The sequence below is a fragment of the Kosakonia sp. YIM B13571 genome (genome assembly GCF_042788095.1).
In the GTDB taxonomy this organism is placed as follows: Bacteria; Pseudomonadota; Gammaproteobacteria; order Enterobacterales; family Enterobacteriaceae; genus Kosakonia; species Kosakonia quasisacchari.
The window spans coordinates 1-55,768 of the sequence record NZ_JBHZPL010000004.1; the positions used below are offsets into that span (position 1 = coordinate 1).

Consider the following 55,768-nt stretch of genomic DNA (forward strand, 5'->3'; position numbering starts at 1 on the left):
GTGTTGATGGTGATACCACGTGCTTTTTCTTCCGGCGCGTTATCGATCTGGTCGAATGCGCGAGCAGAACCACCGTAGGTTTTTGCCAGAACGGTAGTGATTGCAGCAGTCAGAGTAGTTTTACCATGGTCAACGTGGCCGATAGTACCGACGTTGACGTGCGGTTTTGTACGTTCAAATTTTTCTTTAGACACGGCTTTATTCCTTACTATAGTGCTCTCCCTCTTTGGAGAGAGCACGGGACTTTGGTTTTAACCCTGCGGCTTATTTACCACGGGCTTCAATTACGGCCTGAGCAACGTTGTTCGGCGCATCATCATACTTCAGGAATTCCATAGTATATGACGCACGACCTTTGGTCAGAGAACGCAGCTGAGTTGCATATCCAAACATTTCAGACAGCGGAACTTCAGCATGGATCTTAACGCCAGTAACTTCAGATTCCTGACCGCGCAGCATACCGCGACGACGGCTAAGGTCACCGATTACGTCACCGGTGTTCTCTTCCGGAGTCTCTACTTCAACCTTCATGATCGGCTCAAGCAGAACTGGTTTCGCTTTCTTAAAGCCATCTTTAAAGGCAATAGACGCAGCCAGTTTAAACGCCAGTTCAGAGGAGTCAACGTCGTGGTAAGAACCGAAGTGCAGACGCACACCGAGATCAACTACCGGGTAACCCGCCAGCGGGCCAGATTTCAGCTGTTCCTGGATACCTTTATCAACGGCAGGGATGTATTCGCCAGGAATTACACCACCTTTGATGTCGTTGATGAACTCGTAACCTTTCGGGTTAGAGCCCGGCTCCAGCGGGTACATGTCGATAACAACATGACCGTACTGACCGCGACCACCAGACTGTTTAGCGTGTTTACCTTCGATATCGGTAACTTTCGCGCGAATCGCTTCGCGGTAAGCAACCTGAGGTTTACCGACGTTCGCTTCAACGTTGAATTCACGTTTCATACGGTCAACGATGATGTCGAGGTGCAGTTCACCCATACCGGCGATAATGGTCTGGTTAGATTCTTCATCAGTCCATACGCGGAATGACGGGTCTTCTTTTGCCAGACGGCCCAGAGCCAGACCCATTTTTTCCTGGTCAGCTTTGGTTTTCGGTTCTACTGCGATGGAAATAACCGGTTCCGGGAATTCCATACGTTCCAGAATGATCGGGTGATCCGGGTTACACAGGGTGTCACCAGTAGTCACGTCTTTCAGACCGATAGCAGCAGCGATGTCGCCCGCGCGGACTTCTTTGATCTCTTCACGTTTGTTAGCGTGCATCTGAACGATACGACCGAAACGCTCACGTGCAGCTTTCACGGAGTTCAGGATGGTATCGCCAGAGTTAACCACACCGGAGTAAACACGGAAGAAGGTCAGGTTACCAACAAACGGGTCGGTAGCGATTTTGAACGCCAGCGCAGAGAACGGCTCTTCATCACTTGCGTGACGCTCAGCCGGAGTATCTTTACCGTCGTCCAGGATGCCTTTGATCGCAGGTACGTCAGTCGGGGACGGCAGGTAATCAACTACCGCATCCAGCATCGCCTGAACACCTTTGTTCTTAAACGCAGAACCGCAAGTTACCAGGATGATTTCATTGTTCAGAACACGCTGACGCAGAGCTTTTTTGATCTCTTCTTCAGTCAGTTCTTCACCACCCAGGTATTTCTCCATCAGCTCTTCAGAAGCTTCAGCAGCGGATTCGATCAGGTTCTGGTGCCATTCTTCAGCCAGGTCCTGCATATCAGCCGGGATATCTTCGTATTCGAAGGTTACACCCTGGTCTGCGTCGTTCCAGTTGATGGCTTTCATTTTCACCAGGTCAACAACACCGGTGAAACCTTCTTCAGCACCAATTGCCAGCTGCAGCGGAACCGGGTTCGCGCCCAGACGGGATTTGATCTGACCAACAACTTTCAGGAAGTTAGCGCCCATGCGGTCCATTTTGTTAACGAACGCGATGCGCGGAACTTTATATTTGTTTGCCTGACGCCATACGGTTTCAGACTGCGGCTGAACACCACCAACGGCACAGTAAACCATTACCGCACCGTCAAGAACACGCATGGAACGTTCTACTTCGATAGTGAAGTCAACGTGCCCCGGGGTGTCGATGATGTTTACGCGATGCGGTTCATACTGCTTCGCCATACCAGACCAGAATGCGGTAGTCGCAGCGGAGGTAATGGTAATACCACGCTCCTGCTCCTGCTCCATCCAGTCCATGGTTGCGGCGCCGTCATGAACTTCACCGATTTTGTGGTTTACACCGGTGTAGAACAGAATACGTTCGGTAGTCGTGGTTTTACCGGCGTCGATGTGCGCACTGATACCGATGTTACGGTAGCGTGCGATGGGTGTTGTACGAGCCATTTGATTCCTCGTTTGTCTCTTTAGGCGTTCAGATTTAAGTTGCCAAACGGCGGGCCACTTGCCAGAAGCGCCCGCCATATGACTAAAACTCCGAAGGGATTACCAACGGTAGTGTGCGAACGCCTTGTTGGCTTCGGCCATACGGTGAACGTCTTCACGTTTCTTAACTGCAGTACCTTTGTTGTCTGCAGCATCAGAAAGTTCGTTCGCCAGGCGCAGAGCCATGGATTTATCACCGCGTTTACGAGCAGCTTCAACGATCCAACGCATTGCCAGAGCATTGCGACGAACCGGACGAACTTCAACCGGAACCTGATAAGTAGAACCACCCACGCGGCGAGACTTAACTTCCACAGTCGGGCGCACGTTTTCGAGAGCTACTTCGAACGCTTCCAGTTCATTTTTACCAGAACGCTGAGCCAGGGTCTCAAGCGCGCTGTATACGATTGCTTCTGCAGTAGATTTTTTACCGTCTACCATCAGGATATTGACAAATTTAGCCAGCAGTTCTGATCCGAACTTCGGATCCGGCAGAATTTTACGCTGACCAATAACACGACGACGTGGCATGGAAATACTCCGTTGTTAATTCAGGATTGTCCAAAACTCTAAGAGTTTAGTTTGACATTAAAGTTAAAACAGTTTGGCCTTACTTAACGGAGAACCATTAAGCCTTAGGACGTTTCACGCCGTATTTGGAGCGAGATTGCTTACGGTCTTTAACACCGGAGCAGTCGAGCGCGCCACGTACAGTGTGGTAACGAACACCCGGGAGGTCTTTTACACGACCGCCACGGATCAGGATCACGGAGTGCTCCTGCAGGTTGTGACCTTCACCACCGATGTAGGAAGTCACTTCAAAACCGTTGGTCAAACGAACACGACATACTTTACGCAGTGCGGAGTTCGGTTTTTTAGGGGTGGTAGTATATACACGAGTACATACGCCACGTTTTTGCGGGCATGCTTCCAGCGCAGGCACGTTGCTTTTTGCAACTTTGCGAGCGCGTGGTTTGCGTACCAGCTGGTTAACTGTTGCCATTAAATAGCTCCTGGTTTTAGCTTTTGCTTCGTAAACACGTAATAAAACGGCCTCATATAATATGAGGACGCAGAATTTTATGGCTGTGCTTAAAAGGTGTCAAGAAATATACAGCGATCACACATTACCAATGCATCTGAACAGCGTTTTTCACCGTCAGGCTAACGAAATCATTATAGCCAACCCTGACAACACTGCTTGAAATTTGACCACCCAGACCACGGGCATCGATATCTTCTTTAAGGACATGCACTGTTATGGGGGCGTTTAGCAATAACTCAACATAGCGCCCGTTTTGCAAGGCCGCCGTTACACCATCTGAAAGCAGCAGCAGATCGTCGCCGGGGCGCAGCAAACGGAGCATCGACGCTATATCACACTGCCAGGGAGAGCGGGACAAGGTATGCAGCATAAATGCCTCAAAAGGTCAGAACGACAGTGTAGCTATCAAGTTTTTCGCGCAGCGCATCCGGCTCCAGGCGCTGAGCCGGCAACACGAATGTTGTCTCTTCACCTAATCCACGCTCACGCAGGGAAGCCGCACACAGCCAGCACTGTTCGATGTCATAAAGCGGCAGGACTTTAAACGTCGCGATGTAATCGCGCGCTAATACCGCGTCCGGCCGCTGATTGGCCAGTAACTGGAATACCCCATCACCAATAAAAAACACGCCAATATCGTCGGTAAACGCAGAAGTCGCCAGCAAAGCATCCAGCCCTTCGCGACCAGAAGAAGAGCCATGCGGCGCAGAAGTAAACACAAAGGCGATACGTTTCATCAGAATTGCACCACCCGATCGCAAGCGAGCGCGGCTTCCGCCAGCGCGCCAAGGCCCGTCAGTGAAAAACCGGCTTGCAGGTTTGCACCTGACAGCGCCAGCCGTTGTGCTTCGACAGCATCAACAACACCGCGGCGCAGCGCCGCAGCAACGCAGATATGCAGCTCGACATGGTGTTCTTCATGCAGGCGTTGCCAGGCGCGAACCAGGTCAAATTCATCGCTGGCGGGCGCAGTAAGCGCGTTCGCATTGCTCACCCCTTCCCGATAAAAAAAGACACTGGCTAAGGTATGCCCGGCATCCAGTAGCGCCTGCGCAAACTGATACGCGCTGCTGGCTTGTTGCGTACCATACGCCGGGCCGGTGACCATCAGGGCAAAACGCATTAACGATCCTGTACGGAAAAATCGCCGCTTTTGAACTGGCGGATATAGAGATAAACAGTGTGTTTTGAAATATTGAGGCGGTCGGCGACCTGATTGATAGCATCTTTGATATCGAAGATACCTTTCTCGTAGAGATTCAATACGATCTGGCGATTCTTGGCGTTATTGGAAACATTACGATCGGCATTAACCTCTTCAATAGTGAACTCCAGCGTTTGCATGACCAGATCTTCTACTGAGGAAGCAAAGTTTACTGAAGAGCCAACATCCGGGGTTTCCGGTGGCACAAAAGTGCTCATGATCTGCGAGAACGGCACATCAAGATTCATATTGATGCACAGCAGACCAATTACCCGATGATCGCGGTTACGGATAGCGATAGTGACGGATTTCATCAGCACACCGCTTTTCGCACGTGTGAAGTAACACTTCGATACGCTGCTGTCGGCGCCGGTCATATCATGCAGCATGCGTAAGGCGAGATCGGTGATGGGCGAGCCAATTTTACGCCCTGTGTGTTCGCCATTGGCGATACGGATTGCGGAACATTTCAAATCTTGCAGAGAGTGCAAAACGATTTCACAGTGGCTACCAATGAGCATCGCTAACCCGTCCACCACCGCTTCATAGGATTTGAGGATATCGAAGTCGGTCTGATCGAAAGGACGTTGATCCAGTAAATCAAGTTCACTGGTTTCGTTGGTTAATAGCGACCTGGACATGAAAAAAAACACTCCTTTTCAGGAGCCTGTCGTTATGTTTTCAGGGCAGGCTCAGTATTTATGTGGGGATATAAATTAATACATCGTAGGTTAAGCTTTCCAGAATTATATCCCTGCTGCAAAAAAAAACGCCGCCCGAAGGCGGCGCTATTGCAAATTTTATTTCTTACTGGTGTCTGCGGCTTTCGCATCAGCAGCTTTATCGCCCGCTGCCGGTGCAGCTTCTGGCGCTGCGGCATCTGCTTTCGGTGCGGCTTTGATATCCAACAACTCTACGTCAAAGACCAGCGTGGAGTTAGCCGGAATACCCGGAACGCCCGTTTTCCCGTAAGCCAGTGCCGGTGGGATAACCAGTTTGATCTTGCCGCCTTTCTTGATGTTTTTCAGGCCTTCGGTCCAGCCAGGAATGACACCATCAAGACGGAAAGAGAGCGGCTCGCCACGGGTGTAAGAGTTATCGAACTCTTTACCGTCGATCAGCGTACCTTTGTAGTTAACAACAACCGTGTCGCTGTCTTTCGGCGCATCACCGGTGCCTTCTTTCTCTACTTTGTACAGCAGACCGGTATCGGACGTTTTCACACCTTTCTCTTTAGCGAAGGTGTCACGGAAGGCTTTGCCTTTTGCTTCGTTGTCAGCAGCGTCTTTTTCCATGCGATCCTGCGCGGCAGTTTTCACACGTGTCTCAAACGCTTGCAGAGTTTGTTCAATCTCCTGGTCGCTCAGTTTGCTCTTATCAGCAAACGCGTCCTGAACACCGGCGATCAGCTGTGCTTTATCCAGTTTGATACCCAGCTTTTCCTGCTCTTTCAGAGAGTTTTCCATATAGCGGCCCAGCGAGGCACCCAGCGCATAGGCAGATTTCTGGTCGTCATTTTTAAATGCCGCTTTGCTGTCAGCTGCTGCAGCCGGCTCTTTCTTTGCAGCGGTATCGGCAGCGAAAGAGATCGGAGCGTGAAGGGCGACGGCCATCGTGGTCGCCAGCAGCGTGACTTTAAACAGTGATTTCATCCATTTCTCCAGGGGCCGGGGCATCTCGCCCCAGGGTTAAACAAAATGTAAGAGACGTACTATAAAGCGTTGCGGTGGAAATCAACATAAGGACACCACCTGAATTCACCTGTTTTCTGACTATTTTTGTTTAAATAAGTTTCTGCTTTTCTTTGCCAGAGCTGTACCTGGCGGCAAAGTTCAGTAAAATTCGCTCGTTTAACAAAAATCGGGCCGGACGCAATCCAGAGGTGAAGTATGCAAGAGTTAACAATCGAAGCGCGACTGGCGGAACTGGAAAGTCGGTTAGCTTTTCAGGAGATGACCATCGAGGACCTAAACCAGACGGTAGTCGCCCATGAGTTGGAAATGGCAAAGCTGCGCGAACATCTGCGATTAATGGCAGAAAAACTCAAAGCCAGCCAACCTTCACACATGGCATCCCCTTCAGAAGAGACGCCGCCGCCCCATTATTAAGGCGTAAAAAAAGCGGGTTTCCCCGCTCATCAATGACGCTATGGATTTCGTGTTGCAGGCAGGCGGCAAACTTGAAAATCCCCGGTAGCATAGAAAACGATGCGACCGGGGTTTAAAAGCGAAGCCAACGCCCCTGCGGCGCGAAAAACAACGCGTATTAGTGGCAACCGCAGCCGCCATTACCGCCGCAACCACCTTTCCCGTGGTCATGACCGTGTTCGTGGCCGTGGCCACCGCAGCAACCGTCGTGATCGTGGTCGTGGTCATGATCATGACCATGCGGACCGTGAACGTGGCCATGAGCCAGTTCTTCTTCCGTTGCTTCGCGAATAGCGACAACTTCAACGTTAAATTTCAGGTTCTGGCCAGCCAGCATGTGGTTGCCGTCAACAACAACGTGTTCGTCTTCCACTTCGGTGATTTCTACCGGTACCGGGCCCTGGTCGGTTTCTGCCAGGAAGCGCATGCCAACCTGCAGTTCGTCAACGCCCATAAAGACGTCTTTCGGGACGCGCTGCACCAGGTTTTCGTCGTACTGACCGTAAGCGTCGTTCGCGCCAACAGCCACATCGAATTTGTCGCCGACTTCGTGACCGTCCAGCGCGTTTTCCAGACCAGAGATCAGGGAACCGTGACCGTGCAGGTAGTCCAGCGGCGCACTCACCGGAGACTCATCAACCAATACACCGTCTTCTGTACGTACCTGATAGGCCAGGCTGACCACCAGGTCTTTTGCTACTTTCATGATATCTCCTGAGCGTGGGAAAATTACTGGCGCAGATTGTAGCGGAATTCTGCACCTGTGTACCCTTTAGCTTAAAAAAAGCTGCCCGATCTCGCTAGTCTGGATGAAAAATCCCGATCACTTGCTCATCTTTGCGAACATGCTCGCGGGCTTCTTTATCCGCTTCGCGCATCTGGTGTCCACACTTAACACACTCAACAATATCGACATTATTCTCACGCCACATTGCCATTGAGTCCTTCGCCTGGCAGGCCGGGCAAACCGCGCCGGCGATAAAACGTTTTCGTACAGCCATTCGATCCCCCTTATTCAAACTCGTCCCAACCATCCAACTGGCGACGCTCTTGCTGCATTTCTCGCTGGAAAATCTCTTCCAGCTCGCGCCGCGCTTCGCGGACACGGGAAATTTGCATCGTATCGGTATGCACCGGCATCAGCTCGCGCAGCATACGCATATCTAAACGTTTAAAGTGCAGTTGCGCACGCTGAGCCTGATGTGGATGCACTCCCAGCGAAATAAGCGTCTTGCGCCCTAACTCCAGCGCACTGGAGAACGTCTCGCGGGAAAACTGCGTCACACCGGCTTGCAGTAGTTCATGCGCTTCCACACGCCCGCGAGCGCGCGCCAGGATTGCCAGATTCGGAAAATGCTGCTGGCAAATTTCCACCAGCTTCATGGTATCCAGCGGGTCATTACAGGTGATGACGATCGATTGCGCCGCTTCCGCGCCTGCCGAGCGCAGCAACTCCACTTGAGTTGCATCCCCGTAATAGACCTTATACCCATATTTACGCATCAAATTGACGGCGCTGATATCGCGCTCCAGCACGGTAATGCGCATCTTATTCGCCATTAACAGACGGCCAATCACCTGACCAAAACGACCAAACCCCACCACAATCACCTGGGGTTTATCGTCTTCCACCCATGGGGTTTCATCTTCATCTTCTGGGGTGTTGTAACGCCGCGAGAGCAGTTTATCCACACCGCGCATCAGCAACGGCGTAGTCATCATTGATAACGTGACGGTCACCAGCAGCAGCGCCATTTGATCATGCTGGAACAAGCGCTGGGAAGAAGCAGAGGAGAATAAGACAAACGCGAATTCACCGCCCTGACTTAACACACCGGCGAACTGCATACGCTCCGAACTGCGCAAACCGTATATCCGCGACAACCCATACAGTACCAGCGATTTTACCGCCACCAGCACCGCAACACTCAGTCCCACCCATAACAGATGGGTATAGAGCACGCCGAGATTCAGCGCCATGCCTACGGAAATAAAAAACAACCCCAGCAACAGCCCTTTGAAAGGCTCAATGGCGATCTCCAGCTCGTGGCGATATTCGCTTTCGGCCAGCAACACGCCAGCGATAAAGGTTCCCAACGCCATCGATAACCCCAGCGCATCCATAAACAGCGCCGAGGCCAGCACCAGCAGCAGCGTGGCGGCGGTAAACACTTCCCGCACGCCGGAACCAGCAATAAAGCGGAACACAGGCCTCAACAAGTAACGCCCGCCAATCAACATGCCCGCGAACGCCAGCACCTTCATGCCAACCTTCATCCAGTCGAGATGCTCATCACCGTTGCCCGCCAGCAGCGGCACCAGCGCCAGCGCCGGGATCACCGCTAAATCCTGAAACAGCAGCACCGAGAATCCCAGTTGGCCGGATTCGCTGCGATTCATGCCTTTATCGCGCATCAGTTGCAACGCCATCGCGGTGGATGACATCGCCAAACCGATACCGCCAATCACCGCCGCCTGCCAGGAGAACTGCGTCAGCATCAGTAGCCCGGCGAGGATCGCCGCGCTAAGCAGCACCTGCGCCGCGCCCACGCCAAATATTGAGCGCCGCAGTTCCCAAAGCTTACGCGGGTTCAACTCCAGTCCGATGATAAACATCAGGAACACCACGCCCAGTTCGGAGAAATGGAGGATTTCATCAACGTCGCTGATAAACCCCAGCCCCCACGGGCCAATCGCGATACCCGCAAGCAAATAGCCGAGCACCGCGCCAATGCCTAAACGCGCGGCAAGAGGGACAGCGACCACCGCCGCGAAAAGAAACAACACACCGGCCAGTAAGAGCGCGGAACCTTCCATTAACGGCCTCCCGGAGACAACGGCGACGCCAGCCAGTCACCATAAGCTTTGGCGTGATTCGCCAACTCCTGCGGTGATTGCCTACGCGCCCAATACACAATAATCGGGCTTAACCAGTGCATTCGGCACATGGCGGCAGTCAGCTCAAACGGGCGCAAAATGTCATTCATGGAGTAGCGGTTAAGCCCATCGTGGCGATACGCGGCCTCCGGTTCCCCGGTAGTGACCACGCTGCGCCAATACTTTCCCGCGAGTTGGTTCCCGCCAATGCCGCTGGCAAAGCCACGACTTAACACACGGTCAAGCCACTCTTTGAGCAGCGCCGGGCAACTGTAGGTATATAGCGGATGTTGAAACACAATGACGTCATGCTCACGCAGCAACGCCTGTTCATAAGGAATATCGATAAAAAAGTCAGGGTAACGGGCATAAAGATCGTGCACCGTGACATTTTGCAGCTGCGTTGCCGGCTTAAGCAAAACCCGGTTAGCTACCGAGTCCTGTGATTCCGGATGGGCATACAGCAGCAATACTTTCGCTGTCTGCGACATCATTCCCCTCCCGGGCGTCAAACTCTGGCGAGCGGCCAGTGGGCGCTGCCAGAATGATTTTGTCTATCATCTTCATTTTGGGCTACCATTGCGGCCCCGGTGCGTCCTTTGGCCGCACTCTTACATTATCATAATGACAAATTAACATAGTCTGAACATACGGCGCCTTATGATTGTTTTCTCCTCGTTACAAATTCGTCGCGGCGTGCGTGTCCTGCTGGATAACGCCACAGCCACCATCAACCCGGGCCAGAAAGTAGGCCTGGTGGGTAAAAACGGCTGCGGCAAATCAACGCTGCTGTCGCTATTGAAAAACGAGATCGGTGCCGACGGCGGCAGCTTCACTTTTCCTGGCACCTGGCAACTGGCATGGGTGAACCAGGAAACACCGGCGCTAAATGAAGCGGCCATAGACTATGTGATTGATGGCGATCGCGAATACCGCCAGCTTGAAGCTCAACTTAACGCCGCCAACGAACGTAACGATGGTCATGCCATTGCCACCGTGCACGGTAAACTCGACGCGATTGATGCATGGACCATTCGCTCTCGCGCGTCCAGCCTGCTGCACGGTCTGGGTTTTAGTAACGAGCAACTGGAGCGCCCGGTGAGCGACTTCTCCGGTGGCTGGCGTATGCGTTTAAACCTCGCGCAGGCGCTGATTTGCCGCTCCGACTTACTGCTGCTTGATGAACCGACCAACCACCTCGATCTCGATGCAGTGATCTGGCTGGAGAAGTGGCTGAAAAGCTACCAGGGCACGCTGATCCTGATTTCCCACGACCGTGATTTCCTCGATCCGGTAGTGGACAAAATTCTGCATATTGAGCAGCAAAGCCTGTTCGAATATACCGGCAACTACAGCTCGTTTGAGCGCCAGCGCGCCACGCGCCTCGCCCAGCAGCAGGCCACTTACGAAAGTCAGCAGCAGCGCGTTGCGCATCTGCAAAGCTTTATCGACCGCTTCAAAGCGAAAGCCAGTAAAGCGAAACAGGCGCAAAGCCGCATCAAAATGCTCGAGCGCATGGAGCTGATTGCGCCAGCGCATGTCGATAACCCGTTCCACTTCAGTTTCCGCCCGCCGGAAAGCCTGCCCAACCCACTGTTAAAAATGGAAAAAGTGAGCGCAGGTTACGGCGATCGCACCATTCTGAACGCCATTAAGCTGAATCTGGTGCCGGGTTCACGCATTGGCCTGCTGGGACGTAACGGCGCGGGTAAATCCACGCTTATCAAACTTTTGGCGGGTGAACTGGCGGCGCAGAGCGGTGAAATCGGGCTGGCGAAAGGCATTAAGCTCGGTTACTTCGCCCAGCATCAACTGGAGTTTTTACGCGCTGACGAATCGCCGTTGCAGCACCTGGCGCGTCTCGCACCGCAGGAGCTGGAGCAGAAACTGCGCGACTACCTGGGCGGCTTTGGTTTCCAGGGCGATAAAGTCACCGAAATAACCGAACGCTTCTCCGGCGGCGAAAAAGCGCGTCTGGTGCTGGCGTTAATCGTCTGGCAGCGCCCAAACCTGCTGCTGCTTGATGAACCGACCAACCACCTCGATCTGGATATGCGTCAGGCGCTGACCGAAGCGCTGATTGAGTTTGAAGGCGCATTAGTGGTCGTATCGCATGACCGCCACCTGATTCGCTCCACCACGGACGATCTCTACCTGGTGCACGACGGCAAAGTTGAGCCGTTCGAAGGCGACCTGGAAGATTACCAGCAGTGGCTAAGCGACGTGCAAAAACAGGAAAGCCAGCCGGCGGATACGGTAAAAGAGAGCGCCAACAGCGCGCAGGCGCGCAAAGATCAGAAGCGCCGTGAAGCCGAGCTGCGCACGCAAACTCAGCCGCTGCGCAAAGAGATTACCCGGCTGGAAAAAGAGATGGAAAAGCTGAATGCGCAGTTAGCGCAAGCCGAAGAGAAGCTCGGCGACAGCGGCCTTTACGATCAGAGCCGCAAAGCGGAATTAACCACCTGTTTGCAACAGCAGGCGGCAGCAAAATCGGGCCTCGAAGAGTGCGAGATGGCCTGGCTGGACGCGCACGAGCAACTGGAAGCCATGTTGCAAGGGGAATAACACGCAACAACGGCGGCGAGAGAGCTTATGAATCTGGATATCACCAACGACATTACGTTTCGCAAGCTGGGCATCTTCATGGCCTTTATGGAAAAGGGCAATATTGCGCGCACCGCCGAAGCGCTCAATCTCAGCGGTGTCAGTGTGCACCGCGCGCTGCACACGCTGGAAGAGAATGTCCGTTGCCCGTTGTTTGCCCATAAAGGCCGTAATCTCATCCCGCTGCCTGCCGCGTGGACGCTACTGGAATATTGCCAGGAAGTGACGCAATTGATGGAGCGCGGGCTGGATGAAGCGCGTAAAACTGCCGGGGTTGGTCAGGGGCGTTTGCGCGTGGGTACGCTCTACTCCCTGACGCTGGAAACCGTCCCCCGATTGATAATGGGGATGAAATTGCGACGCCCGGACCTGGAGATAAATCTGACGATGGGCTCAAACGAAACGCTGCTGCATATGCTTGAGGAAGGCTCGCTTGACGCGATTTTGATCTCCATTTCAGAAAGCGAAATTGACCGCAACAACCTCGAAGTGCTGCCGCTGTTTCATGACGATATCTTCCTTGCCGCGCCGGCAAGCGCAACGCTTGAAACCGATACCCTTGCTGACCTGCGCGACTACCGCGCGCAAAAATTTGTCTCGCTGGCTGAAGGCTTCGCCACCTATGCCGGTTTTCAGGAAGCGTTTCATATTGCCGGTTTTGAGCCGGAAATTGTCACCCGCGTGAATGACATCTTCTCCATGCTGAGCCTGGTGCAGGCGGGCGTCGGATTTACGCTGATGCCGGGAAGGATGAAGAAAGTCTACGAAGGATCAGTGCAGATGTTGCGTCTCGCCGAGCCGTATCAAATGCAACAGTTGATCGCCATTGTCTTTTCACGCAACCGCGAGCGCGATCCCAACTTGCTGGCGCTGGCGGCGGAAGGCCGCATGTACGCCCGCAGCCTGCAAGAAAACATTACGCCTGCATCCTGAGGCGATTCGCCAGATGTACCGCCACATCCACACCGCTGCGCTCCAGCGAAATGCTTTCGCCGTTCCACGCGGCTTGCCGTGTCAGGCAGGTAAGAATACCGCCCGGCGGCATTTCAATCGCCAGTCGCGCGTCGCGTTCGTTGGCGGCAATGACCGCCTCTTGCCAGCGCACGGTGCGCGCCATATTCCACGCCAGATCGTCGGCGATTTTCTCCGGCTGCCACAACACGCGCCCGGTGCTACCGCTCAAGTAAGCACACTGCGGGCGACGGAGCGTGACACCCGCAAACGCCTGCGCCAGTTTTTCAGCGGGTTTTTCCAGCAATGCACAGTGGGAAGGTACGCTGACCGCGAGCCGCTGCGCCTTGTTAGCGCCTTTTGCTAACGCACGTTGCGCCACTCGCGCCATCGCCTCATCGCTGCCGGCGATGACAATCTGCGTCTCGGCGTTGAGGTTAGCGATATAGGCTCCGCTGCCTTCGATCAGCGTTTCCACGGTAGGCAACGTCAGCCCCATAATCGCCGTCAGCCCGTAACTGTGCGGATACGCCTGCTCCATCAAATCGCCGCGCAGCGCCACCAGGCGCAGTGCATCCTGAAAATCGAGCGCGCCGGCGACCACTGCCGCCGGATACGCACCAATCGACAGACCGCTGGTGATATCAACGCTCACGCCCCGGCGTTGTAATTCACGCGCCCAGGCCACACCGGCAATCAGCAGCGCCAGTTGCACCGCGCGGGTATGTTTTAGCGCCCCGGCAGTATCGAGCGTATCGACTTCTGCACCCAATACCTCGCGGGCTTCGTTCATTTCACTGCCCGGCAGACCTTGTAACATTCCCGGGCGTTGCGTCCCCTGCCCCGGAAAAGTAAAGATGATCTTCATGAATCCTCCCTTTGCCAGGGGTCGCTCACCAGGCGCGGCCCGTGGTTGGTTTTCAGCATTACCCGCCCGTCGCGTAACCATTCAGCTAACGCAAAACCGCCGTTCGGGGTTTCCACCTGGGTATCCGCCCGGCAAAGCCCACCGCTGAGTTGCTGCTGCCAGCGGGCCAGATCGCGTGTGGGAAGCGGTTTCGGCGCGCGGATGAGTAAGTCGAGATCGCTGGTCGCATGGATAACCGGAATACCGGTCGCCAGCGCATAACCCGTGCTGCCGGTAACACCCCATGTCCACGGCCAGGTAAACTGCGTCAGTTGCAGCGCCAGTTGTACCGGTGGCTGGGAGATAAACGGCGAGCGCGGCAGTTCTTGCGGTGTGACCAGTTGTTCAGGAGAGACCACCCGGATGACCTGCTCTGGCTTCACCCACCCCGCAGCGCGTTGGTCGCGGCGCAGACCGCGCACGCCAACGGGGATGCGACCGTTTTGTTCAACATCACGCCGCACCACCACCGGTAAACCAGCGTGCCAGATCTCTGCGACCCAGGGGTCGGTTACCTCTTCCAGCGCGTCTTGTGCGCGTAGCCAGAGAAGATCATGCGGGCGTAATGTTGCGGTCATGATTACATTCCTGAAGTCAGCGTGATAAACAGCGGCAGCGACAGGATACAGAGCACGGAGCTCAGCAGCAGCACGGCTTCCGCATCCGGCGATTGCACGCCAAAGCGGTTACCAAATACCACACCGAAGAAGCCCGCAGCCAGCGCAATCATCAGGATAGCGGTGATCGCCACCGAACCATGCAAACCAAGCACCAGAACAATCCCCCACGCAATCGCCGGTTGGATCAGCAGTTTGGTGATGGTGGCAGAAATAACCATGGTGTTAATGGCCAGTTTTCGCGCCGAGAGGATCACACCCGTCAGGAACAGCGCCGCCGCCGTCGCAGCAAGGCCAAGCGGTTTGATCGATGCCAGCACCAGTTCCGGCATTTTTATGCCGATAGCGGACAGAACCACCCCGAGCAGCGGCCCCCAGACAATCGGTTTTTTCACCGAACGCCACATCAATACTGGCAGCATTGCCAGCGTAGAACCGGTGTTATCACCCGCGGCTCGCGCTTTTTCACGCTCAAGGATCAGTAAGCAGAACGGCGTCATCAGGACTGAACCGCAGGCGATAGAAACCGCAACGGAGAGCGATGTCGACGAGCCTTCACCCAGCACGCTGCCCAGAATTGGCAAGCCGAGCGCGGCGTAGTTTGGCAGTGCGACAGTCAGCGTCAGCACCGCGGCATCCTGCGGCGATTTTTTGAAAACCGAGGTCGCCAGGAAATAAATGGCGGCATAGGTAATCCACATGGAGAGTGTCAGTACCAGAATCAGCGGCGACTGTGCGATGATCCCGGTCCACGGCGTCTGAACAGTAGCGCTAAACAGCGCCGCGGGCAGGGCAAAATCCATTACAAAGATATTCAGCAGGGAAACGTTTTTGTTGTCGACCATTTTGGCCTTTCCCGCCCAGAAACCCAGCAGCATGATGACGAATATCGGTGCGAGGGCATGAACAATTACGTAAGTCATAAATCACCTGTAAGCCTTTAAAAAGAAATCACGTCATCCTTCGCCCTGCCTGTTTGTAGGCTGCTGAGTGACTCGTCTCTGAACCTCGCCCTTATGGGTCGTCGTCCAGTGACGTTCAAATCTGTTTCTGACAGATTTGTTGTTCACCCTGGTCACTTACTTCAGTAAACAGCCAGAGATTCACTCAGTTGCCGCCTCAATGCAGAACGAATGATTTCGTGCTTGAGCCTTATATGCGATGGTTATTATTTTCAGGAGCAAAAGCGTTCATGGGCACGGCGTGCGCGCCCATGGTTTTGCTCTCTGGCAGGTTTCTTTTTACTTATTACTTACCAGCTCGCTTTCATGCGTTCGCGCACAAGAGCAGAGCTGCGGCGGTTGTCAGCACCCAAACGGTTTTTCAACGTGGTGTCCTGACGAGCGTCGTTGATGGCCTGGTGCAACGTACTCTGCACCTGCGCCAGATCGGCGTCTGAAGGCATGTCCGGGTTGCTGATGTTCAACAATTCGGAGAGCAGTCCCAGCGTCGCGTAGTTGCTGATGTCATAGGCCATAGGCGGAATGGTGGCCGCCAGTTTTTCCAGCGCCTCCACGGTACGCAGCGTAATGCGCGCCGCCGACTCTTTGCCCATGGCGTGGATAAGCACACCGGAATCGTTAAATGCAATCAGGCGATTCGCCTGGTAGCCGTGCGCCAGAAACGCCCCGGACATCGCTTTACCGACGATCAAACCAATCACCGGGTGTCCTGCCAGACGCGCATTGGCATAGGCCGCCGCCGCACCGGCTAGCGCCTGGTGAATCCCAAACGCTTCTTCGCGACGGCCATAGGCCTGGCTTGGCACATCAATCACCGCAATGATGGGGCGCTTCACGCTGTTGTTGGTATCGGCGGCAACGGTTTCGCTCACCACTTTCGCCAGCGTCCAACCCTCCAGCAGACCGACTTCACCTTTTGCGGCACGCGGATAATGGTTGTTAGCATCCGGCACCACGGCAATGAAACGCACCGCTTCACCGTTAACGTTGCCATCGACTGCCTGCACGGACGGGCACAGCCCGCTCAGACGTTTCGCATTCGGCGCCAGTTTTTCCATCCATAACGCGCCACGGCTTACTGTCGTACTCATGCTTTTCCCTCCCCGGCAAACAACGCGCTGATCTGTTCTGCATCCGCTTGTTTGCGGGTGTCGAAGTGGGTCAGACGTTGCAAATAATCGTCGTACTTATCGGTGCGATGTTTGGCAGGCACGCCTTTGGCGATCGCCTCGTTCATCGCCTGTTTCACCGCATGGATGCCGTCGCCGACCAGCGCATCCACCAGCCCGCTGCGATAACGCACTTCGCCACCGGTCATGCTCCAGATAAACGGACGGTCGCGGGAGTCGTACTCTTCAATCCCGGCTTCCTGTTCGATAACCTGTGGGCCGTTCAGACCAAGACGGGCTTCGCGCGTCACAATCAGGTAACTACAGAGCGCAGCGGCAATAGACATCCCACCGAAGCAGCCAACCGTACCGGCAACGATGCCGATAACCGGCGTATAGCGACGCAGGTCAACAATTGCCGCGTGAATATCGGCAATCGCCGCCAGCCCAAGGTTGGCTTCCTGCAAACGTACGCCGCCCGTTTCGAGGCACAGCACCGCCTGTGTCGGGATGCCGTTACGGTTATCTTCCGCTGCCAGCTCAAGTGCCGCCGCCATTTTCGCGCCGGAGACTTCGCCCATGCTGCCGCCCTGGAACGCGCCTTCAATCGCCACAACCACTGCGGGCTGGCCGTTGATGGTGCCTTTGGCGACCACCATGCCGTCGTCCGCCTGCGGCACAATGCCCTGCGGCCCTAACCACGGTGAAATGATGCCTTCAAACGGATCCAGCAGTTCGCGGTAGCTGCCGTCATCCAGTAGCGTCTGTGCGCGCTGACGCGCTTTAAGTTCGATAAAACTGCGATCGTCACGCATAGCTCACCTCTTCGAATACCTGTTCGATACGGATGCGCGCCACACCGGGCGTTGCGCCGAAATCGTGGATCACAAGCTGGCCCGCAGGCAGCGTGCTCACCAGACCGAGACGGTTGAACAGCGCTTCCCAACGTCCACGGCTGTTGTCCACGGAGGTGGTGATCTCAATTGTCAGTGTTTGCCCCTGGTCGGCGGTGAATAACACCTCCATATCCCCGGAGCCCACAACGCCCGCCAGCGCTTTACCGCGTAATGCGCGGCCAGCAGGCACGGTTATCGTAATGTGTTCCATAACTTCCTCTTAATTCGCTAAATAAGGCGTGGTCATGCGATCGAGAAACAGTGTCGCCGCGAGTAAATCTGCCGCGCCGCCCGGCGACGCGTTCAGCGCCAGCATCCGCGCGTCCAGTTCGGCTAACGCTTGCTGACCGGCCTTTGACGCAACGCCACCGGCTTGCAGCACCGCGCTCGCCCCGTGGCGCATTGCCTCCAGACCTTCGAGCCCCGCGCGGGAAAGCACGCAGGTGTCGCTCAGCGAGGTCATGATGGCCATCAGCGCATCGAGCCTGGCCTGCGCTTCGCTGCTGCCGCGCTGACGGCTGTGCTGCAACTGCGGCAACGCCAGCTTGATAATGTGCGGAAAGCCTTGCTGCGCCTCTTCACGTGCGCCCGGTACCCGGTAACGGTGGGTGGCGCGCAGCCCTTTACTGAAGAGCTTCGGCGCAGCGTCATCCGGTAGTTGCGCCAGCTTTGCGGCAAGGGCGGCAATGTCCTGTGCCGGTGCGTTACCGCCAGACATGGCGACCGCACTTACCAGCAACCCTAATGCCCAGATCGCGCCACGATGGGTATTCACGCCACCGGTGGCCGCCATCATCTGCTGCTCACCTTCCCGACCTAATCGCCCAATGGTTTGTCTGAGCGCCACATCCGCTGGCCGCCGCCAGCTTTGTTGCGCCAGCGCCTGAAACGTGGGGGTCAGGCTGTGCGCGGAACGCTCCATCAGTTCGAGCGTTAAATCGTGGTGCGCGCCGTTCCCCCGGCTGTCCACCAGACCGGGCTTCGGGCTTAATCGTGCTTCGTCAATCAGACACAGTGTGGCGGTTCGCGCCAACCATTCGGCACCGCCTTCAGCGTCAATCCGGGGCAGAAGTTTCATTACCAGCTCCGGAATTTCGCAGGTGGGTTGTACAGCCCGCCGGACCACTCAACCAGATCCGCGACGCTGCTGGCAGCCAGCAACGAACGGGTCGCGTCAGTGCGGCGAATGCCCATATCTTCCGGGTAGACCACTTTGCCGCTCTGGCGAAGTTGGGCGACACGTTTGGCGTCAACGCCCAGCCCGATATCGGTGATCCCTGCAACTGCCGCGACCATCGCCCGGCGCTCTTCAAGACTTTCGGCGCGATAGAGGTAAGCAATCCCCTCTTCGGTCAGCACGTGCGTCACGTCATCGCCATAAATCATCACCGGTGCCAGCGGCATGCCGGAGGATTTCGCCACTTCCACAGCGTCGAGTTTTTCCACGAACGTGGGTTTCGCACCGGCCTGGAAGGTTTCCACCATCTGCACCACCAGTTTTTTACCGCGCTGCATCGGATCAGGTTCGGTGATCATGTTCAGCCAGGCCGGTGTCGCGTGGCGGCGACCGTGCGGGTCATGGCCCATGTTTGGCGCGCCACCAAAGCCCGAAAGACGACCGCGGGTCACGGTGGAAGAGTTCGCCAGGCCATCGACTTGTAACGTCGAGCCGATAAACATATCGACCGCGTACTGGCCGGCTAGCTGGCAGAACGCACGGTTGGAACGCATGGAACCGTCGGAACCGGTAAAGAACACATCCGGGCGGGCGCGGATGTACTCTTCCATCCCCAATTCGCCGCCGAAGCAGTGCACACTTTCCACCCAGCCGCTTTCAATCGCCGGGATCAGCGTCGGGTGCGGGTTCAGCGTCCAGTGTTTACAGATTTTGCCTTTCAGACCGAGCTGCTCACCGTAAGTCGGCAGCAGCAGTTCGATGGCTGCAGTGTTGAAACCGATACCGTGGTTGAGCGACTGCACCTGATGCTCGGCGTAGATACCTTTGATGGCCATCATCGCCATCAGAATGTGTTCTTGCTTGATCAGGCGCGGGTCGCGGGTAAACAGCGGTTCGATAAAGAATGGTTTGTCGGCGACCACCACGTAGTCGATCCAGGAACCGGGAATATCCACGCGCGGCAGGTCGCATTCGTCATCCACCAGCTCATTGACCTGAGCGATAACGATGCCGTCACGGAAGGCGGCAGCTTCAACCAGCGCCGGGGTATCTTCGGTACTTGGGCCGGTGTAGAGGTTGCCTTTGCGGTCTGCTTTATAACCGGCAATCAGCGCCACATTCGGGCACAGGTCAACGTACAGGCGGGAGTAAAGTTCGATGTAAGTGTGGATCGCGCCGATTTCCAGCAGGCCATCTTCCAGCAGTTGCGAAATACGCAGGCTCTGGGTGCCGGAGAAGGAGAAATCCAGTTTGCGGGCGATGCCCTTTTCGAAAATATCAAGGTGTTCGCTGCGCCCGACGCTCGGCATAATCATATGCAGGTCGTGGACTTTCTGCGGGTTGACTTCAGCCAATGAACGCGAGAGGAAATCGGCCTGTTTTTGGTTGTTCCCTTCCAGCACCACACGGTCGCCCGGTGCAATCAGTTTTTCCAGCATGGCGACAAGGTCGCCGGTCGGCAGTACCTTGCCCTGCACGGGAATGGACGCCAGGCGGCGCTGTTTCTCGCTGCGCCGCGTGTTCCATACCTGTGCTGGCGTTTGCCCAGATAACATTATTAACCTCCTGATTCAGCTCATCATTTTGACTTGCTTAACACTGAACTCAGTGTGCGCCGTGGTGAGAAAGCCATCAATTAAGGAGGCGGCCAAATCATTAGCCTGAGAGTAATAATCAAATGAAAGTATTTGTGATGTGTGTCAATTTCCACATCGGAAGAAAGGCTTATAGCGCTGGCGGTACGGGCGTACCGCCAACTGAGGATTAACGCTGGTTCGCCAGGCGCTGGCGAATCTGTTCAAAATGCTCGGTCTGGTAGAGTTTGCCGTCAAGGAAACGGGTTTTCAGTTCTCCACCTTTTTCCTGTTCCCAGCTCTGTTCATCGTGCAGTTGCAGTTCGCCTTGCGCATCGCGATCCACGCGCAATAACCCGCGCGCCGAACGTTTCAGGCCGTTATCGGTTTTTGGCTCTTTAAAGATCATTCGCCCTTCACCGTTGACCGCGCCCCAGGTCGCTTTCATCGCAAAACCGAAGGTATCGCGGGTGTTGTACTGATAAGTAAAAGAGCCGACACCAAACACCACGTTAGAGCTGGCGAAACCTTTGGCTTCCAGACGGCGCAGGATCTCATTGGCGCGCGCCAGGGTAATGGAGTCGCCGTAAATCAGGCCGACATGCGGATCCAGCACTTTGTAACCCTTCTCATTAACCGTGCCGCCAAAGATTTCCCACAGCACTTCTACCGACCCTTTCTCCTCCGGGCTGCGCTGTGCTCGCGTGTCATCATCCGCGCCTGTACCGCAGAGAATTTCCACCGGATCACCGCTGTCCGGGCGGAACACCACGCGCCCTTCACGCCCCAGGATTATCTGTTTCAGTTCGCGGGTATATTCCGTCAGTACGCGCCAGTAATCCCAGGTATCGGAGACGATAGAGACAAATCCCTGCGGATAGATATCGGCAATCAGGCGGCGGAACGTTTCAATTTCATGGTCGTGTTCACCCATGCACATCACGCTGTGCTCGGTGGCAGGAATGCTGGCACCCATGAAGTACTCTTCACCACCGGTGTAGTGATCGCGGGCATACAGCAGCGAGGGAATACTGTCGGTGCCTTTAAAACTCAGTAAATGCCCCGCACCCGCCTGCGCCGTGTCGTGCAGACCAGCCATGCCGCGAAACGAGAAGTCGTGGCACTGGAAATCGAGGTGTGACAAATCCGTGCAGGTTTTCGCTGCCCACTGCTCGCAAATTTTACGGTAGTGGTGCGCAATGGTGGCGTTGGTGGAGGCTTTCCACAGCTCGGCGGAGAGTACGGTTTCCAGGTAGTTCACCAACCAGAAAAACTCCTCGCGGGTGTTGGTAATGGTCAGAACTGGCACTTTCATCGGCACTTTACTGCCTTCATCCAGCGACTTAATGTGCAGCGGCAGATAGCCCAAACGGTGCAGCGCGCGAATGTGATCGACTGCGACGGCGTCCCTGCCGAGATAGTTATCCATCACCTGCTTGTATTCGTTAACGACTTCCTCTTCCGGGCGGGCAAAAAAGCCGTCGTTGAACAGATCGACCATAAACCACTTCAGGAACCCCTGCAGACCGAAGAACACCAGCTTGCCGTCGGCCACCGGCGACTGAAAAAAGCGGTCGCTGCGCGGCGTGAAATTGGAGTAAACCTGCGTTGTCCCCTGTGGGTACTGCACACGGTGCGAAACTTTGTAACCGTCGATAGCCAGAATCGGATTGATATTCATGATGTTGTCTCCCTTAAGCGCGGAAAATAGCGTCAATGTCGATCAGTTCAACTCGCGGATCCGTCAGTGCAGGCGAGGTGAAGGATGTGGTGGTGTAAATCGCGTCGATACCGTTATTGAGCAGGTTCTCAACCCCTTTGGAAAAGACACCGTGCGTGACATACAGGCTAACGCTGCGGGCGCCGGCATCGCGCAACACCTGGGCTGAACCAATAAAGGTGCCACCTGCATCGCAAAGATCATCGACGATCAGCAGATCTTTGCCCGCGACGTCTCCGGCCACCAGCGCGAAACCTGTCAGGTTTCCGGTTGCGACATCACGCTCTTTTGTGAGGATGGCGTACTCTTGCGCGCCACTGGCTTTCGCCACGTTATGGATTTTCTTCAGCGCACCGGCATCCGGCGCGACCAGCATCAGCTCGCGATTGCCAATGGCGCGACGCAGAGTTTCGCTCTGCATTAAGCAGCTTTCCTGCGCGATGACTACGCAGTTATTGATGGCTGCTGCGGCGGCGTCACTGTGTGGGTCGAGCACAAAAACTTTGTTGAAATTGAGTGTGTTGAGTAAGTTTGCGAAAACTTTCAGCGCGAAGCTGTCGCCGGAAACCATATGCCTGTCCTGACGCGCCCACGGCAACCATGCCAGCTCCAGATGGCTCACCGCGATATCGGTGGCGTGACGAACGGCGTCCACCAGTTGTGCCAGCAACATGAAGTCGTTCATATCGCGCATCGCGGCAACACGCACCCGCATCTGCTGGGCGAATGACGGAAGTTTGCCGGTGACTTTGAGCCAGACAGCTCCGTCTGGAAAGACGCCATGGCTCAGTGCAACCTGCGCGTTATCTATGAATAATTCGATTCTGCTCGCCATCTTTCACCTCGACTCAATAATTAATGTCCCTTGGACACAATTAATATTGTCTATAAGACACTTATTAGGCAAGCATTTTTTTAATCATTGAGGAACTAAATACTTAACCACCTGAAAATTAACAAGATAAAAGTTAGCTTGCTGCCCCAGGGCAGGCTGATAAACTTGTGGCGTGTAAAAAGGAGCGAATGAGCGATGATCAGTGAAGCAGAGTACCTGAAATCTTATGATGCCAGCCGTTTCCCCTCACCGCTGGTGACGGTGGATAGCGTGCTGTTTACGGTGCATCAGCAGGTGCTTTGTGTGTTATTGGTTCAGCGAGCCAGCCAGCCGCAGCAAGGGCGCTGGGGATTACCCGGCGGATTTATCGATATGGTGCAGGATGATTCCACGCGTGCCACGGCGCTGCGCAAACTGACGGAAAAAACCGGTGTTTCCCCATCGTGGCTGGAACAGTTGGATACCTTTTCCGGCCCGCAGCGCGATCCGCGCGGCTGGAGCCTGACTATCGCCTGGTTTGCGCTGATTTCGTGGATGTCCTGCGCGCCGCATATTGCAAGCGTAAGCGACGCAAAATGGGTGCCGGTGAGTGAGCTGGATACCATGGAGCTGGCTTTTGATCACCGGACAATAATCCATGCGGCGCTGCACCGGTTGCGGCAGAAAACCATGTACTCGCTCCTGCCGGTTTATTGCTTGCCCGATACGTTTACCCAGGCGCAATTGCAGGAAGCAACCGAGATAATCCTTGGCCAGCCTATTCAGCGTAAAAGTTTGATTCGCCGCTTTGAAGCCTCCGGCATGTTTGAAGAGACCGGCGAAAGCGTGGCGACCGGCGCGCGTAAAGCGCGTTTATGGCGGCGTAAACCAGGCGTCGACATACATCTGTTTTCGCGGAATTTGCTAACAGATTAATACGCGATCGTGCTAAGTCCCGTAAAATGAACAAACGGAATGCTCTTGCGCGGTTATAGTTGTCCCAATACCTACTCTATTTTTTCTGTGTTATGGCTGAAATTACACCTTCACAACTTTCGGAAATTGCAGATGATACGCATGACTTTCGCCCGATGCGCGGCGTGCGTAACCCGCATTTCCAAACCATGCTGCCACGCATTTTACGTCGACGCTTACAGTTTGAACCCTGGTGGCAGCGCCTTGAGCTGCCGGATGGCGACTTTGTTGATTTGGCCTGGAGCGAAGAACCGAATCAGGCGAAACATAAACCGCGGCTGGTGGTTTTTCATGGTCTGGAGGGCAGCCTTCACAGCCCTTACGCGCACGGTCTGGTGCATGCGGCGAAGCAGCGCGGCTGGCTTGGCGTGGTGATGCATTTTCGCGGCTGTAGCGGCATCCCGAATCGCCTGAACCGCATTTATCACTCGGGCGAAACCGAAGATGGCACCTGGTTCTTGCACTGGTTACATCAGGAATTCGGACCCGCGCCAACCGCAGCGGTGGGTTATTCGCTCGGCGGGAACATGCTCGGCTGTTTACTGGCAAAAGCCGATGATAACTTGCCTGTCGATGCAGCGGTGATTGTCTCTGCTCCGTTGGTGCTGGAAGCCTGCAGTTATCATATGGATAAGGGATTTTCCCGCGTTTATCAGCGCTACTTGTTGAATTTGCTGAAAGCGAACGCCGCGCGCAAGTTACGCGCCTATCCCGGCTCGCTGCCAACCACCTTGCCTGCGCTGCGTAAGTTGCGCCGTATTCGCGAGTTCGACGATCTGATCACCGCAAAAATCCACGGCTTTGCCGACGCACTGGATTACTATCGCCGCTGTAGCGCGATGCCGGTTTTGCCGGATATTCGTAAACCGACGCTGATTATCCACGCGAAAGATGACCCGTTTATGGATCACAACGTGATCCCGGATGCCGGGCATTTGCCGGCAAATATTGAGTACCAACTGACGGAACATGGCGGCCATGTCGGGTTTGTTGGTGGAACCTTGCGCCACCCGGAAATGTGGCTGGAAAAACGCATTCCGGATTGGTTATCCGCTTACCTGGAAAGACGATGATTATTCCCTGGCAAGAAATTGATGCGCAGACGCTGGACAATCTGATTGAGAGCTTTGTCTTGCGCGAAGGCACTGATTATGGTGAACATGAGCGTTCACTTGAGCAAAAGGTCGCCGACGTTAAACGGCAGCTGCAACGCGGCGAAGCCGTACTGGTGTGGTCGGAACTGCACGAGACGGCCAATATAATGCCGCGCGGACAGTTCCACGACTGAACAAATACATGGCGGCTGGCTATACTGAAATAATCGTTAATTCAGGGAGTTGCTATGTCCGCCAAACATCCGGTTATCGCCGTTACAGGCTCCAGCGGCGCGGGAACCACCACCACCAGCCTCGCCTTTCGTAAAATCTTCGCTCAGCTCAATATGCACGCGGCAGAAGTGGAAGGTGACAGTTTCCATCGCTATACCCGCCCGGAAATGGATATGGCTATCCGCAAGGCCCGCGATCTTGGGCGGCATATCAGCTATTTTGGCCCGGAAGCCAATGACTTTGGCCTGCTGGAACAGACGTTTAGCGAATATGGTCAAACTGGCAAAGGCCAGGCGCGCAAATACCTGCACACCTACGATGAAGCCGTTCCCTGGAACCAGGTACCGGGCACGTTTACACCCTGGCAACCGCTGCCTGAGCCGACCGATGTGCTGTTTTATGAAGGTCTGCACGGCGGTGTAGTGACCCCGCAAAACGATGTCGCAAAGCATGTGGATTTGCTGGTGGGCGTAGTGCCGATCGTCAATCTGGAATGGATTCAAAAGCTTGTCCGCGATACCAGCGAGCGCGGGCATTCGCGTGAAGCGGTGATGGATTCTGTCGTGCGCTCGATGGAGGATTACATCAATTTTATTACGCCGCAGTTTTCCCGTACGCACATCAACTTCCAGCGCGTGCCAACGGTGGATACCTCCAATCCCTTTGCGGCGAAAGGCATTCCCTCGCTTGACGAGAGTTTTGTGGTGATCCACTTCCGTAATCTGGAAGGGATTGATTACCCGTGGTTACTGGCGATGCTGCAAGGCTCGTTTATCTCGCATATGGATACGCTGGTGGTGCCTGGCGGGAAAATGGGGCTGGCGATGGAGTTGATTATGACGCCGCTGGTGCAACGGCTGATGGAAGGCAAAAAGATCAAATAATGTAGAAAGCCCGGTAAGCAACGCGCCGCCGGGCTTTTCGCATCAGGCTTCGATAACTTCGTAAGAGTGGGTGATGTTCACCGCTTTTTCGAGCATCAAGGCCACGGAGCAATACTTCTCCGCGGATAAATCCACCGCGCGGGAAACCGCCGCATCCTTCAGATCTTTTCCGGTGACGATAAAGTGCAAATTGATGTGGGTAAACAGGCGCGGCGCTTCTTCGCGACGCTCTGAGGTCAGCTTCACTTCGCAGTCGGTCACGTCATGACGCCCTTTTTGCAAAATAGAAACCACATCGATGGCACTGCATCCGCCCGCCGCCATCAGCACCATTTCCATCGGGCTTGGCGCTTTGTCGCCGGAGTTGCCGTCCATCAGGATTTGGTGACCCGATGCGGACTCACCAAGGAACGTTAACCCTTCAACCCATTTCACACGTGCCTGCATTTTCTTCACTCCGGAGTGGCAATTTTCTTTACAGATTACGCGTACATAACAAAACTCGCAACGGAAGGCGACCTGCGTCATGCTGAAGCGAGACACCAGGAGACAGGCGGTAAAAGCTATGCTAAAACACTCTGGATGCTACAGAGATAAATGGATGTTACGCATGTATGCATGACATCATACTTTAGAGACCGCAGATGACGCTGACGGTCCGCTTCCCAGGATGCGGGAAGCTTAGATTGCAACCCCAGACGTAGGGGCTCATCCTGTGTCTGAGACAGCTTATAACAGAGGATAATCGCGCATGGTGCTTGGCAAACCACAAACAGACCCGACGCTTGAATGGTTCTTGTCTCATTGCCACATTCATAAGTACCCGTCGAAGAGCACGCTGATTCACCAGGGTGAAAAAGCGGAAACGCTGTATTACATCGTTAAAGGCTCAGTGGCAGTGCTGATCAAGGATGAAGAAGGTAAAGAGATGATCCTCTCTTACCTGAACCAGGGAGATTTTATCGGTGAACTGGGCCTGTTCGAAGAGGGTCAGGAGCGCAGTGCATGGGTACGCGCTAAAACTGCTTGTGAAGTGGCTGAAATCTCCTACAAAAAATTCCGTCAGTTAATCCAGGTTAACCCGGATATCCTGATGCGTCTTTCCTCACAAATGGCGCGTCGCCTGCAGGTCACTTCAGAAAAAGTGGGCAACCTTGCCTTCCTTGACGTAACCGGCCGTATCGCGCAAACGCTATTAAATCTGGCGAAACAGCCAGACGCAATGACCCACCCGGACGGCATGCAAATTAAAATTACTCGCCAGGAAATTGGTCAGATCGTCGGTTGTTCCCGTGAAACAGTGGGCCGCATTCTCAAAATGCTCGAAGATCAGAATCTGATCTCCGCCCACGGTAAAACCATCGTCGTATACGGAACGCGTTAATCTGTAAAACGGCGCAGCTTACGCGCTGCGTCGTTTTTCTTCCCTCATGTGGCGCAGGCTGATTTATCATCCCGAAATCAACTACGCACTGCGACAGACGCTGGTGTTATGTTTGCCTGTGGCCATTGGTCTGGTTACCGGCCATCTGCAACAAGGTCTGCTGTTTTCCCTCGTTCCCGCCTGCTGCAACATCGCCGGGCTTGATACGCCACATAAACGTTTTTTCAAGCGCCTGATCATTGGCGGAAGCTTGTTTGCTGGCAGCAGCCTGGCGGTTCAATTATTGCTGGCGAAAGATCTTCCATTGCCGTTGATCCTCACTGGGCTGACGCTGGTTTTAGGCGTGACCGCCGAAATTAGCGCGCTGCACGGTCGCCTGCTCCCGGCTTCGCTCATTGCCGCCATCTTTACGCTCAGCCTTGCCGGTAATATGCCGGTATGGGAGCCGCTGCTTATCTATGCGCTGGGCACGCTGTGGTACGGGCTGTTCAACTGGTTCTGGTTCTGGATGTGGCGAGAGCAACCACTGCGCGAATCTCTCAGCCTGCTCTACCGGCAACTGGCGGATTACTGCGAGGCGAAATACAGCCTGCTGACGCAGCACGCCGACCCGGAAAAAGCGCTGCCGCCGTTGCTCGCCCGCCAGCAAAAGGCGGTGGATATGATAAGCCAGAGCTATCAACAGCTGCATATGCTGGCCGCCAATAAGCACAACGATTACAAACGGCTACTGCGGGTTTTCCAGGTAGCGCTGGATCTACAAGAGCACATTTCGGTGAGTTTGCACCAGCCGGAAGAAGTGCAAAAACTGGTGGAACAAACCCACGCCGAGCAGGTGATCCGCTGGAATGCGCAGACGGTCGCCGCTCGCTTGCGCATCCTGGCTGATGACATTCTCTACCATCGCTACCCTACTCGCTTCAACATGGATAAGCAGATCGGCGCGCTGGAAAAAATCGCCCGCCAGCACCCGGATAACCCGGTCGGGCAATTCTGCGCCTGGCATTTTAGCCGTATCGCTCGCGTCTTGCGCACTCAGCGCCCGCTCTATGCCCGCGATCTGATGGCGGAAAAGCAGCGGCGCTTACCCCTTTTGCCAGCCCTGAAAAGTTATTTATCACTGAAATCCGCAGCGCTGCGTAATGCCGCGCGGATAAGCGTAATGCTCAGCATCGCCAGCCTGATGGGCAGCGCCCTGCATTTACCGAAACCCTACTGGATCATGATGACGGTGATGTTTGTCACGCAAAACGGTTATGGCGCAACGCGCGTTCGCATTGTCCACCGGGCGGCGGGAACCCTTGCGGGGCTGGTAATTGCGGGGGCAACGCTGCACTTTCATGTTCCGCTCGGTTTTACGCTGGCCGCGATGCTGATGATTACGCTGGTCAGTTATCTCATTATTCGGAAAAACTACGGCTGGGCGATGGTGGGTTTTACCATTACCGCCGTCTACACCTTGCAGTTGCTGACGCTAAATGGTGAGGAGTTTATCGTCGCCCGGCTTATTGATACGTTGATTGGTTGCCTGATTGCCTTCGGCGGCATGGTCTGGCTGTGGCCGCAGTGGCAAAGTGGCTTGCTGCGTCAGAATGCGCATGATGCGCTGGAAACGGATCAGGAAGCGATTCGCCTGATCCTAAGCGATAACCCAGAGCCAACACCGCTTGCCTGGCAACGTATGCGCGTAAACCAGGCGCATAACGCCCTGTTTAACTCGCTAAACCAGGCCATGCAGGAACCGGGATTTAATACGCGTTATCTGGAAGATATGAAACTGTGGGTAACGCACAGCCAATTTATCGTTGAGCATATCAATGCGATGACGACACTGGCGCGCGAACATACGATGTTGACGCCGGAACTGGCGCAACGTTATTTGCAATCCTGCGAAATTGCCCTGCAGCGCTGCCAACAGCGGCTGGAGTATGACGGGCCGGGAGAATCCGGCGATGTGAATATCCTCGAAGCCCCGGAAACGTTAACGCACGGGCCAATGAGCACGCTGGAGCAGCATTTACAACGGATTATCGGGCATCTGAACACCATGCACACCATTTCGTCGGTAGCATGGCGTCAGCGCCCGCATCACGGCATTTGGCTAAATCGCCGCCTTAACCGTTGACCACTTTCGCCACCGCATCCGCGAAGCGGTTCATCCCTTCTTCAATATCCTGCGCGTCAATAACCAGCGAGGGGACAAAGCGCATGACGTCCGGGCCGGCGTTCAGCACCATTACACCCGCATCGGCGGCGGCGTAGAGGAAATCGCGCGCGCGGCCTTTATATTGCGGTTTAAGCTCAGCACCAATGAGCAGCCCCATGCCGCGAATGTCGCTAAACAGGTCAAATTTCTCGCCGATTTGCTGTAAATGCTTAACGAACAACTGACGTTTTTCATTCACGCCACTGAGCACGTCCGGCGTGTTGATAATATCGAATGCGGTCCCGGCGACGGCGCAGGCCAGCGGGTTGCCACCGTAGGTGGAACCGTGTGAACCGGCGTGGAAGACACTGGCAATCTCATGCGTGGTCAGCATCGCGCTGATAGGGAAACCACCGCCGAGCGCTTTGGCGCTGGTCAGAATATCCGGCGTCACGCCATAATGCATATAAGCAAACAACTCTCCGCTGCGGCCCATGCCGCACTGCACTTCGTCAAATACCAGCAGTGCGTTGTGCTGATCGCACAGCTCGCGCAAACCTTTCAGGAAATCCGGCGTGGCGGCAGTAACGCCGCCTTCACCCTGAATAGGCTCTACCACTACCGCGCAGGTGTGATCGTCCATCACCGCTTTCACCGCGTGCAGATCGTTAAACGGCACATGAATAATGTCTGCCGGTTTCGGGCCAAAGCCATCGGAATACTTCGGTTGGCCGCCCACGCTTACGGTAAACAGCGAACGCCCGTGGAAAGCATTATGGAACGCGATGATTTTTGTTTTATATGGGCTGTGACGCGTAGATGCATAAAAACGCGCCAGCTTGAATGCCGTTTCGTTGGCCTCAGTACCGGAGTTCATAAACACCACGCGCTCGGCAAACGTGGCGTCGATGAGTTTACGCGCCAGGCGCAGAGCAGGCTCGTTGGTAAAAACATTGCTGGTGTGCCACAGGGTCTCGCCCTGCGTTTTCAGCGTCTCCACCAGCGCCGGATGACAGTGTCCTAACGCAGTAACCGCAATTCCACCTGCAAAATCAACGTACTCTTTACCCTGCTGATCCCACACTCGGCTGCCTTTACCCTTTACCGGGATAAACTCGGCCGGTGCGTAAATTGGCAGAATAACGTCATCGAAGTTTGCACGCGTTACCGCGTCTTGCTGAGTTGCCATGGCTTGCCCATCCAGTTTTACGTTGCATTGATTATGAAAATATAATCACGAAATATGCATAAAAAATCAGTTAATGGCAACCACAAATCAGCGTTCGAGGAAGTTTTTCAATAACTGATGTCCCTGCTCGCTCAGAATACTTTCCGGGTGAAACTGCACTCCCTCCAGATCCCACTCCCGGTGGCGGATGCCCATGATCTCGCCGCTATCGCTGCTGGCGGTAACCTCAAAACACACCGGTAACGTAGGCGGATCAATAACCAGGGAATGGTAACGCGTGACGGTTAACGGATTATTAAGCCCGCAAAATACGCCAGTGCCGTTATGGGTGACAGGTGATGTCTTACCGTGCATCACTTTTGCCGCACGAACGATAGTCGCGCCAAATACCTGCGCAATCGCCTGGTGACCAAGACAAACACCAAGAATGGGCAATTTACCCGCGTAATGGCGGATAACCGCCAGCGAAACACCGGACTCATCCGGCGTGCAGGGGCCGGGCGAAATAACGATCTTTTCCGGTGCCAGCACGGCAATATCCGCAAGCGCTATCTCATCGTTACGCCGCACCTCTACGCTTGCCCCCAATTCACAAAAATATTGATACAGGTTCCAGGTAAAGGAGTCGTAATTATCGATAAGCAGGATCATAGCGGCCTCTGGTGTCGGAAACCGCGCTAGTTTACTCGCTTTCGACCGCTTCGCTCACCACTTTGCTGAAGATGGCGCGCAGCGACGCTAAGTCGCCCATTGCACCTGCCTGGTTTGCGTCGCGCCACTCATCAGGATCAATACCGCGCCAGTCGAGTGAAAAACCAGCGTGCAGCGCCAACTGCTCGAAGAAGATGCGCTGAGCGATACCATTACCAAGGCGGAACGGGTGCAGCACGTTGATTTCACAGTAATAGTGTGCCAGCCGTTCAATAAACACCGCTTTTTCCAGCCCACACAGCCACTCTTCATCTTCCAGTTGCTGCATCAATGCATTGCCCTCTTTCTCGATATACTCGAAGTGGCAAAACCGGGTATCGCCTTCATAAATATCCACTTCACGGATCTGCCCAGCCCAGTCGAACACGTCCTGGTAAAGATGGTGGTGAATGGCGCATAAATGAGGAAGACCGCGCACCATCGGGCCAAGATCCAGTGTGGCGGCGCGTAAGGCAGTGAACTGATAAGCCGCCTGCTCCAGTTTCTGCGCCTGGCGAAGCCCCAGCTCATTGCGCATCACATTCAGACCGGGATAGAGGTACGGATCGCGCCCGTCGCCGAATTTATCGCTCATAGTGCCTCCGTAGTTCTTCAAGGCGCGCATCGGCTTCCGCGCTACTTAGCGTCACCCGTTCGCTGTCGACGTTTTCCAGCCGTCGGCTGGCCTGAAAATTGACATTGCGCTGCTGTTCCCAGAGGCGGGATTTTTGCCGGTCGGTGAGTTTTTTGGTCATAGCGCCTCCCTGTTTCACATGTCGGTGCCCAAATTATAAGCAGAAATGACAGGTTACGCAGGGAAGCTCAAGAAGCACGGGGTGAACACCCCGTGCGGGGGAAACTTAGGGCAGCACTTTCGCGGAGAGAATAACTACCGGTTTTGACGGAACATTCTGGTAAGGCCCAACATCGTGCGTCGGTACCTGGGAAATTTTGTCGGCCACATCCATGCCTTTCACCACTTTACCAAACACCGCATAACCAAAGTCGCGCTGGCCATGATCAAGGAAAGCGTTGTCAGCGATGTTAATGAAGAACTGGCTGGTTGCGCTGTCTTTATCGGCGGTACGCGCCATCGAAATGGTGCCGCGCGTGTTACGCAAGCCATTATCAGCTTCGTTTTTGATAGGCGGGTTAGGCTGCTTTTGCTGCATCTGCTCGTTGAAACCGCCGCCCTGCACCATAAATCCCGGGATCACACGATGAAACGTGGTGTTGTTATAGAAACCGTTATTTACGTAATCAAGGAAGTTTTTCACCGACACAGGGGCTTTCTGGTTGTTCAGCTCCAGTTCAATGTTACCGGCGGATGTGGTGATCAGAACATGAGGATCGCCTTTTGCCGCCAGCGCAGCAGAAGAGAAAGCAGAAAGGGCAAACACAGCCGCAACAGCCGCCAGAGTCGATTTAACCATAAGGTTTCCTTAACGAAGAGCAGTAAAGAAAGCGAGTGGCTTGATTCTAAAGAGCAGTCAGCCAGCAGGCCAGCCTTTTACTTAATTTTACGTATTTAGTAACAGATGTAACGTCAGGCTGCTCACAACCCGCAAGCTCAAAGACTACATACCCGAACGATAACGACTAAAAATCACCGCTTCGCCACCGTTATCCATCTGAATCCAGCTTTGTGCGGGTTGCGTGCTGGCAATGATTCTCCCTTGTCGAATCGACCAACGCACCGGCGACTGGCAGCGCACCGCATCAAAACCGCTTTCAACGGGCAAAATAACCATATTCGCTGGGTTACCCGTTTCAATACCGTACTGCGTTAACCCAAAGGTTCGGGCGCTGTTATGGGTGATAAGACGCAGTCCGTCATTAATTTGCTGGTAGCCCATCAACTGGCAAACGTGCAGCCCCATATGCAGTACCTGCAACATATTACCAGTACCGAGCGGATACCAGGGATCAAACACATCGTCGTGACCAAAACAGACATTTATCTCTGCCGCCAGCAACTCTTTCACCCGCGTAATTCCCCGGCGCTTGGGGTAATCGTCAAAGCGCCCCTGCAAGTGGATATTTACCAGCGGGTTAGCAACAAAGTTAATGCCAGAAAGCTTTAACAGACGGAATAGTCGCGAAGTATATGCACCGTTGTAAGAGTGCATCGCGGTGGTATGGCTGGCGGTGACGCGCGGGCCGATGCCCATCTTCAGCGCCAGCGCGGCAACGGTTTCAACAAAGCGCGACTGCTCATCATCAATTTCATCACAGTGAATATCCAACGGGCGGTCATATTTTTGCGCCAGCGCGAAAGCTATGTGCAGCGATTCAACGCCATATTCGCGGGTGAATTCAAAGTGCGGGATCGCACCAACCACATCCGCCCCAAGCTGAAGCGCCTCTTCGAGCAGCGCAGCGCCGTTGGGATAGGAGAGAATTCCTTCCTGCGGGAAAGCGACGATTTGCAGATCAATCCAGGGCGCAACCTCTTCTTTTACTTCGAGCATGGCTTTCAGCGCTGTCAGGCTGGGATCGGAAACATCAACATGCGTTCGCACATGCTGCACGCCATTAGCCATTTGCCATTTCAAGGTTTGCCAGGCGCGCGCCTTTACATCTTGATGGCTCAGCAGCGCCTTGCGTTCAGCCCAGCGCTCAATGCCTTCAAACAGCGTGCCGGATTGGTTCCAGTTTGGCTCTCCGGCAGTTTGCGTAGTATCCAGGTGAATATGCGGTTCAACAAACGGCGGTAGCGCCAGCCCACCGTGCGCATTCAGGACTTCAAGGCTGTCGCTGTGTGTTTCATTCATCGGGGTGATTTCACCGAAGCGACCATTCTCAATCGCGATTTGCCATAATCCTTCGCGATCGGGTAAATGCACATTCTGAACTAACCAAATCGGTGCTGCCGACATAGTGTGACTCCCTCTGTTTCCCTCAGATAATTTGTATCAGAGGTGAGTGCAAAAACCCTCCTTTTTTGTACACAAATTCTGCAAACCATAAAAGCCAGTGATATCCACGACTTATAAAAACCAATAAAAATCAACTATCTACTCATTAAGTAGTATGTGAAGGTGTATTTGATGCACATCAATAAGCCGGGTAGCTGAATCGTTAAGGTAGGTGGTAGTAGAAAAGAAATCGAGGCAAAAATGAGCAAAGTTAAACTCGCTATTATCGGTAACGGCATGGTCGGCCACCGTTTTATTGAGGATCTCCTCGATAAAGCCGACGCCAGCCAGTTCGATATTACCGTCTTCTGTGAGGAGCCGCGTAAAGCCTACGACCGCGTCCACCTCTCTTCCTATTTTTCCCACCATACGGCTGAAGAGCTGTCACTGGTTCGTGAAGGCTTTTACGAAAAACATGGCGTAAAAGTGTTGGTCGGCGAGCGCGCCATCACTATCAACCGTCAAGAAAAAGTGATCCACTCCAGCGCTGGACGCACGGTTTATTACGACAAATTGATCATGGCAACCGGTTCCTATCCGTGGATCCCGCCGATCAAAGGTTCTGAAACACAAGATTGCTTCGTTTACCGCACTATTGAAGATTTGAACGCCATTGAATCCTGCGCACGCCGCAGCCGCCGTGGCGCGGTGGTCGGTGGCGGTTTGCTCGGCCTGGAAGCAGCCGGAGCGCTGAAAAACTTAGGCGTGGAAACCCACGTCATTGAGTTTGCGCCAATGCTAATGGCGGAACAGCTCGACCAAATGGGCGGCGAGCAACTGAAGCGCAAAATCGAAAGCATGGGCGTGCGTGTGCACACCAGCAAAAATACCAAAGAGATTGTGCAAGAAGGCACCGAAGCGCGTAAAACCATGCGCTTTGCCGACGGTAGCGCGCTGGAAGTCGACTTTATCGTCTTCTCCACCGGTATTCGCCCACGCGACAAACTGGCGACACAGTGCGGTCTGGAAGTGGCGCAGCGCGGCGGTATCATGATCAACGATAGCTGCCAAACCTCCGACCCGAATATCTATGCCATCGGCGAGTGCGCCAGCTGGAATAATCGCGTGTACGGTCTGGTCGCACCTGGCTATAAAATGGCTCAGGTGGCGGTGGATCATATCCTCGGCACGGCCAATGCCTTTAAAGGTGCCGATCTCAGCGCCAAACTGAAACTGCTCGGTGTCGATGTTGGCGGTATCGGCGACGCGCATGGCCGTACGCCAGGCGCACGCAGCTATGTCTATCTCGACGAAAGCAAAGAAGTCTACAAACGCCTGATTGTCAGCCCGGATAACAAAACCCTGCTTGGTGCAGTTTTGGTTGGCGATACCAGCGATTTCGGCAACTTGCTGCAACTGGTGTTGAACGCTATCGAATTGCCGGAAAACCCGGATGCGCTGATCCTGCCAGCCCATGCGGCAGGCGGTAAACCCTCTATCGGCGTGGATAAGCTGCCGGACAGCGCGCAGATCTGCTCCTGCTTCGACGTCACCAAAGGCGATCTGATTGCCGCTATCAACAAAGGCTGCCACACCGTTGCCGCCCTGAAAGCAGAAACCAAAGCCGGTACAGGCTGCGGCGGTTGTATCCCACTGGTCACCCAGGTGCTGAACGCAGAACTGGCGAAACAGGGTATCGAAGTAACCAATAACCTGTGTGAGCACTTTGCTTACTCACGCCAGGAGCTGTACCACCTGATCCGCGTGGAAGGCATCAAATCCTTCGACGAACTGCTGGCAAAATACGGCAAAGGCTATGGTTGCGAAGTGTGTAAACCGACCGTCGGTTCACTGCTGGCTTCCTGCTGGAATGAGTACATCCTGAAACCGCAACACACGCCGTTGCAGGATACCAACGACAACTTCCTCGCCAATATCCAGAAAGATGGCACCTATTCCGTGATCCCGCGCTCCGCAGGCGGCGAAATCACTCCGGAAGGGCTGATGGAAGTTGGCCGTATCGCCCGTGAATTCAATCTCTACACCAAAATCACCGGTTCTCAGCGTATCGGCCTGTTCGGCGCGCAAAAAGACGATTTGCCGGAAATCTGGCGACAACTGATTAACGCAGGTTTTGAAACCGGTCATGCCTACGCCAAAGCACTGCGTATGGCGAAAACCTGTGTCGGTTCGACCTGGTGTCGTTACGGTGTGGGCGACAGCGTGGGCTTCGGCGTTGAGCTGGAAAACCGCTACAAAGGTATTCGTACCCCACACAAAATGAAGTTTGGCGTCTCTGGCTGTACCCGTGAATGTGCCGAAGCACAGGGCAAAGATGTGGGGATTATCGCCACGGAAAAAGGCTGGAACCTGTATGTGTGCGGTAACGGCGGCATGAAACCGCGCCATGCGGATCTGCTGGCGGCGGATCTCGATCGCGAAACCCTGCTGCACTATCTCGACCGCTTTATGATGTTCTACATCCGCACCGCCGATAAACTGACGCGCACTGCTTCCTGGCTCGACAGCATGGAAGGCGGCATCGAATATCTGAAAAGCGTGATTATCGATGACAAGCTGGGCTTTGACGCACAGTTGGAAGAAGAAATGGCCCGCCTGCGTGAAGCGGTGGTCTGCGAGTGGACAGAAACGGTGAACACGCCTTCCGCGCAACTTCGCTTCAAACACTTTATCAACAGCGACCGTCGCGATCCGAACGTGCAGGTGGTGCCAGAGCGTCAGCAACATCGCCCGGCAACGCCATATGAACGTATTCCGGTAGTGTTAGTGGAGGAAAACGCATGAGCCAGTGGAACACCGTCTGCAATATCAACGACATCATCCCTGCAACCGGCGTGTGTGCGTTGGTGAAAGGTCAGCAAGTCGCGATTTTTCGCCCGCACCATGATGATCACGTGTATGCCATCAGCAATATCGACCCGTTTTTTGAGTCCAGCGTGCTGTCTCGCGGGCTTATCGCTGAGCATCAGGGCGAATTATGGGTTGCCAGCCCGTTGAAAAAACAGCACTTCCGCCTGCGCGACGGCGTGTGCATGGAAGATGAAAGCCGTTCTGTCCCGCATTTCGATGCCCGCGTGAAAGACGGCGAAGTACAGATTAAAGCGTAATCCCCCTGCGGGGGCGCAATGCCTCCGCGGTTTCACTTTTTCGTTTTCACTTTTTCCTTTTAAACATTTTCTTTTTAACTTTGGATAATCAACCTCATGTTTACCGACACTATTAATAAGTGCGCGGCTAACGCTGCGCGTATCGCTCGCCTCTCCTCACAAAATCCACTGGGTTTCTGGATAAGCTCTGCCATGGCGGGCGCTTATGTTGGGCTCGGCATCATCCTGATTTTTACCCTTGGCAACCTGCTCGATCCAGCTTTGCGCACGCTGGTGATGGGCGCGACGTTCGGTATCGCCTTAACGCTGGTGATTATCGCCGGTTCTGAGCTGTTTACCGGCCACACCATGTTTCTGACGCTGGGCGTAAAAGCGGGCACCATCAGCCACGGGCAAATGTGGGCTATTTTGCCGCAAACCTGGTTGGGTAATTTGCTCGGCTCAGTGTTCGTCGCGCTGCTGTATAGCTGGGGCGGCGGCAGCTTGTTACCGGTGGATACGAGCCTGGTGCACGCGGTAGCGCTGGCGAAAACCAGCGCACCCGCGACGGTACTGTTCTTTAAAGGCGCGCTGTGTAACTGGCTGGTATGCCTTGCTATCTGGATGGCAATCCGCACCGACGGCGCGGCGAAGTTTCTCGCTATCTGGTGGTGCCTGCTGGCGTTTATCGCCTCGGGTTATGAGCATTCGGTTGCCAATATGACGCTCTTCGCGCTCTCCTGGTTTGGTCATCACAGCGAGGCGTATACCCTTTCGGGAATCGGTCACAATTTGCTGTGGGTAACGCTTGGCAATACTTTCTCTGGCGCAGTTTTTATGGGGTTAGGTTACTGGTATGCTACGCCGAAATCTGAGCGCCCTTCTGCGGTCACCCAAGTGGCAAGCCAGGCTACAGCGAATAACTAAAATGTTGAGGTAATGTCGTGGATCATTTGCCAATTTTTTGCCAGCTACGCGATCGCCAGTGCCTGCTTGTCGGCGGTGGCGATGTCGCAGAACGTAAAGCCCGGCTGTTAATGGATGCGGGCGCACGGCTTACCGTCAACGCACTCACTTTTGCTCCTCAGTTCACCGTCTGGGCCGAAGAAGGCATGCTCACGCTGATTGAAGGCGAATTTCGCGAAACGCTGCTGGATATGTGTTGGCTGGCGATTGCCGCAACGGATGACGAAGCGGTTAATCAACGCGTCAGCGACGCCGCAGAGCAACGCCGTATCTTCTGTAACGTTGTGGATGCGCCCAAACAAGCGAGCTTTATTATGCCGTCGATCATTGACCGTTCGCCGTTGATGGTGGCGGTCTCTTCCGGTGGCACATCGCCAGTGCTGGCGCGTTTGCTGCGCGAGAAACTGGAATCGCTGTTGCCGCAGCATCTGGGCCATGTCGCCCATTTCGCGGGTAAGTTGCGCAGCCGGGTCAAAAAGCAGTTCCCCAGCATGAGCGAGCGCCGCCGTTTCTGGGAGAAATTGTTCGTCAATGACCGACTGGCGCAATCGCTGGCGAACCAGGACACCACCGCAGTAGAAAAAATTACCGAACAACTGCTGGCCGAGCCGCTGGATAACCGTGGTGAAGTGGTGCTGGTTGGCGCGGGACCTGGTGACGCAGGGCTGCTGACGTTAAAGGGTTTGCAGCAGATCCAGCAAGCCGATGTGGTGGTTTACGACCGACTGGTTTCCGATGAGATCATGAACCTGGTGCGCCGCGATGCTGATCGGGTGTTTGTTGGCAAACGCGCGGGCTACCACTGCGTGCCGCAGGAGGAGATCAATCAGATCCTGCTGCGCGAAGCGCAAAGCGGTAAACGCGTTGTCCGGCTTAAAGGCGGCGACCCGTTTATTTTTGGTCGCGGTGGCGAAGAACTGGAAACGCTCTGCCACGCGGGAATTCCCTTTTCGGTGGTGCCCGGCATTACGGCGGCATCGGGCTGTTCGGCTTACTCCGGCATTCCGTTAACCCATCGGGATTATGCGCAAAGCGTGCGGCTGGTGACCGGCCACCTGAAAACCGGTGGTGAGCTGGACTGGGCCAACCTGGCTGCGGAAAAGCAAACGCTGGTGTTCTATATGGGGCTTAATCAGGCGGCAACGATTCAGGCGCAATTAATGGCGCACGGAATGCAGGTAGACATGCCAGTGGCGCTGGTTGAGAACGGCACCTCCGTGCAGCAGAAGGTCGTCAGCGGCGCGTTGTCGCAACTGGGCGAGCTGGCGCAGCAGGTGCAAAGCCCGGCGCTGATCATTGTTGGTCGCGTGGTGGGGCTACGCGATAAGCTTAAGTGGTTCTAAAAATAGAAAAAGGGCAGGTAGAACCTGCCCTTTTTTATTCTGTTATCGATTACGATTTAGCAACGAAACCAATCGCTTCGTAGACTTTCTTCAGGGTTTCCGATGCACGTGCGCTGGCTTTTTCCGCGCCGTCTTTCATCACCTGTTGCAGGAAGGCTTCGTCATTGCGGTAACGATGATAACGCTCTTGCAGCTCGCTCAGCATGCCGGAAACGGCATCTGCCACTTCCCCTTTCAGATGGCCGTACATTTTGCCTTCAAAGTGCTGTTCCAGCTCCGCAATGCCTTGGCCGGTCACGGCAGAGAGAATATCCAGCAGGTTGGAAACGCCCGCTTTGTTGGCGATATCGTAACGTACCACTGGTGGTTCGTCGGAGTCGGTCACCGCACGCTTGATTTTTTTCACTACCGCTTTCGGATCTTCCAGCAGGCCGATAACGTTGTTGCGGTTATCGTCCGATTTGGACATCTTCTTGGTCGGCTCCAGCAGCGACATCACGCGCGCGCCGGATTTCGGAATAAACGGCTCAGGCACTTTGAAAATATCGCCATAAATCGCGTTGAAACGCTGCGCGATATCGCGGCTCAGTTCCAGATGTTGTTTTTGATCTTCACCCACCGGTACCTGATTGGTTTGGTACAGCAGAATGTCTGCCGCCATCAGCACCGGGTAATCAAACAGACCGGCGTTGATGTTTTCCGCATAGCGTGCGGATTTGTCTTTGAACTGAGTCATGCGGCTCAGTTCACCGAAATAGGTATAGCAGTTCAGCGCCCAGCCGAGCTGTGCATGCTCCGGAACATGGGACTGAACGAAGATGGTGCTTTTTTGCGGATCGATGCCGCACGCCAGGTAAAGTGCCAGCGTGTCCAGCGTCGCTTTACGCAGCGCTTGCGGATCCTGGCGCACGGTAATCGCGTGCTGGTCAACGATGCAGTAGATACAGTGATAGTCGTCCTGCATGTTCACCCATTGACGCAGCGCACCCATATAGTTGCCAATGGTTAATTCACCTGAGGGCTGTGCGCCACTAAAGACGATGGGCTTAGTCATTTTTCATTTCCTGATTTTCACTGTGCGAAAGCCCGAGTGCGGGCAGTAAATCTTTAAAGTGATCAAACACGTAATCCGGCTCACTGGCGGTAATCGCTTCACCGTAGTTATAACCGTAGGTCAGACCAACCGAAGCGCTACCTGCCGCCTTAGCGGCCAGGATGTCATTGCGCGAATCACCCACGAAGAGCAACTCATGAGGTTGAATATTGAGCTTTTTGCACACCAGAAGCAACGGTTCCGGGTGCGGCTTTTTGTTCACCACATCATCGCCGCCGACCACAAACGTGAAGTATTGCGCAATGCCCAGCGCTTCCAGCAGCGGTGCCACAAACGGCGTCGGCTTATTGGTCACCAGCGCCAACGGCAAACCTTTGGCATGCAGCGCGGCCAGCGTTTGTGCCACGTCCGGGAACAGAAAACTGCCCTCTTCCACGGTCTCTTCGTAATAACGGTTGAACAGCTTACGCAGCATGCGTATCTGCTCTTCTTGTGGAATGTCGTTACCCACGTCCGGCTTGCCTTGCGCCGCGCGCTGGCTGCTGCGTTCCTGACGAGCCCAGTTAAACGCGCGCTCCATCAGCACATCTGCGCCGTTACCAATCCAGGTTACTACGCGCGCTTCGCCCGCCTGCGGCAATTCAAGTGCATACAGCGCACTATCCACAGCGGCGGTCAGACCCGGCGCGCTATCCACCAGCGTGCCGTCGAGATCGAAAGCAATCCCCTGAATCGACTGCATTTTATTCATGACTTACCTTTGCCAGTTCACTACGCATTTCATCAATAACCTGTTTGTAATCGGGTTTATCGAAAATCGCCGAACCCGCGACAAACATATCCGCGCCCGCTGCGGCGATGTCGCCGATGTTGCTCACCTTAACACCGCCGTCGACTTCGAGGCGGATATCAAAGCCTGAAGCATCAATGCGGCGACGCACTTCACGCAGCTTATCCAGCGTGTGCGGAATAAAAGACTGGCCGCCAAAACCGGGGTTTACCGACATCAGCAGGATCACGTCCAGTTTATCCATCACATGATCCAGGTAGCTGAGCGGTGTTGCCGGGTTAAATACCAGCCCCGCTTTACAGCCGTGTTCTTTGATGAGCTGCAGCGAGCGATCGACGTGTTCGGACGCTTCAGGATGAAAGGTGATAATGCTTGCGCCAGCGGCGGCGAAGTCGGGAATTAGGCGATCAACCGGTTTCACCATCAGGTGAACATCAATAGGGGCAGTGATGCCATAATTGCGCAGCGCTTTGAGCACCATCGGGCCAATGGTCAAATTCGGCACGTAATGGTTATCCATCACATCGAAATGCACCACATCACCACCCGCAGCCAGGACGGCGGCGGTATCTTCGCCCAGGCGAGCAAAATCAGCCGACAGAATCGAGGGGGCAATCAAATACTGTTTCATCCGCATCTCCTTGAGAAAGTAGGGTTCGGCAGGCAGCGCGGTGAATGCGAATTATCGCGGAGCCGGGCGATAGAGTGCCAGCAGCTCATCCACCTTTTTACGTGTACCACCGTTACTGCTGATACTGCGCCGCACTTTTACCACGTGCAATTTTGCCTGACTGTACCACTCGCGCGTTAACAGCGTGTCGTGGTTGGAAATCAATACCGGGATCCGGTTTTGCACCAGGCTTTCGGCAATCGCCGCCAAATGCGCCTGCTGCTCAAGACTGAAACTGTTGGTGTGATACGCCGTAAAATTGGCCGTCGCCGACAGCGGGGCGTAAGGTGGATCGCAGTAGACCACGGAATTCTGGTCAGCGCGGGCCATGCTATCGGCGTAAGATTCACAATAAAAAAAGGCATTCTGCGCTTTCTCGGCGAAGTGGTACAACTCCGCTTCCGGGAAATAGGGTTTCTTATAACGACCAAACGGCACGTTGAATTCACCGCGCAGATTATAGCGGCACAGGCCATTGTAGCCATGCCGATTGAGGTATAAAAACAGCAGCGCACGCCGGAAAGGTTCCTGGCACTGGTTAAATTCTGCGCGCAGTTGGTAATAAACCACAGACTGGTTCGTCTCAGGAACGAACAGCGTCCGCGCCTGGCGCACATACTCGTCAGGCTGGTCTTTAACGATGTTATAGAGGCTAATCAAGTCGCTGTTGATATCAGCGAGGATATAGCGGGAGAACGACGTGTTGAGAAACACCGAACCCGCGCCGACGAACGGCTCGATAAGGCATTCACCCTGTGGCAGATGCCTTCCGATATCGTCCAGCAGGGGGTATTTTCCCCCTGCCCATTTCAAAAAAGCGCGATTCTTTTTCATGCTGACTGATTACTTACACTCTCTCCGGCTGTGGAGAAAGCTCCGACAGCATCCTGCGCTTTATACATTACTTCAGATCGGCCTGAACCTGGTGTATCGGTTTGGCCCAGGGATTTTTCGCCTGAACATCCGCAGGTAACGCCGCGACAGCGCGTTTCGCATCGTCTTTTGATGCATACACACCGCTCACCAGCACGTACCAGGGTTGACCATTACGTGTGGTTTGGTACACCACGAAGTTTTTCAGGTTCTCTTTCTTCGCCCACGCATTGAGGTTGTTGGAGTTCGAAGAACTGCTCAACTGTAATGTGTAGTGGTTACCTGGCGCAGATTTCAACGCTCCAACATTCCCTGTGGAGGCCGTAGCGCTTGCCGCAGGTGCAGCGCTGGCTGCTGGTGCAGTCACGGCTTTTGGCTGTGTTTGCACGGGTGACGACGTTACCGCAGGCGCTTTTACCGGTGCGGTAGCAGCGGTTTCAGTACGTTTCGGCGGCTGAGCGACAGCTTTGGATTCAGCTTTCGGTTCCGCTTTCATCACTGGTTCTTTAGCAACCGCCTTCGGCTCGATAACCATCTGCTTGCGTTCGGTACGCGGCGTAGCAGTATGGTTTTCAGCTGCAGCAGATTGTTGCTGACGCGCAGCAGCGCCGTTGCCGTTACGTACCGGCGCAACCGTTGCAGGCTCGGTTGGCAGCGTCGAATTTACCGCGCTATCCAACTGAGACTGGTTCTGTGGCTGCGTGAGTGCGTTGTTCAGATCGCCCTGCACTTCAACACGCTGCTGACCCGCAGGCGCGGCTGGTGCTTCAGCTTGTGATGGCGTAGAGGAAATGGGCGGCAGCGCGACATCCTGCGGTGCAGGCGCGTTGCCAGAAGTTTGTTGCTGAGCAGGTGCTGGCTGTGCGCCATTCGCCTGATCTGCAGCACCGGTATTGCTGGCATTGTTATTGCCTGTGGAGAGATCGATATTTTTCTCCGCCGGGGCGTTTTGTTCATTGCTCGTTGCGGGTGCGGGGGATTTCAGCGCAGAACCAATACCGATGATTAACAGAAGCAGAACCAGGATGCCGACGCCCATCATCACATACTGACGGGAAGCGGGTTTCACGGCTGCCGCTTTCTTACGCCTACGCGGACGGCGCTCTTCGCGCTCCTCGTCAAACGCCTCTTCATCTTCTTCATAGCTCTCTTCTTCACGCTCATCGCGCGCACGGCGGCTGCGAGACGGGCGGCGTTCGTCCGCATCTACATCAACATCATCAAAGTTGATCTGCGGCTCATCGACACGCTCGGAAGATTGGCGAGAACGACCAGTACGACGATCGCTGGGATCGGGTTTCAGCTCGTCTTCTGGTTTGAATTCATCCATTTAACACCCCACACAAAGGCGTATGCCACATCATGCATCTCGCCCGAAGTTAAACGCCACGCAGTGCGTGACCAGACCTTTCTAATAGTTACGCCTGCTGGCAATCAGCAATAGCGCCAAGTACTACGTCGTGCGACACTCCGCCGCGAACTTCACTCTTCCCTATGGCCAACGGGAGCACTAAACGCATCTCTCCCGCCAACACTTTTTTATCGCGCATCATATGCGGTAGGTAAGCCTGCGCAGACATCTCCTGCGGGCCCTGTACCGGCAAACCTGCGCGTCTCAACAGCGCCTTAATACGCTGCGTGTCTGCTTTGCTGAACTGACCAAGACGTTCCGATGCATGCGCCGCCATTACCATACCTGCCGCGACAGCTTCACCGTGCAACCAGTTACCGTAGCCCATTTCCGCTTCAATAGCGTGACCAAAGGTATGCCCCAGATTCAGTAAAGCACGTAAGCCTGTTTCCCGCTCATCGGCGGCAACAACTTCCGCTTTCAGCTCACAACAACGGCGAATACAGTACGCCATCGCCGGGCCATCAAGGCGCAGCAACGCATCCATATTCTGTTCCAGCCAGTTAAAAAACTCGCCGTCGAGAATAATGCCGTATTTGATCACTTCCGCGAGGCCAGAGGACAATTCACGGGCAGGAAGCGTAGCCAGACAATCAAGATCGACAACCACCGATGCAGGCTGATAAAACGCGCCGATCATGTTTTTACCGAGGGGATGATTCACCGCTGTTTTGCCGCCAACAGAGGAGTCAACCTGAGAAAGAAGCGTGGTCGGCACTTGAATAAAGCGCACGCCGCGCTGATAGCTGGCTGCCGCAAAGCCGGTCAAATCACCCACCACACCACCACCGAGCGCGACCAGTGTGGTATCGCGCCCATGGGGTTTTTGCAACAACGCGGTGAAGACCGTGTCCATCACCGCAAGGCTTTTGTACTGCTCGCCATCGGGCAAAATCACGCTATCCACTTTCACGCCAGCCTGTTCAAGAACATGGCGGACTTTATCAAGATAGAGCGGAGCCAGTGTTTCATTGGTGACCAGCATAACCTGATCACCAGACTTCAGGGGCGAGAAGGAAGCTGGATCGTTAAACAAACCAGCCGCGATGGTGATAGGGTAACTACGTTCCCCGAGAGTGACTGTGATCCTCTCCATGACGCGACATCCACCTTAGTTGCTTAAACCCGCAGGCGTGTAATTTAGCCAGAATTAGTTGCTTTCCAGCATATGAATAATCTGGTTTGCCACCACTTTTGCACTCTGATCGTCAGTGCGAATGGTCACGTCGGCAATCTCTTCATACAACGGATTACGTTCGTCGGCCAACGCTTCCAATACTTCGCGCGGCGGCGTTTCCACCTGCAAAAGCGGGCGTTTTTTGTCACGTTGAGTGCGAGCTAATTGCTTTTCGATAGTGGTCTCCAGATAAACCACTACGCCACGGGCGGAGAGACGATTACGGGTCTCGCGAGACTTCACAGAGCCACCGCCGGTCGCCAGTACGATACCCTGTTTTTCCGTCAGCTCATTGATGATTTTTTCTTCGCGATCGCGGAAGCCTTCTTCACCTTCAACATCGAAGACCCAGCCCACATCAGCTCCGGTTCGTTTCTCAATCTCTTGATCAGAATCGTAAAATTCCATATTGAGTTGTTGAGCTAACTGACGCCCAATAGTGCTTTTGCCGGCACCCATAGGCCCAACCAGAAAGATATTGCGTTTCTCTGCCATTTTTTCGGTACTACTAAGACTATTCGTTGATGATAAACCCGCTTCGCAAATAATCGGCGTAGCAGGACATGAACTGAAACCTCATATGCGATAGTGCGAGAGTCAGATCGAAAATTATCTCAGTACTCCGGCTTGTTTGGCAACTGAATAAACACGCAATCCTTCATGCTGCTCATTGTTCGACGGAGACCACTGACGCTCAAATCGGTACTCCTTGTAAGCTAAATCATGTCTCACGTCAAACACCTGGACCAAGTTCCATTGAAAAAGGGGGAGTTACGGCAGATTTAATGTACCGCTGCCAACCTGGGCGTAATAAACACGACCAGCTCGCGACGCTCATTATCTTTACCGTCCTGGCGAAATAACCTGCCGATGCCTGGAATCGAGCCTAACCCTGGAACCTGCGCACTGTCGGCAGAGTTCTTTTGTGAAAAGATCCCGCCAAGTGCCAGCGTATCGCCACTTTTTACTTCGACCTGCGTTTCAATCTCCTGCTTGTCAATCGCCATCGCCTCACCCCCTGCTTGCTGTAGCACCTGGCCCGGCATATTTTGGCTAATGCGCAGCTTCAGCCTTACACGGTTATCGGGCAGCACCGTCGGTGTGACTTCCATCCCCAGCACCGCCTCTTTAAATTCCACCGCCGTGCTACCGCTATCGCCGCTGGCAACTTGATAAGGTATTTCGCTCCCCTGCTTGATACTCGCGGGCTGGCGGTGAGATGCCAACAGGCGCGGACTGGCGATGATTTCAAGTTGTTGTTTCTGCTCAAGGGCCGATAACTCCAGTTCCAGCAATCGGGCATTGATACTGCCGATATTAAAGCTGACGCGCGTACTGGCATCCGAAACCGACAGATCTGCAGAAACTCCGTTCAGTTGCCCACGCGCAGCGGGCTTATCCTGCGCCAGCCCCCATTTCACTCCCAGTTCGCGCAGGCTTTTTTCATTGATGGTGACGATATAAGCCGCCAGCTCTACCTGTTCGACCGGTAAATCCATCTGTGCGACCCATTTTTCCAGTGCGGCAAGCCCTTCTTTATTATCACGGACCAGTAGCCGGTTAAGCCGTGCATCAACCGTCATTGCCCCTTGTGGGCTGAGCAGTTTTTCCCCGGCTTTTGCCAGCTCCACCGCGTCGGCATAACGCAACACAAAACTGCGTGTTTGCAAGGGTGTGTTCTGTTTGCGCTGGCGTTGAACGGCCTCCTGCTCCGCCTGCTTTTGCTGCCGCCATGCCGTGGTATGGACCTGCCAGATGTTATCCTGCTGGTTTAACGTTAATCCGGCACTAGCGGCAACGGTTTGTAACGCCTGCTGCCAGGGAACATCTTTGAGATTCAGCGACACCGTGCCGCTGACCTCAGGTGAAATCACCATGTTCTGCTTCTCCAGCGCAACCAGCGCCTGTAATACCTGGGTGACAGGCACGTCGTCGACGGTCATTGTGACGACACGTGATGTCTGCGCGCCGGCAAGCGGCAGGCTAAAGAGCATCGCGCTCGCTATCCATTTTCGCATGTTGAGTTCCTTCTCGTTGCCAGCGCCATTGCGCTGGAGTGCACTCTTCGCCAATCTCAATCAGCATTTCATCCTGGTGGATAGCGACAACGCGCCATCCGGTGGGCAGCGTTTCGCCAGCAATCAGGCGATACCAGCGCCCGGTGTCATCGCGCAGGATCCCTATTGGTTGATCGCCTGTCACCGCGCCGTGAAAATGCCAATTGCCGAGCTGCGCGGTTTGGCATGTATCTGGCGGTGGCAGGAAAGGATCGCGCATGCCGCTAAGTAGCAGGCAGAGCAGCCCGGCCAATAACAGACGTTTAGTTCGCATTGTCCTGCTCCACTCGCAACGTAAAATTCAGCGCGCCCTCACCGGTCATTAAGGAAAACGCAGGAACCTGCATGCCACGCTCCGTGAGCAGTGGAAACGTCTCAACCACGCCTTTCCAGCCGGTTTCAAGCACTAACTCTCCACCACCCTGAGCAGGCTGCCAGCGCGCAAGCTGGCGCCCTTGTGACTGAAAATCCAGCGGACTAAATACCCGAAGCTCCGGCAAGGTCAATGATTCTGACGGCGTTACCAGCGCGTGTAACTTTTGCCACTGCGTGCGCAGCGCCGTGCGTTGTTGCTGTTGTTGAGTAACCAGCCACATCTGTGCCTCTTTTACCGGGCATATCACCAGCCACCATAAAAGAGCCAGCGCGCAAAGCGAGGAGAGTACCCAACACAGCACCCGCGTTCGTAACGACAAAGCAAACCAAATATCAAGGGTGAGCAACATCATCACGCTCCCTGTTCAGTTGGTAGTGGAATTGCCAGCGCCCCTGAGCATCACGCTCCACCGTGCCTGCGGGTTGTAGCTGAAAACCTGCCGTTTTCTGCAACCTTTGCTCAAGCTCGCTTAATGCGTGGAAGGAACTGGCCATGCCTGAAACGTCAAGCTGGTTTTGCTGCCAACGCAGGGTGGTAAACCAGGCGTTGGGTGGCAAATTCTCCGCCAGTGTAAGCAAGGTCTGTCGCCACGCCAGGGTACGCTGGCGCCGTAATAGCTGCGCCTGTGCCTGCTGCCAACGCTGGCGTCGAAGCTGCAACGGCTGTTCGGCGGCATGCAACCCTGCGAGTAAGGCAGCATCGGATTGTTGCCACAACGTGGTCAGACGCAGGTCAACCGCAGCGGATGCCCGCCATACTGCGCCGACTAGCGCTATCATCAACGCTGTCGCGATAAGAATCGCGGCCCAAAGACGTATGCAACGCAACCGTTTTTGACGCCGCCAGGGGAGAAAATTCACGACGGGCTGCATCAGTATCCCCTGGCAACAGCCAGTCCCAGCGCTATCGCAAAGCGTTCCCCGACTTCGGGTAAAGGCGGTTGGCGCGAAGGAACAGCGCTCCAGCAGTCAAATCCTCCGGGCATTTCACCACACAGTGCTATTTCGTCAGCGGGTAGCCCAAGTACAGCGGCAAGTTGAGCCGCATTTTCGGCTTCTTCCCGCGCTCGCCGTCCCCAACTCTCTCTGGTGGCCCATAACCACTGGCGTTCATCGCACCACGCAAGACAGCGAGCCGGTGACGTAAGCCAGGGTAACAATGGCTGCAGCGCACTGGCATCTGGCGTAATAGAGGAAAGATGAAGGGATAATGTCTGTGCTATCTCCAGCAGTGCCGCCACATCTTTATTTTGCGCAGCAGTCACGCCGTAAGCTTTGCCTGGCTCATCTTCGGTGAAGTCGAAACAGAGATCGTTTTCCGCCATATCCAGCTCACGCGCCATTGCCTGTGAAACCCAGTTGGTCAAAGTGGGTTCGCGCAGTTTGATTGCCGGTCGCGGCAACTTTTTTTGCAGGGTTTGCCCGGCGGGGAATGCCATGCGTACGCAATGACGCTGCGGTAGCGATTGCCGCCATGGTCGCAATGCGACGAGCAATGCGTCCGGCGCTTTGATCCTCCCCTGCTCCACTACGCCGGGGGATAGTGGAAGATGCCACCAACGGCGCAGCGCCTGGCCGCGACGCCCGGCGGCAAGGGCGACAATGAAGATGCCATCTTGTTGAATATGCAAACCAATTTGCCAGTGCCTGAATGCCATAAATCCCGATCTCCTTATCGTCTCGCTGGATGACGCTATATCAATGCATCAGGCTTGCCTTTATACTACCGCGCGGTTGTTTATAAACTGCCCAAATGACTCTAAATGGGAAATCTCCAGTGAAGTTCGTAAAGTATTTATTCATCCTTGCAGTATGTTGCATTCTGCTGGGAGCAGGCTCGATTTACGGTCTGTACAAATATATTGAGCCACAGTTACCTGACGTCGCCACACTGAAAGATGTGCGACTACAAATTCCAATGCAGGTCTACAGCGCTGACGGCGAATTGATCGCGCAATATGGCGAAAAACGCCGTATTCCGCTGACGCTGAATCAAATCCCGCCTGAGATGGTTAAAGCGTTTATCGCCACGGAAGATAGCCGTTTTTATGAACATCACGGTGTCGATCCGGTGGGGATTTTCCGCGCAGCCAGCGTGGCGATGTTTTCCGGGCGCGCGTCGCAGGGCGCAAGTACGATTACCCAACAGCTGGCACGTAACTTTTTCTTAAGCCCGGAACGCACGCTGATGCGTAAGCTTAAAGAGGTATTCCTGGCGATCCGCATTGAACAGTTGCTGACCAAAGATGAGATCCTTGAGCTTTATCTCAACAAGATCTACCTCGGTTACCGCGCGTATGGCGTGGGTGCCGCCGCGCAGGTTTACTTTGGGAAAACGGTCGATCAGTTAACGTTGAGCGAAATGGCGGTGATTGCCGGTCTGCCAAAAGCACCGTCAACGTTTAACCCGCTCTATTCACTCGATCGCGCCACCGCGCGCCGTAATGTTGTGCTGGCGCGTATGGAGAGTGAAGGCTACATCACCGAGCAGCAGTATGATCAAGCGCGCGGCGAAGCTATCGATGCCAATTACCATGCGCCAGAAATCGCTTTTTCCGCACCTTACCTTTCCGAAATGGTGCGCCAGGATTTGGTCAATCGCTATGGTGATAAAGCCTACGAAGATGGCTACCGCGTTTACACCACCATCACCCGCAAAGTGCAGCAGGCTGCGCAGGCCGCCGTGCGTAATAACGTGATGGATTACGACATGCGCCACGGTTATCGCGGCCCGTCGAATGTGTTGTGGAAAGTGGGCGAAGCGGCGTGGGACAGTAAAAAAATCACCGACTCGTTGAAAACGCTACCGACTTATGGCCCGCTCTCTCCGGCAGTCGTGACCAGCGCCAATCCGCAGGAAGCAACGGCGATGATGTCTGATGGCACATCGGTTTCTTTGCGCATGGAAGGCATGCGCTGGGCGCGTCCGTATCGTTCTGATACGCAGCAAGGCGCGACGCCGCGCAAAGTCACTGACGTGGTGCAGGCCGGGCAGCAAATTTGGGTTCGCCAGGTCGATGACGCCTGGTGGCTGGCGCAGGTGCCAGATGTTAACTCTGCGCTGGTTTCCATCAACCCGCGTAACGGCGCAGTATTGGCGCTGGTTGGCGGTTTCGATTTTAACCAGAGCAAGTTTAACCGTGCGACGCAGGCGCTGCGTCAGGTGGGCTCTAACATCAAGCCATTCCTTTACACCGCGGCAATGGATAAAGGCCTGACACTGGCGAGCATCCTGAATGATGCGCCAATTTCCCGCTGGGATGCAGGCGCAGGATCCGACTGGCGACCCAAAAACTCGCCGGACGAGTATGCCGGTCCGATTCGTTTACGCCAGGGGTTGGGGCAGTCGAAAAACGTAGTGATGGTACGTGCAATGCGCGCGATGGGAGTCGATTACGCGGCGGAATATCTGCAACGTTTTGGCTTCCCGGCGCAAAACATTGTTCATACCGAATCGCTGGCGCTGGGCTCTGCTTCCTTTACGCCAATGCAGGTTGCCCGTGGCTATTCGGTCATGGCAAACGGTGGCTTCCTGATCGATCCGTATTTCATTACTAAAATCGAAAACGATCAGGGCAATGTGCTGTTTGAAGTCCGTCCAAAAGTCGCCTGTGCCGATTGTGATATTCCGGTGATTTACGGCGATACGCCGAAGTCGAATGTGCTGGAAAACAAAGACATGGAAAACGTTGCCACCTCACAAGAGCAGCAGAACGCGGCAGTACCGCAGCCACAGCTTGAGCAAGCCAACCAGGCGCTGGTGCAAAGAAGCGGCGCCGAAGAGTACGCACCGCATGTTATTAGCACCCCGCTGTCGTTTTTGATCAAAAGCGCACTCAACACTAACGTCTTTGGCGAACCAGGCTGGCAGGGTACTGGCTGGCGTGCAGGTCGTGATCTCAAACGTAATGATATTGGCGGAAAAACCGGGACCACGAACAGCTCGAAAGATGCCTGGTTCTCGGGGTATGGCCCAGGAGTAGTAACCTCCGTTTGGATCGGCTTTGACGATCATCGCAGAGATTTGGGGCGTACTAGCGCGTCCGGCGCGATTAAAGATCAGATATCCGGCTACGAAGGCGGCGCGAAAAGCGCGCAACCCGCCTGGGATGCGTACATGAAAGTTGTGCTGGAAGGGGTTCCTGAAGAGCCATTAACGCCGCCGCCAGGCGTGGTGACGGTGAATATCGACCGCAGCACCGGCCAACTGGCGAACGGGGGTAGCAGCCGCCAGGAGTACTTTATCGAAGGGACGCAGCCAACCCAGCAAGCGGTTCATGAAGTGGGCACGACGTTAATGGATAACGGCGAATCTCACGAACTGTTTTAAATCTTTGCCGGACTTATCCCGGCCGACAGGCAGCAAAAAGGGCGCGAATGCGCCCTTTTCATTTATTATTTTGTGCGTTCAGAGACGCCCCTGCCCTTTTAGCCATTCGCGAACCAAAAACAGCGCGCTGACATTGCGGGCTTCGTTGAAATCGGGATCTTCTAACAGATCCATCAAGTGCTTCAGCGGCCAGCGTACCTGCGGTAGCGGCTCGGGTTCATCACCCGGCAACGACTCTGGATAGAGATCTTCTGCCACGACGATATTCATTTTGCTGGAGAAATAAGAGGGCGCCATACTGAGTTTTTTCAGAAAAGTAAGCTCTTTTGCGCCAAATCCGACTTCTTCTTTTAGTTCACGGTTCGCCGCTTCGTATATACTCTCACCTGGATCGATAAGACCCTTGGAAAATCCCAGTTCGTAGGATTCAGTGCCAACCGCATATTCACGGATCAGGATCAGATGATCGTCAACAATTGGCACAATCATCACGGCTTCGTGCAGAGAAGGGCGCATACGTTCGTAAACACGGCGCACGCCGTTACTGAATTCCAGATCCACACTTTCGACGTTAAAAAGTCGTGAAGACGCGACCGTTTCTACGTTAAGAATGGTGGGTTTTTGCAATGATTCGCTCATTATTATCGGTCTTTGCAGAGAAACTTTCGTTATTGTGCGACACTACGCACTGTTTGGGCAATGTACTTTGCCGCTAATTTACATTCTTGCAACCTCTTCGAAATCAATTCCCAATTTAACCAAAAAGTCAATAGCTTGAAATAAAACTAAGAATTTGCTGATATTCCCGCTAGGGTGGTTTTGCTATTCTCTTTGACATTGGTATGCGCTTAAAAATACTCAAGTTAATTGCTTGCTTAAACGGCCGACCACATTAGATAGTTACGGGAAGGGTGCAACTGACTACACCTGTTAGAAAAAGTAAGATGGGGAAAGCATGAGCACCATTTTGATTTTTTTCGCTGCTATGCTGGCCTGCGCATTCCTCGCCGGATGGATTTTCAGGTTCAGGTCGCAACGTCGGTATCGACTGCCGTATTTACAGGCTTTCACCGGCGCGACTACCCGCAAATTAACACCTGAAGAGCGTGAAACGGCGGAACGCTACCTGGAAGCGCTCTCCCGTACGCAAAACAATCTCGCCCCTACCGGCGCGACTGCTGCCCCTGTTTCCATCAGCCTTAATGCATATAGCAACACGGTGCTGTATGTCACGCACTCCATCACCCGCTATGGCATCACCACTGACGCCCCGAATAAATGGCGCTACTACCTTGATTCCGTCGAAGTCCATTTGCCCCCTTCCTGGGAGCAGTACATTACTGACGAGAACAATGTCGAAGTGATCCGCACCGACTCAATGCCGCTGGTTATCTCGCTCAATGGACACACGCTCAGCGAATATATGCATGAAGAGCGCGGAGGCGAACTTGAGCGCGTATCATCGAGCCAATCCGCGATCCGCGGTGAAGAGAGTGAGCAAATTGAGCTGCTGAATATTCGCCGGGAAACGTCGGAAGAGTACGCATTAAGCCGCCCGGACGGCATGCGCGAAGCGCTGCTGATCTCGGTCTCGTTTCTGCTGTTTTTCTTCTGTCTGGCCTCGCCCGACGTCTTTATCCCATGGCTGGCGGGTGGCGGCGTGCTGCTGCTTGCCGCCGGGCTTTGGGGGTTATATGCGCCCCCGGCTAAAAACACGCTGCGGGAGATTCATTGTCTGCGTGGCACGCCAAAGCGCTGGGGGCTGTTCGGTGAAAATAATCAGGAGCAAATGAATAATATCTCGTTAGGTATTATCGACCTGATTTATCCGCGTCACTGGCAGCCCTTCGTAACACAGGATCTGGGCCAACAAACCGATATTGATATCTATCTCGACCGCCACGTTGTGCGCCAGGGGCGTTTTCTCTCCCTGCACGATGAAGTGAAAAATTTCCCGCTGCAACACTGGGTGCGCAGCGCGGTTATTTCCATCGGTTCACTGGTGGTGCTGGCGATGTTGTTGATTTGGATGCCACTGGATATGCCGATCAAATTTACCGTGTCGTGGATTAAAGGCGCGCAGACCGTTGAAGCCAGTAGCGTGAATCAGCTCGAAGCCGCCGGGTTGCGGATTGGTGACACGCTGCGCATCAGCGGCACCGGCATGTGTAATATCCACATGCAAAGTAACTGGACCTCGCGCCAGACGTCACCGTTTACGCCGTTCGACTGCTCGCAAATTATCTGGAACAACGCCCCGCCACTGCCGTTGCCAGAATCCGATATTGTGAACAAAGCCACCGCGCTTGCTCAGGCGGTCAGCCGCCAGCTTCATCCCACTACCGAAGATGATTCCCGCGTGAGCCCGGTGCTGCGCTCAGCCATTCAGAAGTCCGGCATGGTGTTGCTGGATGACTTTGCCGATATCGTACTGAAAACCCAAGATTTGTGTGCCGCCGAAGATGAGTGCCTGCGCTTGAAAAACGCGCTGGTCAACCTCGGCAACAGTAAAGACTGGGAGACACTGACCAAACGCGCCAGCGACGGGAAACTCACCGGCGTGAACGTATTGCTGCGTCCGGTAAGCGCCGAGTCGCTGGATAATTTGGTCACCACCTCTACCGCGCCGTTCATTATGCGGGAAACCACCCGTGCGGCGCAGGCGCTGAACAGTCCGGCACCGGGCGGTTTTCTGATTAGCAGCGAAGAAGGCAGCGAGCTGGTTGATCAGCCCTGGCCGCCGATTGCACTGTATGACTATCCGGCGCAGGAACAATGGAATGAATTCCAGCGGCTGGCGCAAATGCTGATGCAAACGCCGTTTCGCGCGGAAGGGATCATTACCAATATCTATACTGATGCAAACGGCACCAAGCACATCAGCCTGCATCGCATGCCGGATGCCAGCGGCCTGTGGCGTTATGCGGGAACCACACTTCTGCTGGTCGCGATGGTGATTTGCAGCCTCTACAACGGTGTGCTGGCGCTGCGCCGTTACCAGCGCAATCGCACACGTATCGAAGAGATTCAACAGTATTACGCCAGCTGTCTGAACCCCCAGTTTCTGCCCACCCAGGATAGCCTCAGCGGCTAACGATCTGTCGTGCGAGCTGTGTTAACCTGTCGCACGTTTTCTTCT

Annotated in this window: 58 protein-coding genes; 15 read left to right on the plus strand and 43 right to left on the minus strand. The window is 54.6% G+C overall.

What is annotated here, in order from left to right; translation table 11 throughout:
- From ACFX4O_RS11565 to fkpA, 9 genes are all read right to left on the minus strand, one after another.
- A partial coding sequence (locus tag ACFX4O_RS11565; protein ID WP_004929415.1) for a GTP-binding protein occupies positions 1 to 194 on the minus strand: 194 nt, incomplete at its 3' end.
- Between the two features lie 70 nt (positions 195 to 264).
- Complete coding sequence (fusA, locus tag ACFX4O_RS11570; RefSeq protein WP_131413810.1) at positions 265 to 2,379, minus strand: elongation factor G; 2,115 nt, start codon at positions 2,377 to 2,379, stop codon at positions 265 to 267.
- 99 nt (positions 2,380 to 2,478) lie between these two features.
- Entirely contained in the window at positions 2,479 to 2,949 is a 471-nt protein-coding gene (gene rpsG / locus ACFX4O_RS11575; RefSeq protein WP_007369802.1) for a 30S ribosomal protein S7, read from the minus strand.
- 97 nt (positions 2,950 to 3,046) lie between these two features.
- Positions 3,047 to 3,421: a 30S ribosomal protein S12 gene (gene rpsL / locus ACFX4O_RS11580; protein ID WP_003023654.1), complete on the minus strand. Its 375-nt coding sequence runs from the start codon at positions 3,419 to 3,421 to the stop codon at positions 3,047 to 3,049.
- Between the two features lie 124 nt (positions 3,422 to 3,545).
- Positions 3,546 to 3,833, minus strand: coding sequence for a sulfurtransferase complex subunit TusB (tusB, locus tag ACFX4O_RS11585; RefSeq protein ID WP_131413811.1), 288 nt, complete (start codon positions 3,831 to 3,833; stop codon positions 3,546 to 3,548).
- A gap of 7 nt (positions 3,834 to 3,840) precedes the next feature.
- On the minus strand, positions 3,841 to 4,200 hold the full coding sequence (gene tusC, locus ACFX4O_RS11590) for a sulfurtransferase complex subunit TusC (protein WP_380209834.1): 360 nt from the start codon (positions 4,198 to 4,200) through the stop codon (positions 3,841 to 3,843).
- Positions 4,200 to 4,586, minus strand: a complete 387-nt coding sequence (tusD, locus tag ACFX4O_RS11595) for a sulfurtransferase complex subunit TusD (RefSeq protein WP_131413813.1) — start codon at positions 4,584 to 4,586, stop codon at positions 4,200 to 4,202. Before tusD ends, tusC begins: the two co-directional genes overlap by 1 nt.
- A complete protein-coding gene (locus ACFX4O_RS11600; RefSeq protein WP_017459895.1) occupies positions 4,586 to 5,308 on the minus strand; it encodes a transcriptional regulator in 723 nt (240 codons plus the stop codon). Before ACFX4O_RS11600 ends, tusD begins: the two co-directional genes overlap by 1 nt.
- 159 nt (positions 5,309 to 5,467) lie before the next feature.
- The gene (fkpA, locus tag ACFX4O_RS11605; protein ID WP_131412012.1) at positions 5,468 to 6,319 is read right to left on the minus strand and encodes an FKBP-type peptidyl-prolyl cis-trans isomerase; all 852 of its coding nucleotides are present in this window, start codon (positions 6,317 to 6,319) and stop codon (positions 5,468 to 5,470) included.
- A gap of 237 nt (positions 6,320 to 6,556) precedes the next feature.
- Between fkpA and ACFX4O_RS11610 the strand changes: the two genes are divergently transcribed.
- Positions 6,557 to 6,775, plus strand: a complete 219-nt coding sequence (locus ACFX4O_RS11610; protein WP_131412011.1) for a protein SlyX — start codon at positions 6,557 to 6,559, stop codon at positions 6,773 to 6,775.
- 157 nt (positions 6,776 to 6,932) lie between these two features.
- Here ACFX4O_RS11610 and slyD read toward each other — a convergent pair whose 3' ends face one another.
- The 4 genes from slyD to kefG all read right to left on the minus strand — a co-directional run bounded on the left by slyD (position 6,933) and on the right by kefG (position 10,182).
- On the minus strand, positions 6,933 to 7,520 hold the full coding sequence (slyD, locus tag ACFX4O_RS11615) for a peptidylprolyl isomerase (RefSeq protein ID WP_131412008.1): 588 nt from the start codon (positions 7,518 to 7,520) through the stop codon (positions 6,933 to 6,935).
- Positions 7,521 to 7,614: 94 nt separating this feature from the next.
- Positions 7,615 to 7,815, minus strand: a complete 201-nt coding sequence (locus ACFX4O_RS11620) for a YheV family putative zinc ribbon protein (protein ID WP_017459891.1) — start codon at positions 7,813 to 7,815, stop codon at positions 7,615 to 7,617.
- 10 nt (positions 7,816 to 7,825) lie between these two features.
- Positions 7,826 to 9,631 carry a glutathione-regulated potassium-efflux system protein KefB gene (gene kefB / locus ACFX4O_RS11625; RefSeq protein ID WP_380209831.1) on the minus strand — a complete coding sequence of 602 codons (1,806 nt, stop codon included), beginning with the start codon at positions 9,629 to 9,631 and terminating at the stop codon, positions 7,826 to 7,828.
- Positions 9,631 to 10,182 carry a glutathione-regulated potassium-efflux system ancillary protein KefG gene (kefG, locus tag ACFX4O_RS11630; protein ID WP_131412018.1) on the minus strand — a complete coding sequence of 184 codons (552 nt, stop codon included), beginning with the start codon at positions 10,180 to 10,182 and terminating at the stop codon, positions 9,631 to 9,633. Before kefG ends, kefB begins: the two co-directional genes overlap by 1 nt.
- Before the next feature lie 169 nt (positions 10,183 to 10,351).
- Here kefG and ACFX4O_RS11635 point away from each other — a divergent pair, with 169 nt between their 5' ends.
- Entirely contained in the window at positions 10,352 to 12,256 is a 1,905-nt protein-coding gene (locus ACFX4O_RS11635; RefSeq protein ID WP_380209829.1) for an ABC transporter ATP-binding protein, read from the plus strand.
- A 27-nt stretch (positions 12,257 to 12,283) separates the two neighbouring features.
- Entirely contained in the window at positions 12,284 to 13,228 is a 945-nt protein-coding gene (locus tag ACFX4O_RS11640) for a LysR family transcriptional regulator (RefSeq protein ID WP_131412003.1), read from the plus strand.
- On the opposite strand, the gene mdcH is transcribed toward ACFX4O_RS11640, so the two are convergent.
- The 10 genes from mdcH to prs all read right to left on the minus strand — a co-directional run bounded on the left by mdcH (position 13,212) and on the right by prs (position 23,043).
- On the minus strand, positions 13,212 to 14,114 hold the full coding sequence (mdcH, locus tag ACFX4O_RS11645) for a malonate decarboxylase subunit epsilon (protein ID WP_380209827.1): 903 nt from the start codon (positions 14,112 to 14,114) through the stop codon (positions 13,212 to 13,214). The genes ACFX4O_RS11640 and mdcH overlap by 17 nt on opposite strands.
- Positions 14,111 to 14,731 (minus strand): malonate decarboxylase holo-ACP synthase, encoded by a 621-nt coding sequence (locus tag ACFX4O_RS11650; protein WP_380209825.1) that lies wholly within the window; start codon positions 14,729 to 14,731, stop codon positions 14,111 to 14,113. The genes mdcH and ACFX4O_RS11650 overlap by 4 nt, the downstream gene beginning before the upstream one ends.
- Positions 14,732 to 14,733: 2 nt before the next feature.
- A complete protein-coding gene (locus tag ACFX4O_RS11655) occupies positions 14,734 to 15,693 on the minus strand; it encodes an AEC family transporter (protein ID WP_131411997.1) in 960 nt (319 codons plus the stop codon).
- 329 nt (positions 15,694 to 16,022) lie between these two features.
- Complete coding sequence (mdcE, locus tag ACFX4O_RS11660; RefSeq protein WP_380209823.1) at positions 16,023 to 16,823, minus strand: biotin-independent malonate decarboxylase subunit gamma; 801 nt, start codon at positions 16,821 to 16,823, stop codon at positions 16,023 to 16,025.
- Entirely contained in the window at positions 16,820 to 17,656 is an 837-nt protein-coding gene (locus ACFX4O_RS11665) for a biotin-independent malonate decarboxylase subunit beta (protein WP_131411993.1), read from the minus strand. Before ACFX4O_RS11665 ends, mdcE begins: the two co-directional genes overlap by 4 nt.
- A complete protein-coding gene (gene mdcC, locus ACFX4O_RS11670) occupies positions 17,649 to 17,948 on the minus strand; it encodes a malonate decarboxylase acyl carrier protein (RefSeq protein WP_020455512.1) in 300 nt (99 codons plus the stop codon). The genes ACFX4O_RS11665 and mdcC overlap by 8 nt, the downstream gene beginning before the upstream one ends.
- Positions 17,949 to 17,957: 9 nt before the next feature.
- Positions 17,958 to 18,815, minus strand: a complete 858-nt coding sequence (locus tag ACFX4O_RS11675; RefSeq protein ID WP_380209820.1) for a triphosphoribosyl-dephospho-CoA synthase — start codon at positions 18,813 to 18,815, stop codon at positions 17,958 to 17,960.
- Positions 18,815 to 20,470, minus strand: a complete 1,656-nt coding sequence (mdcA, locus tag ACFX4O_RS11680; protein ID WP_380209818.1) for a malonate decarboxylase subunit alpha — start codon at positions 20,468 to 20,470, stop codon at positions 18,815 to 18,817. Before mdcA ends, ACFX4O_RS11675 begins: the two co-directional genes overlap by 1 nt.
- A 208-nt stretch (positions 20,471 to 20,678) precedes the next feature.
- The gene (locus ACFX4O_RS11685; RefSeq protein ID WP_380209817.1) at positions 20,679 to 22,169 is read right to left on the minus strand and encodes a nicotinate phosphoribosyltransferase; all 1,491 of its coding nucleotides are present in this window, start codon (positions 22,167 to 22,169) and stop codon (positions 20,679 to 20,681) included.
- A 13-nt stretch (positions 22,170 to 22,182) separates the two neighbouring features.
- Entirely contained in the window at positions 22,183 to 23,043 is an 861-nt protein-coding gene (gene prs, locus ACFX4O_RS11690; RefSeq protein ID WP_380209815.1) for a ribose-phosphate diphosphokinase, read from the minus strand.
- Positions 23,044 to 23,238: 195 nt separating this feature from the next.
- Here prs and ACFX4O_RS11695 point away from each other — a divergent pair, with 195 nt between their 5' ends.
- The 4 genes from ACFX4O_RS11695 (at position 23,239) to ACFX4O_RS11710 (ending at position 26,209) form a co-directional block, all read left to right on the plus strand.
- Entirely contained in the window at positions 23,239 to 23,958 is a 720-nt protein-coding gene (locus tag ACFX4O_RS11695; protein WP_131411979.1) for an NUDIX domain-containing protein, read from the plus strand.
- 92 nt (positions 23,959 to 24,050) lie between these two features.
- Positions 24,051 to 25,070 carry a hydrolase gene (locus ACFX4O_RS11700; protein ID WP_131411978.1) on the plus strand — a complete coding sequence of 340 codons (1,020 nt, stop codon included), beginning with the start codon at positions 24,051 to 24,053 and terminating at the stop codon, positions 25,068 to 25,070.
- The gene (locus ACFX4O_RS11705) at positions 25,067 to 25,285 is read left to right on the plus strand and encodes a YheU family protein (protein WP_380209813.1); all 219 of its coding nucleotides are present in this window, start codon (positions 25,067 to 25,069) and stop codon (positions 25,283 to 25,285) included. The genes ACFX4O_RS11700 and ACFX4O_RS11705 overlap by 4 nt, the downstream gene beginning before the upstream one ends.
- A 54-nt stretch (positions 25,286 to 25,339) precedes the next feature.
- Positions 25,340 to 26,209: a phosphoribulokinase gene (locus tag ACFX4O_RS11710; RefSeq protein WP_131411977.1), complete on the plus strand. Its 870-nt coding sequence runs from the start codon at positions 25,340 to 25,342 to the stop codon at positions 26,207 to 26,209.
- Between the two features lie 42 nt (positions 26,210 to 26,251).
- Here ACFX4O_RS11710 and ACFX4O_RS11715 read toward each other — a convergent pair whose 3' ends face one another.
- Complete coding sequence (locus ACFX4O_RS11715) at positions 26,252 to 26,656, minus strand: OsmC family protein (RefSeq protein WP_058609467.1); 405 nt, start codon at positions 26,654 to 26,656, stop codon at positions 26,252 to 26,254.
- A 304-nt stretch (positions 26,657 to 26,960) separates the two neighbouring features.
- On the opposite strand from ACFX4O_RS11715, the gene crp reads away from it, so the two are divergent.
- On the plus strand, positions 26,961 to 27,593 hold the full coding sequence (gene crp, locus ACFX4O_RS11720) for a cAMP-activated global transcriptional regulator CRP (RefSeq protein ID WP_000242758.1): 633 nt from the start codon (positions 26,961 to 26,963) through the stop codon (positions 27,591 to 27,593).
- 46 nt (positions 27,594 to 27,639) lie between these two features.
- The gene (locus ACFX4O_RS11725; RefSeq protein ID WP_380209810.1) at positions 27,640 to 29,718 is read left to right on the plus strand and encodes a YccS/YhfK family putative transporter; all 2,079 of its coding nucleotides are present in this window, start codon (positions 27,640 to 27,642) and stop codon (positions 29,716 to 29,718) included.
- On the opposite strand, the gene ACFX4O_RS11730 is transcribed toward ACFX4O_RS11725, so the two are convergent.
- From ACFX4O_RS11730 to ACFX4O_RS11755, 6 genes are all read right to left on the minus strand, one after another.
- On the minus strand, positions 29,708 to 30,928 hold the full coding sequence (locus ACFX4O_RS11730) for an aspartate aminotransferase family protein (protein WP_131411974.1): 1,221 nt from the start codon (positions 30,926 to 30,928) through the stop codon (positions 29,708 to 29,710). The two genes, ACFX4O_RS11725 and ACFX4O_RS11730, sit on opposite strands and share 11 nt — an antisense overlap.
- Positions 30,929 to 31,015: 87 nt before the next feature.
- Positions 31,016 to 31,579, minus strand: a complete 564-nt coding sequence (pabA, locus tag ACFX4O_RS11735; RefSeq protein WP_131411973.1) for an aminodeoxychorismate synthase component 2 — start codon at positions 31,577 to 31,579, stop codon at positions 31,016 to 31,018.
- A 31-nt stretch (positions 31,580 to 31,610) separates the two neighbouring features.
- On the minus strand, positions 31,611 to 32,213 hold the full coding sequence (locus tag ACFX4O_RS11740; protein WP_131411972.1) for a putative adenosine monophosphate-protein transferase Fic: 603 nt from the start codon (positions 32,211 to 32,213) through the stop codon (positions 31,611 to 31,613).
- Entirely contained in the window at positions 32,203 to 32,373 is a 171-nt protein-coding gene (locus tag ACFX4O_RS11745; RefSeq protein WP_131411971.1) for a YhfG family protein, read from the minus strand. The genes ACFX4O_RS11740 and ACFX4O_RS11745 overlap by 11 nt, the downstream gene beginning before the upstream one ends.
- 105 nt (positions 32,374 to 32,478) lie before the next feature.
- Positions 32,479 to 33,051, minus strand: a complete 573-nt coding sequence (gene ppiA, locus ACFX4O_RS11750; protein WP_131411969.1) for a peptidylprolyl isomerase A — start codon at positions 33,049 to 33,051, stop codon at positions 32,479 to 32,481.
- A 144-nt stretch (positions 33,052 to 33,195) separates the two neighbouring features.
- Entirely contained in the window at positions 33,196 to 34,497 is a 1,302-nt protein-coding gene (locus ACFX4O_RS11755; RefSeq protein ID WP_380209806.1) for a cytosine deaminase, read from the minus strand.
- Positions 34,498 to 34,737: 240 nt separating this feature from the next.
- On the opposite strand from ACFX4O_RS11755, the gene nirB reads away from it, so the two are divergent.
- From nirB to cysG, 4 genes are all read left to right on the plus strand, one after another.
- On the plus strand, positions 34,738 to 37,281 hold the full coding sequence (nirB, locus tag ACFX4O_RS11760; RefSeq protein ID WP_380209804.1) for a nitrite reductase large subunit NirB: 2,544 nt from the start codon (positions 34,738 to 34,740) through the stop codon (positions 37,279 to 37,281).
- Positions 37,278 to 37,604, plus strand: coding sequence for a nitrite reductase small subunit NirD (gene nirD / locus ACFX4O_RS11765; protein WP_380209801.1), 327 nt, complete (start codon positions 37,278 to 37,280; stop codon positions 37,602 to 37,604). The genes nirB and nirD overlap by 4 nt, the downstream gene beginning before the upstream one ends.
- Positions 37,605 to 37,700: 96 nt before the next feature.
- Complete coding sequence (gene nirC / locus ACFX4O_RS11770; RefSeq protein WP_380209799.1) at positions 37,701 to 38,510, plus strand: nitrite transporter NirC; 810 nt, start codon at positions 37,701 to 37,703, stop codon at positions 38,508 to 38,510.
- Positions 38,511 to 38,527: 17 nt separating this feature from the next.
- The gene (gene cysG, locus ACFX4O_RS11775) at positions 38,528 to 39,892 is read left to right on the plus strand and encodes a siroheme synthase CysG (protein ID WP_380209797.1); all 1,365 of its coding nucleotides are present in this window, start codon (positions 38,528 to 38,530) and stop codon (positions 39,890 to 39,892) included.
- A gap of 49 nt (positions 39,893 to 39,941) precedes the next feature.
- Here the strand turns inward: cysG and trpS are convergent, their stop codons facing one another.
- From trpS to ACFX4O_RS11835, 12 genes are all read right to left on the minus strand, one after another.
- Positions 39,942 to 40,946, minus strand: coding sequence for a tryptophan--tRNA ligase (gene trpS, locus ACFX4O_RS11780; RefSeq protein ID WP_131411957.1), 1,005 nt, complete (start codon positions 40,944 to 40,946; stop codon positions 39,942 to 39,944).
- Positions 40,939 to 41,697, minus strand: coding sequence for a phosphoglycolate phosphatase (gene gph, locus ACFX4O_RS11785; protein ID WP_017459857.1), 759 nt, complete (start codon positions 41,695 to 41,697; stop codon positions 40,939 to 40,941). Before gph ends, trpS begins: the two co-directional genes overlap by 8 nt.
- A complete protein-coding gene (gene rpe, locus ACFX4O_RS11790) occupies positions 41,690 to 42,367 on the minus strand; it encodes a ribulose-phosphate 3-epimerase (protein WP_017459856.1) in 678 nt (225 codons plus the stop codon). Before rpe ends, gph begins: the two co-directional genes overlap by 8 nt.
- 51 nt (positions 42,368 to 42,418) lie before the next feature.
- Complete coding sequence (gene dam / locus ACFX4O_RS11795) at positions 42,419 to 43,240, minus strand: adenine-specific DNA-methyltransferase (RefSeq protein WP_380209795.1); 822 nt, start codon at positions 43,238 to 43,240, stop codon at positions 42,419 to 42,421.
- A 67-nt stretch (positions 43,241 to 43,307) separates the two neighbouring features.
- The gene (damX, locus tag ACFX4O_RS11800; RefSeq protein ID WP_131411951.1) at positions 43,308 to 44,609 is read right to left on the minus strand and encodes a cell division protein DamX; all 1,302 of its coding nucleotides are present in this window, start codon (positions 44,607 to 44,609) and stop codon (positions 43,308 to 43,310) included.
- An 88-nt stretch (positions 44,610 to 44,697) separates the two neighbouring features.
- On the minus strand, positions 44,698 to 45,786 hold the full coding sequence (gene aroB, locus ACFX4O_RS11805) for a 3-dehydroquinate synthase (protein ID WP_380209792.1): 1,089 nt from the start codon (positions 45,784 to 45,786) through the stop codon (positions 44,698 to 44,700).
- A gap of 54 nt (positions 45,787 to 45,840) precedes the next feature.
- Entirely contained in the window at positions 45,841 to 46,362 is a 522-nt protein-coding gene (gene aroK, locus ACFX4O_RS11810; RefSeq protein WP_035892101.1) for a shikimate kinase AroK, read from the minus strand.
- Positions 46,363 to 46,649: 287 nt separating this feature from the next.
- Positions 46,650 to 47,885, minus strand: coding sequence for a DNA uptake porin HofQ (gene hofQ, locus ACFX4O_RS11815; protein WP_131411947.1), 1,236 nt, complete (start codon positions 47,883 to 47,885; stop codon positions 46,650 to 46,652).
- A complete protein-coding gene (locus ACFX4O_RS11820; protein ID WP_380209790.1) occupies positions 47,851 to 48,198 on the minus strand; it encodes a HofP DNA utilization family protein in 348 nt (115 codons plus the stop codon). The genes hofQ and ACFX4O_RS11820 overlap by 35 nt, the downstream gene beginning before the upstream one ends.
- The gene (locus ACFX4O_RS11825) at positions 48,188 to 48,652 is read right to left on the minus strand and encodes a hypothetical protein (RefSeq protein ID WP_380209788.1); all 465 of its coding nucleotides are present in this window, start codon (positions 48,650 to 48,652) and stop codon (positions 48,188 to 48,190) included. Before ACFX4O_RS11825 ends, ACFX4O_RS11820 begins: the two co-directional genes overlap by 11 nt.
- Positions 48,633 to 49,172 carry a PilN domain-containing protein gene (locus ACFX4O_RS11830; RefSeq protein WP_380209786.1) on the minus strand — a complete coding sequence of 180 codons (540 nt, stop codon included), beginning with the start codon at positions 49,170 to 49,172 and terminating at the stop codon, positions 48,633 to 48,635. Before ACFX4O_RS11830 ends, ACFX4O_RS11825 begins: the two co-directional genes overlap by 20 nt.
- A complete protein-coding gene (locus ACFX4O_RS11835; RefSeq protein ID WP_380209784.1) occupies positions 49,172 to 49,957 on the minus strand; it encodes a DNA utilization protein HofM in 786 nt (261 codons plus the stop codon). The genes ACFX4O_RS11830 and ACFX4O_RS11835 overlap by 1 nt, the downstream gene beginning before the upstream one ends.
- Positions 49,958 to 50,076: 119 nt before the next feature.
- Here ACFX4O_RS11835 and mrcA point away from each other — a divergent pair, with 119 nt between their 5' ends.
- The gene (gene mrcA, locus ACFX4O_RS11840) at positions 50,077 to 52,629 is read left to right on the plus strand and encodes a peptidoglycan glycosyltransferase/peptidoglycan DD-transpeptidase MrcA (RefSeq protein WP_380209782.1); all 2,553 of its coding nucleotides are present in this window, start codon (positions 50,077 to 50,079) and stop codon (positions 52,627 to 52,629) included.
- Between the two features lie 78 nt (positions 52,630 to 52,707).
- Here mrcA and nudE read toward each other — a convergent pair whose 3' ends face one another.
- Complete coding sequence (nudE, locus tag ACFX4O_RS11845) at positions 52,708 to 53,268, minus strand: ADP compounds hydrolase NudE (protein WP_131411939.1); 561 nt, start codon at positions 53,266 to 53,268, stop codon at positions 52,708 to 52,710.
- Positions 53,269 to 53,584: 316 nt separating this feature from the next.
- On the opposite strand from nudE, the gene ACFX4O_RS11850 reads away from it, so the two are divergent.
- On the plus strand, positions 53,585 to 55,723 hold the full coding sequence (locus tag ACFX4O_RS11850) for an intracellular growth attenuator family protein (protein ID WP_380209780.1): 2,139 nt from the start codon (positions 53,585 to 53,587) through the stop codon (positions 55,721 to 55,723).
- Positions 55,724 to 55,768: the final 45 nt, after the last annotated feature.

Bases quoted from the DNA above. Each gene is read 5' to 3' on its own strand.
- fusA (WP_131413810.1), bottom strand. From the start codon at position 2,379: ATGGCTCGTACAACACCCATCGCACGCTACCGTAACATCGGTATCAGT.
- rpsG (WP_007369802.1), bottom strand. From the start codon at position 2,949: ATGCCACGTCGTCGTGTTATTGGTCAGCGTAAAATTCTGCCGGATCCG.
- rpsL (WP_003023654.1), bottom strand. From the start codon at position 3,421: ATGGCAACAGTTAACCAGCTGGTACGCAAACCACGCGCTCGCAAAGTT.
- tusB (WP_131413811.1), bottom strand. From the start codon at position 3,833: ATGCTGCATACCTTGTCCCGCTCTCCCTGGCAGTGTGATATAGCGTCG.
- tusC (WP_380209834.1), bottom strand. From the start codon at position 4,200: ATGAAACGTATCGCCTTTGTGTTTACTTCTGCGCCGCATGGCTCTTCT.
- tusD (WP_131413813.1), bottom strand. From the start codon at position 4,586: ATGCGTTTTGCCCTGATGGTCACCGGCCCGGCGTATGGTACGCAACAA.
- ACFX4O_RS11600 (WP_017459895.1), bottom strand. From the start codon at position 5,308: ATGTCCAGGTCGCTATTAACCAACGAAACCAGTGAACTTGATTTACTG.
- fkpA (WP_131412012.1), bottom strand. From the start codon at position 6,319: ATGAAATCACTGTTTAAAGTCACGCTGCTGGCGACCACGATGGCCGTC.
- ACFX4O_RS11610 (WP_131412011.1), top strand. From the start codon at position 6,557: ATGCAAGAGTTAACAATCGAAGCGCGACTGGCGGAACTGGAAAGTCGG.
- slyD (WP_131412008.1), bottom strand. From the start codon at position 7,520: ATGAAAGTAGCAAAAGACCTGGTGGTCAGCCTGGCCTATCAGGTACGT.
- ACFX4O_RS11620 (WP_017459891.1), bottom strand. From the start codon at position 7,815: ATGGCTGTACGAAAACGTTTTATCGCCGGCGCGGTTTGCCCGGCCTGC.
- kefB (WP_380209831.1), bottom strand. From the start codon at position 9,631: ATGGAAGGTTCCGCGCTCTTACTGGCCGGTGTGTTGTTTCTTTTCGCG.
- kefG (WP_131412018.1), bottom strand. From the start codon at position 10,182: ATGTCGCAGACAGCGAAAGTATTGCTGCTGTATGCCCATCCGGAATCA.
- ACFX4O_RS11635 (WP_380209829.1), top strand. From the start codon at position 10,352: ATGATTGTTTTCTCCTCGTTACAAATTCGTCGCGGCGTGCGTGTCCTG.
- ACFX4O_RS11640 (WP_131412003.1), top strand. From the start codon at position 12,284: ATGAATCTGGATATCACCAACGACATTACGTTTCGCAAGCTGGGCATC.
- mdcH (WP_380209827.1), bottom strand. From the start codon at position 14,114: ATGAAGATCATCTTTACTTTTCCGGGGCAGGGGACGCAACGCCCGGGA.
- ACFX4O_RS11650 (WP_380209825.1), bottom strand. From the start codon at position 14,731: ATGACCGCAACATTACGCCCGCATGATCTTCTCTGGCTACGCGCACAA.
- ACFX4O_RS11655 (WP_131411997.1), bottom strand. From the start codon at position 15,693: ATGACTTACGTAATTGTTCATGCCCTCGCACCGATATTCGTCATCATG.
- mdcE (WP_380209823.1), bottom strand. From the start codon at position 16,823: ATGAGTACGACAGTAAGCCGTGGCGCGTTATGGATGGAAAAACTGGCG.
- ACFX4O_RS11665 (WP_131411993.1), bottom strand. From the start codon at position 17,656: ATGCGTGACGATCGCAGTTTTATCGAACTTAAAGCGCGTCAGCGCGCA.
- mdcC (WP_020455512.1), bottom strand. From the start codon at position 17,948: ATGGAACACATTACGATAACCGTGCCTGCTGGCCGCGCATTACGCGGT.
- ACFX4O_RS11675 (WP_380209820.1), bottom strand. From the start codon at position 18,815: ATGAAACTTCTGCCCCGGATTGACGCTGAAGGCGGTGCCGAATGGTTG.
- mdcA (WP_380209818.1), bottom strand. From the start codon at position 20,470: ATGTTATCTGGGCAAACGCCAGCACAGGTATGGAACACGCGGCGCAGC.
- ACFX4O_RS11685 (WP_380209817.1), bottom strand. From the start codon at position 22,169: ATGAATATCAATCCGATTCTGGCTATCGACGGTTACAAAGTTTCGCAC.
- prs (WP_380209815.1), bottom strand. From the start codon at position 23,043: ATGGCGAGCAGAATCGAATTATTCATAGATAACGCGCAGGTTGCACTG.
- ACFX4O_RS11695 (WP_131411979.1), top strand. From the start codon at position 23,239: ATGATCAGTGAAGCAGAGTACCTGAAATCTTATGATGCCAGCCGTTTC.
- ACFX4O_RS11700 (WP_131411978.1), top strand. From the start codon at position 24,051: ATGGCTGAAATTACACCTTCACAACTTTCGGAAATTGCAGATGATACG.
- ACFX4O_RS11705 (WP_380209813.1), top strand. From the start codon at position 25,067: ATGATTATTCCCTGGCAAGAAATTGATGCGCAGACGCTGGACAATCTG.
- ACFX4O_RS11710 (WP_131411977.1), top strand. From the start codon at position 25,340: ATGTCCGCCAAACATCCGGTTATCGCCGTTACAGGCTCCAGCGGCGCG.
- ACFX4O_RS11715 (WP_058609467.1), bottom strand. From the start codon at position 26,656: ATGCAGGCACGTGTGAAATGGGTTGAAGGGTTAACGTTCCTTGGTGAG.
- crp (WP_000242758.1), top strand. From the start codon at position 26,961: ATGGTGCTTGGCAAACCACAAACAGACCCGACGCTTGAATGGTTCTTG.
- ACFX4O_RS11725 (WP_380209810.1), top strand. From the start codon at position 27,640: ATGTGGCGCAGGCTGATTTATCATCCCGAAATCAACTACGCACTGCGA.
- ACFX4O_RS11730 (WP_131411974.1), bottom strand. From the start codon at position 30,928: ATGGCAACTCAGCAAGACGCGGTAACGCGTGCAAACTTCGATGACGTT.
- pabA (WP_131411973.1), bottom strand. From the start codon at position 31,579: ATGATCCTGCTTATCGATAATTACGACTCCTTTACCTGGAACCTGTAT.
- ACFX4O_RS11740 (WP_131411972.1), bottom strand. From the start codon at position 32,213: ATGAGCGATAAATTCGGCGACGGGCGCGATCCGTACCTCTATCCCGGT.
- ACFX4O_RS11745 (WP_131411971.1), bottom strand. From the start codon at position 32,373: ATGACCAAAAAACTCACCGACCGGCAAAAATCCCGCCTCTGGGAACAG.
- ppiA (WP_131411969.1), bottom strand. From the start codon at position 33,051: ATGGTTAAATCGACTCTGGCGGCTGTTGCGGCTGTGTTTGCCCTTTCT.
- ACFX4O_RS11755 (WP_380209806.1), bottom strand. From the start codon at position 34,497: ATGTCGGCAGCACCGATTTGGTTAGTTCAGAATGTGCATTTACCCGAT.
- nirB (WP_380209804.1), top strand. From the start codon at position 34,738: ATGAGCAAAGTTAAACTCGCTATTATCGGTAACGGCATGGTCGGCCAC.
- nirD (WP_380209801.1), top strand. From the start codon at position 37,278: ATGAGCCAGTGGAACACCGTCTGCAATATCAACGACATCATCCCTGCA.
- nirC (WP_380209799.1), top strand. From the start codon at position 37,701: ATGTTTACCGACACTATTAATAAGTGCGCGGCTAACGCTGCGCGTATC.
- trpS (WP_131411957.1), bottom strand. From the start codon at position 40,946: ATGACTAAGCCCATCGTCTTTAGTGGCGCACAGCCCTCAGGTGAATTA.
- gph (WP_017459857.1), bottom strand. From the start codon at position 41,697: ATGAATAAAATGCAGTCGATTCAGGGGATTGCTTTCGATCTCGACGGC.
- rpe (WP_017459856.1), bottom strand. From the start codon at position 42,367: ATGAAACAGTATTTGATTGCCCCCTCGATTCTGTCGGCTGATTTTGCT.
- dam (WP_380209795.1), bottom strand. From the start codon at position 43,240: ATGAAAAAGAATCGCGCTTTTTTGAAATGGGCAGGGGGAAAATACCCC.
- damX (WP_131411951.1), bottom strand. From the start codon at position 44,609: ATGGATGAATTCAAACCAGAAGACGAGCTGAAACCCGATCCCAGCGAT.
- aroB (WP_380209792.1), bottom strand. From the start codon at position 45,786: ATGGAGAGGATCACAGTCACTCTCGGGGAACGTAGTTACCCTATCACC.
- aroK (WP_035892101.1), bottom strand. From the start codon at position 46,362: ATGGCAGAGAAACGCAATATCTTTCTGGTTGGGCCTATGGGTGCCGGC.
- hofQ (WP_131411947.1), bottom strand. From the start codon at position 47,885: ATGCGAAAATGGATAGCGAGCGCGATGCTCTTTAGCCTGCCGCTTGCC.
- ACFX4O_RS11820 (WP_380209790.1), bottom strand. From the start codon at position 48,198: ATGCGAACTAAACGTCTGTTATTGGCCGGGCTGCTCTGCCTGCTACTT.
- ACFX4O_RS11825 (WP_380209788.1), bottom strand. From the start codon at position 48,652: ATGATGTTGCTCACCCTTGATATTTGGTTTGCTTTGTCGTTACGAACG.
- ACFX4O_RS11830 (WP_380209786.1), bottom strand. From the start codon at position 49,172: ATGCAGCCCGTCGTGAATTTTCTCCCCTGGCGGCGTCAAAAACGGTTG.
- ACFX4O_RS11835 (WP_380209784.1), bottom strand. From the start codon at position 49,957: ATGGCATTCAGGCACTGGCAAATTGGTTTGCATATTCAACAAGATGGC.
- nudE (WP_131411939.1), bottom strand. From the start codon at position 53,268: ATGAGCGAATCATTGCAAAAACCCACCATTCTTAACGTAGAAACGGTC.
- ACFX4O_RS11850 (WP_380209780.1), top strand. From the start codon at position 53,585: ATGAGCACCATTTTGATTTTTTTCGCTGCTATGCTGGCCTGCGCATTC.